The 48,433-nt window shown below is 56.7% G+C and carries 43 protein-coding genes and 1 tRNA gene (1 of these 44 only partly in view); 31 read left to right on the top strand and 13 right to left on the bottom strand.

The genetic code is table 11. The features are described 5' to 3' along the window. On the bottom strand, positions 1-102 hold a 102-nt coding region (locus IQ241_RS01795), incomplete at its 3' end, for a helix-turn-helix domain-containing protein (protein ID WP_193904695.1). A gap of 27 nt (positions 103-129) precedes the next feature. Between IQ241_RS01795 and tnpA the strand changes: the two genes are divergently transcribed. From tnpA to mfd, 3 genes are read left to right on the top strand one after another with little or no spacing between them, the layout of a single operon-like run. Beyond that, positions 130-552, top strand: a complete 423-nt coding sequence (tnpA, locus tag IQ241_RS01790; RefSeq protein ID WP_193904694.1) for an IS200/IS605 family transposase — start codon at positions 130-132, stop codon at positions 550-552. Between the two features lie 2 nt (positions 553-554). Beyond that, positions 555-950: a hypothetical protein gene (locus tag IQ241_RS01785; RefSeq protein ID WP_193904693.1), complete on the top strand. Its 396-nt coding sequence runs from the start codon at positions 555-557 to the stop codon at positions 948-950. Beyond that, positions 862-4,395 carry a transcription-repair coupling factor gene (gene mfd / locus IQ241_RS01780; protein ID WP_193904692.1) on the top strand — a complete coding sequence of 1,178 codons (3,534 nt, stop codon included), beginning with the start codon at positions 862-864 and terminating at the stop codon, positions 4,393-4,395. The genes IQ241_RS01785 and mfd overlap by 89 nt, the downstream gene beginning before the upstream one ends. A gap of 16 nt (positions 4,396-4,411) precedes the next feature. On the opposite strand, the gene IQ241_RS01775 is transcribed toward mfd, so the two are convergent. Next, positions 4,412-4,939 (bottom strand): hypothetical protein, encoded by a 528-nt coding sequence (locus IQ241_RS01775; RefSeq protein WP_193904691.1) that lies wholly within the window; start codon positions 4,937-4,939, stop codon positions 4,412-4,414. A gap of 182 nt (positions 4,940-5,121) precedes the next feature. Between IQ241_RS01775 and IQ241_RS01770 the strand changes: the two genes are divergently transcribed. The 3 genes from IQ241_RS01770 to IQ241_RS01760 all read left to right on the top strand — a co-directional run bounded on the left by IQ241_RS01770 (position 5,122) and on the right by IQ241_RS01760 (position 7,667). Then, positions 5,122-6,591 (top strand): sensor histidine kinase, encoded by a 1,470-nt coding sequence (locus tag IQ241_RS01770; RefSeq protein ID WP_193904690.1) that lies wholly within the window; start codon positions 5,122-5,124, stop codon positions 6,589-6,591. A gap of 183 nt (positions 6,592-6,774) precedes the next feature. Then, positions 6,775-7,542 (top strand): phospholipase D-like domain-containing protein, encoded by a 768-nt coding sequence (locus IQ241_RS25300; RefSeq protein ID WP_322743537.1) that lies wholly within the window; start codon positions 6,775-6,777, stop codon positions 7,540-7,542. Continuing rightward, positions 7,515-7,667, top strand: a complete 153-nt coding sequence (locus IQ241_RS01760) for a hypothetical protein (RefSeq protein WP_193904702.1) — start codon at positions 7,515-7,517, stop codon at positions 7,665-7,667. The genes IQ241_RS25300 and IQ241_RS01760 overlap by 28 nt, the downstream gene beginning before the upstream one ends. A 193-nt stretch (positions 7,668-7,860) precedes the next feature. Here IQ241_RS01760 and IQ241_RS01755 read toward each other — a convergent pair whose 3' ends face one another. Continuing rightward, positions 7,861-8,442 carry a transposase gene (locus IQ241_RS01755; protein WP_193904689.1) on the bottom strand — a complete coding sequence of 194 codons (582 nt, stop codon included), beginning with the start codon at positions 8,440-8,442 and terminating at the stop codon, positions 7,861-7,863. Between the two features lie 246 nt (positions 8,443-8,688). Between IQ241_RS01755 and IQ241_RS01750 the strand changes: the two genes are divergently transcribed. The 5 genes from IQ241_RS01750 (at position 8,689) to IQ241_RS01730 (ending at position 12,625) form a co-directional block, all read left to right on the top strand. After that, positions 8,689-9,207, top strand: coding sequence for a tetratricopeptide repeat protein (locus IQ241_RS01750; RefSeq protein WP_193904688.1), 519 nt, complete (start codon positions 8,689-8,691; stop codon positions 9,205-9,207). Beyond that, the gene (locus IQ241_RS01745) at positions 9,195-9,944 is read left to right on the top strand and encodes a DUF3153 domain-containing protein (protein ID WP_193904687.1); all 750 of its coding nucleotides are present in this window, start codon (positions 9,195-9,197) and stop codon (positions 9,942-9,944) included. The genes IQ241_RS01750 and IQ241_RS01745 overlap by 13 nt, the downstream gene beginning before the upstream one ends. 40 nt (positions 9,945-9,984) lie before the next feature. After that, complete coding sequence (locus IQ241_RS01740) at positions 9,985-10,344, top strand: LapA family protein (RefSeq protein ID WP_193904686.1); 360 nt, start codon at positions 9,985-9,987, stop codon at positions 10,342-10,344. A gap of 30 nt (positions 10,345-10,374) precedes the next feature. After that, a complete protein-coding gene (locus IQ241_RS01735) occupies positions 10,375-11,235 on the top strand; it encodes a segregation/condensation protein A (RefSeq protein WP_193904685.1) in 861 nt (286 codons plus the stop codon). Positions 11,236-11,455: 220 nt separating this feature from the next. Continuing rightward, the gene (locus tag IQ241_RS01730) at positions 11,456-12,625 is read left to right on the top strand and encodes a sugar phosphate nucleotidyltransferase (RefSeq protein ID WP_193904684.1); all 1,170 of its coding nucleotides are present in this window, start codon (positions 11,456-11,458) and stop codon (positions 12,623-12,625) included. An 8-nt stretch (positions 12,626-12,633) separates the two neighbouring features. Here IQ241_RS01730 and IQ241_RS01725 read toward each other — a convergent pair whose 3' ends face one another. Both IQ241_RS01725 and IQ241_RS01720 read right to left on the bottom strand, forming a co-directional pair. Further along, complete coding sequence (locus tag IQ241_RS01725) at positions 12,634-13,494, bottom strand: EamA family transporter (RefSeq protein ID WP_193904683.1); 861 nt, start codon at positions 13,492-13,494, stop codon at positions 12,634-12,636. 46 nt (positions 13,495-13,540) lie between these two features. Next, a complete protein-coding gene (locus IQ241_RS01720; RefSeq protein ID WP_193904682.1) occupies positions 13,541-14,458 on the bottom strand; it encodes a LysR family transcriptional regulator in 918 nt (305 codons plus the stop codon). Between the two features lie 126 nt (positions 14,459-14,584). On the opposite strand from IQ241_RS01720, the gene IQ241_RS01715 reads away from it, so the two are divergent. Beyond that, positions 14,585-15,289: a pirin family protein gene (locus IQ241_RS01715; RefSeq protein ID WP_193904681.1), complete on the top strand. Its 705-nt coding sequence runs from the start codon at positions 14,585-14,587 to the stop codon at positions 15,287-15,289. Here the strand turns inward: IQ241_RS01715 and IQ241_RS01710 are convergent. Both IQ241_RS01710 and IQ241_RS01705 read right to left on the bottom strand, forming a co-directional pair. Then, positions 15,273-15,566 carry a hypothetical protein gene (locus tag IQ241_RS01710; RefSeq protein WP_193904680.1) on the bottom strand — a complete coding sequence of 98 codons (294 nt, stop codon included), beginning with the start codon at positions 15,564-15,566 and terminating at the stop codon, positions 15,273-15,275. The genes IQ241_RS01715 and IQ241_RS01710 overlap by 17 nt on opposite strands. A gap of 25 nt (positions 15,567-15,591) precedes the next feature. Continuing rightward, a complete protein-coding gene (locus tag IQ241_RS01705) occupies positions 15,592-16,755 on the bottom strand; it encodes an AI-2E family transporter (RefSeq protein WP_193904679.1) in 1,164 nt (387 codons plus the stop codon). A gap of 287 nt (positions 16,756-17,042) precedes the next feature. Here IQ241_RS01705 and recJ point away from each other — a divergent pair, with 287 nt between their 5' ends. Then, positions 17,043-19,250, top strand: a complete 2,208-nt coding sequence (gene recJ / locus IQ241_RS01700; RefSeq protein WP_193904678.1) for a single-stranded-DNA-specific exonuclease RecJ — start codon at positions 17,043-17,045, stop codon at positions 19,248-19,250. Positions 19,251-19,295: 45 nt separating this feature from the next. Beyond that, the gene (locus IQ241_RS01695) at positions 19,296-19,853 is read left to right on the top strand and encodes a YHS domain-containing (seleno)protein (protein WP_193904677.1); all 558 of its coding nucleotides are present in this window, start codon (positions 19,296-19,298) and stop codon (positions 19,851-19,853) included. Here IQ241_RS01695 and IQ241_RS01690 read toward each other — a convergent pair. Beyond that, positions 19,850-21,154, bottom strand: a complete 1,305-nt coding sequence (locus IQ241_RS01690; protein ID WP_193904676.1) for a cytochrome P450 — start codon at positions 21,152-21,154, stop codon at positions 19,850-19,852. The two genes, IQ241_RS01695 and IQ241_RS01690, sit on opposite strands and share 4 nt — an antisense overlap. Positions 21,155-21,210: 56 nt before the next feature. Here IQ241_RS01690 and msrA point away from each other — a divergent pair, with 56 nt between their 5' ends. The 5 genes from msrA (at position 21,211) to IQ241_RS01665 (ending at position 24,432) form a co-directional block, all read left to right on the top strand. Continuing rightward, positions 21,211-21,894 (top strand): peptide-methionine (S)-S-oxide reductase MsrA, encoded by a 684-nt coding sequence (gene msrA, locus IQ241_RS01685; protein WP_193904675.1) that lies wholly within the window; start codon positions 21,211-21,213, stop codon positions 21,892-21,894. A gap of 342 nt (positions 21,895-22,236) precedes the next feature. After that, on the top strand, positions 22,237-23,328 hold the full coding sequence (locus IQ241_RS01680; RefSeq protein ID WP_193904674.1) for a trypsin-like peptidase domain-containing protein: 1,092 nt from the start codon (positions 22,237-22,239) through the stop codon (positions 23,326-23,328). A gap of 75 nt (positions 23,329-23,403) precedes the next feature. After that, positions 23,404-23,598 (top strand): hypothetical protein, encoded by a 195-nt coding sequence (locus tag IQ241_RS01675; protein WP_193904673.1) that lies wholly within the window; start codon positions 23,404-23,406, stop codon positions 23,596-23,598. Between the two features lie 60 nt (positions 23,599-23,658). Continuing rightward, entirely contained in the window at positions 23,659-24,303 is a 645-nt protein-coding gene (locus IQ241_RS01670; protein ID WP_193904672.1) for a DUF3386 domain-containing protein, read from the top strand. Between the two features lie 55 nt (positions 24,304-24,358). Further along, positions 24,359-24,432: transfer RNA gene (locus tag IQ241_RS01665), tRNA-Pro, on the top strand. A 52-nt stretch (positions 24,433-24,484) separates the two neighbouring features. Here the strand turns inward: IQ241_RS01665 and IQ241_RS01660 are convergent. Continuing rightward, complete coding sequence (locus IQ241_RS01660) at positions 24,485-24,700, bottom strand: hypothetical protein (protein WP_193904671.1); 216 nt, start codon at positions 24,698-24,700, stop codon at positions 24,485-24,487. A 149-nt stretch (positions 24,701-24,849) separates the two neighbouring features. Between IQ241_RS01660 and IQ241_RS01655 the strand changes: the two genes are divergently transcribed. Continuing rightward, the gene (locus IQ241_RS01655; RefSeq protein WP_193904670.1) at positions 24,850-25,416 is read left to right on the top strand and encodes a plasmid pRiA4b ORF-3 family protein; all 567 of its coding nucleotides are present in this window, start codon (positions 24,850-24,852) and stop codon (positions 25,414-25,416) included. Between the two features lie 460 nt (positions 25,417-25,876). Here IQ241_RS01655 and IQ241_RS01650 read toward each other — a convergent pair whose 3' ends face one another. Both IQ241_RS01650 and IQ241_RS01645 read right to left on the bottom strand, forming a co-directional pair. Next, on the bottom strand, positions 25,877-26,566 hold the full coding sequence (locus IQ241_RS01650) for a Uma2 family endonuclease (protein WP_193904669.1): 690 nt from the start codon (positions 26,564-26,566) through the stop codon (positions 25,877-25,879). 20 nt (positions 26,567-26,586) lie between these two features. Beyond that, entirely contained in the window at positions 26,587-27,477 is an 891-nt protein-coding gene (locus IQ241_RS01645) for an alpha/beta fold hydrolase (protein ID WP_193904668.1), read from the bottom strand. 419 nt (positions 27,478-27,896) lie between these two features. Between IQ241_RS01645 and IQ241_RS25295 the strand changes: the two genes are divergently transcribed. The 8 genes from IQ241_RS25295 (at position 27,897) to IQ241_RS01595 (ending at position 44,723) form a co-directional block, all read left to right on the top strand. Then, positions 27,897-30,773 carry an alkaline phosphatase gene (locus IQ241_RS25295; RefSeq protein WP_228021271.1) on the top strand — a complete coding sequence of 959 codons (2,877 nt, stop codon included), beginning with the start codon at positions 27,897-27,899 and terminating at the stop codon, positions 30,771-30,773. Between the two features lie 210 nt (positions 30,774-30,983). Continuing rightward, positions 30,984-35,201, top strand: a complete 4,218-nt coding sequence (locus IQ241_RS01625; protein ID WP_193904667.1) for a glycerophosphodiester phosphodiesterase family protein — start codon at positions 30,984-30,986, stop codon at positions 35,199-35,201. Between the two features lie 391 nt (positions 35,202-35,592). Further along, positions 35,593-36,084 carry a hypothetical protein gene (locus IQ241_RS01620; RefSeq protein ID WP_193904666.1) on the top strand — a complete coding sequence of 164 codons (492 nt, stop codon included), beginning with the start codon at positions 35,593-35,595 and terminating at the stop codon, positions 36,082-36,084. Between the two features lie 433 nt (positions 36,085-36,517). Then, the gene (locus IQ241_RS01615) at positions 36,518-36,961 is read left to right on the top strand and encodes a hypothetical protein (protein ID WP_193904665.1); all 444 of its coding nucleotides are present in this window, start codon (positions 36,518-36,520) and stop codon (positions 36,959-36,961) included. A 319-nt stretch (positions 36,962-37,280) separates the two neighbouring features. Next, positions 37,281-38,036: a fimbrial biogenesis chaperone gene (locus IQ241_RS01610; RefSeq protein ID WP_193904664.1), complete on the top strand. Its 756-nt coding sequence runs from the start codon at positions 37,281-37,283 to the stop codon at positions 38,034-38,036. Positions 38,037-38,348: 312 nt separating this feature from the next. Continuing rightward, the gene (locus IQ241_RS01605) at positions 38,349-41,207 is read left to right on the top strand and encodes a fimbria/pilus outer membrane usher protein (protein WP_193904663.1); all 2,859 of its coding nucleotides are present in this window, start codon (positions 38,349-38,351) and stop codon (positions 41,205-41,207) included. A 41-nt stretch (positions 41,208-41,248) separates the two neighbouring features. Continuing rightward, positions 41,249-41,557: a cupin domain-containing protein gene (locus tag IQ241_RS01600; protein WP_193904662.1), complete on the top strand. Its 309-nt coding sequence runs from the start codon at positions 41,249-41,251 to the stop codon at positions 41,555-41,557. Between the two features lie 406 nt (positions 41,558-41,963). Next, positions 41,964-44,723: a cation-transporting P-type ATPase gene (locus tag IQ241_RS01595; RefSeq protein WP_193904661.1), complete on the top strand. Its 2,760-nt coding sequence runs from the start codon at positions 41,964-41,966 to the stop codon at positions 44,721-44,723. Between the two features lie 90 nt (positions 44,724-44,813). On the opposite strand, the gene IQ241_RS01590 is transcribed toward IQ241_RS01595, so the two are convergent. Then, positions 44,814-45,257 carry a MarR family winged helix-turn-helix transcriptional regulator gene (locus IQ241_RS01590; protein ID WP_193904660.1) on the bottom strand — a complete coding sequence of 148 codons (444 nt, stop codon included), beginning with the start codon at positions 45,255-45,257 and terminating at the stop codon, positions 44,814-44,816. 123 nt (positions 45,258-45,380) lie between these two features. Between IQ241_RS01590 and IQ241_RS01585 the strand changes: the two genes are divergently transcribed. Together IQ241_RS01585 and IQ241_RS01580 are read left to right on the top strand one after the other, a co-directional pair. Continuing rightward, a complete protein-coding gene (locus IQ241_RS01585) occupies positions 45,381-46,277 on the top strand; it encodes an SRPBCC family protein (RefSeq protein WP_193904659.1) in 897 nt (298 codons plus the stop codon). A gap of 333 nt (positions 46,278-46,610) precedes the next feature. Further along, the gene (locus IQ241_RS01580) at positions 46,611-46,922 is read left to right on the top strand and encodes a PepSY domain-containing protein (protein WP_193904658.1); all 312 of its coding nucleotides are present in this window, start codon (positions 46,611-46,613) and stop codon (positions 46,920-46,922) included. A 173-nt stretch (positions 46,923-47,095) separates the two neighbouring features. On the opposite strand, the gene IQ241_RS01575 is transcribed toward IQ241_RS01580, so the two are convergent. Further along, complete coding sequence (locus tag IQ241_RS01575) at positions 47,096-47,719, bottom strand: TetR/AcrR family transcriptional regulator (protein ID WP_193904657.1); 624 nt, start codon at positions 47,717-47,719, stop codon at positions 47,096-47,098. A 176-nt stretch (positions 47,720-47,895) separates the two neighbouring features. Between IQ241_RS01575 and IQ241_RS01570 the strand changes: the two genes are divergently transcribed. Continuing rightward, on the top strand, positions 47,896-48,433 hold the start of the coding sequence (locus IQ241_RS01570; protein ID WP_193904656.1) for an efflux RND transporter periplasmic adaptor subunit. The gene runs 821 nt beyond the window's last position; only the first 538 of its 1,359 coding nucleotides appear in the window; its start codon is at positions 47,896-47,898; its stop codon lies beyond the right edge, outside the window.

Raw genomic sequence — 48,433 nt, 5'->3', positions numbered from 1 at the left:
TAGGGCATCATTCCAAACGACCCGACAGCAGCCAAACAGCTGAGCCAATTTGGTCTGCTGTTGCTCAGTAGGGTAGATTCTGTACTGATATCGTGCTTTCATGGGTATATTGTACCATTGGTCTGCACGTTGAAGCATCAGTACAGAAAGCAGCGACACAGCGTTACTGACCTTAAGGCCCATTTGGTCTGCGTGACCAAGTATCGGGAAGCCGTCTTGACCGACGAAGGGCTGACGGTACTGGAGTCGGCCTTTCGGACAGTGGCCCAGAAGATGGACTTTGAGATCCTGGAATTCAACGGGGAAGCCGATCATGTCCACGCACTGATTGAGTACCCGCCGAAGCTATCAATTTCGCAGATCCTGAATGCCTTGAAAGGGGTTTCCAGTCGGCACTATGGCCAGGCAGGCTTACCCAAGCCCAAGGGCAATAAGGCGCTGTGGAGTCCAAGCTATTCAGCTGGCTCTGTAGGCGGTGCTCCTTTGGAGATCCTGAAGCAATACATCCAAACTCAAAGCCGCCCTGAAAGGGCGGGGCTTGAATCCCATTAGTTTTGGTCAACGAGCTAGTCAACGACCATCTGGGTAATGAACAATATGTCGGTATTTCTGAATCGCTGCCTGAAGATTCTCGCGACAGCCCCGAGGTTACGCTGCAAAACTACATTTCCATTGAGCAGCGCCAGTCTGCCTGTGTGGCCTGGGACGTTGAAGCCGCCGACCTGAGAAGAAACCGGCTATACCCGCTTGGCGCCAATGCCCTGACGATACCCTGCTCAGAGCTTGGATTGGGCTGTCAGTTCTTTACAATCCTTTTACAATGGTCAAATGGTTTCCCACAGGTAGCTCCGCCGCCGCACCATGGCCTTTTCTTCGATTACGCGTGCCCTCCAACGTTCCGCTTTAGCCACCGAGCTGCTGGCCAAGCTAAAGCAGCAAAGCTGGCTTAGCTTCAGCGGTTTGCCCCGTCTGCCCAAGGGATTAGTCGCCTCAGCCCTGGCCCAGGCGCAGCAGCAGCCCCTGCTCGTGGTCACCGCCACCCTGGAAGAAGCCGGTCGCTGGACGGCCCAGCTAGAAGCGATGGGCTGGGCTACCGTTTCGTTTTATCCCACCTCGGAAGCCTCGCCCTACGACCCCTTTGACCAGGAATCGGAGATGACCTGGGGACAGCTCCAGGTGCTGGCCGACCTGACCTCCGGTAAGGCGCTGCCCGCCGCTAGCGGCAAAGCCTTGGGGTCGATGGCAATCGTGGCGACGGAGCGATCGCTCCAGCCCCACCTACCGCCGCCCGATCGGTTTCAGCCCTACTGCCTGGAACTCCAGCAGGGGATGGAAATTAACCTGAAGATCCTTAGCCATACCCTGGCTAAGCTGGGCTACGACCGCGTCCCCACCGTAGAAGCCGAAGGTCAGTGGAGCCAACGCGGCGACATCATTGACGTGTTTCCCGTAGCTTCGGAACTGCCGGTGCGGCTGGAATTATTCGGTGATGAGCTAGAGCGGCTGCGGGAATTTGACCCGACCACACAGCGTTCGCTCGACCGGATTGACACCCTGCTGCTGACCACGACTGACTACAGCCCGATTCTGGCGGCGGAGCTGGAGCAAAAGGGGCTGCTGAACGACCTGCTGCCCACCGAGCTGCGAGAGAACTGGGAGAATGGCCAGCCGGTGGAAGGGCTGCGCCGCTTTATGGGCCTGGCCTTTGACCAGCCCGCTAGCCTGTTGGACTACCTGCCCGAAAATACGTTGGTGGTGCTAGACGAGCCCGACCAGTGCCGCGCCCATGGCGATCGCTGGTATGAGCATGTGGAGGAGCAGTGGCGCGAAGCCAGCGAAATGCTGACCAACCATGCTGAAATTCAGCTGCCGTCAGGAACGCTGCCCAAATTGCATCGCCCTCTCTCTGATGCCCTAGAAGCCCTCGAAGGCTTTCAGCGGGTTGAGCTCACTGAGCTGGCTGAAGAAGGCCAGGGGATGAATCTGGCCAGCCGTCCCGTCCCGGCGATTCCCCATCAGTTTGGGCGGCTGGCCGAGACGCTGAGGGAGGAGCGCGATCGCAACTTTTCCATCTGGCTGATCTCCGCCCAGCCCTCGCGCTCGGTCGCCCTGCTGCAAGAGCACGACTGCCCGGCCCAGTTCATCCCTAACCCCAAAGACTACCCGGCAATCGACAAGCTCCAGGGTCAGCATACGCCGGTCGCGCTCAAATATTCGGGCCTGGCCGAGCTAGAAGGCTTTGTCCTGCCGACCTTTCGGATTGTCGTGGTCACCGACCGCGAATTTTTTGGCCAGCATACGCTGACCACGCCCAGCTATGTCCGCAAGCGGCGGCGGTCGGTCTCCAAGCAGGTCGATCCCAACAAGCTGCGCCCCGGTGATTACGTGGTGCATCGCAACTACGGCATCGGGCGCTTCCTGAAGCTAGAAAGCCTCACCATTGACAGCGAGACCCGCGAATATTTGGCTATCCAATACGCCGACGGCCTGCTGCGGGTGGCAGCAGACCAGATGGGATCGCTGTCTCGCTATCGCACCTCAGCCGAGCGCCAGCCCGAGCTGAACAAAATGACGGGCAAGGTCTGGGAGAAGACCAAGGGCCGCGCCCGTAAAGCCATCCAAAAAGTCGCGGTCGATCTGCTGAAGCTGTACGCCCAGCGATCGCAGCTGGAAGGCTACACCTTCCCCACCGATATGCCCTGGCAGCAGGAGCTAGAAGATTCCTTTCCCTACCAGCCGACGCCCGACCAGCTCAAGGCCGTGCAGGACGTGAAGCGAGACATGGAAGGCGACCGCCCGATGGACCGGCTGGTCTGCGGCGACGTCGGCTTTGGCAAAACCGAGGTGGCGCTACGGGCCATGTTCAAGGCGGTGACCGCAGGCAAACAGGTGGCGCTGCTGGCCCCGACCACGATTCTTACCCAGCAGCACTACCATACCCTGAAGGAGCGCTTTGCCCCCTACCCGATTCAGGTGGGTTTGCTCAACCGCTTTCGCACGGCGACCGAGCGCAAGGAGATTTTGCAGCGGCTGGCGACGGGGGAGCTAGACGCGGTGGTGGGCACCCATCAGCTATTGGGGAAAGCAGTCAAATTCAAAGACCTGGGCCTGCTGGTGGTGGATGAAGAACAGCGGTTTGGGGTGAACCAAAAAGAGAAAATTAAGGCATTGAAAACCCAGGTAGACGTGCTCACCCTCAGCGCCACGCCGATTCCCCGGACGCTTTACATGGCCCTGTCAGGCGTCCGGGAGATGAGCCTGATCACCACCCCACCGCCCTCGCGCCGGGCAATCAAAACTCACCTCGCGCCCTACGATGACGAAAAAATTCGCACCGCCATCCGTCAGGAGCTGGACCGGGGCGGCCAGATTTTTTACGTGGTGCCCAGGGTTGAGGGAATTGAGGAAATCGCGGCGCGGCTGCGGACGATGATTCCGAGTATCCGACTCGCGATCGCTCACGGTCAGATGCCCGAGGGCGAGCTGGAATCCACCATGCTCGGCTTTAGCAGCGGCGAGGCCGACCTAATGGTCTGCACCACCATTATTGAATCGGGTCTGGACATTCCCCGAGTCAACACCATTTTGATCGAAGACGCCCATCGCTTTGGCCTATCCCAGCTCTACCAGCTGCGCGGACGGGTGGGCCGCTCGGGGGTGCAGGCCCACGCCTGGCTATTTTTCCCGAAGCAAAACCAGCTCAGCGAAAAGGCCCGCAAGCGGCTGCGGGCAATTCAGGAGTTTACCCAGCTGGGCTCGGGCTATCAGCTGGCGATGCGCGACATGGAAATTCGCGGCATCGGCAACCTGCTTGGGGTGGAGCAGTCGGGCCAGATGGAGGCGATCGGCTTTGACCTCTACATGGACATGCTAGAAGAATCGATTGCCGAAATTCGCGGCCAGGAGATTCCCCAGGTCGAAGATACCCAGATCGACCTGAAGGTGACGGCCTTTATTCCGACTGACTACATTCCCGACCTGGACCAGAAGATGACCCTCTACCGCTCGCTGATGGCCGCTAACAGCAAGCGCGAGCTGTTGCAGATTGCGGCAGACTTGAGCGATCGCTACGGCCCCATTCCCCCCGCCGTAGACCAGCTAATCCGCGTCCTGGAGCTGAAGCAGATCGCCCAACCCCTGGGCTTCTCACGCATCAAGCTGGAAGGCAAGCAGCATGTGATTATGGAAACCCCGATGGAAGGCCCGGCCTGGAATCTGCTCAAAGACAAGCTGCCCAGCCACCTCCAGTCTCGCTTCGTCTACGCCCCCGGCAAGGTCACCGTCCGCGGTCTGGGCATCCTCAATCCGACCAAGCAGCTCGAAAATCTGATTGACTGGCTCGGTCAAATGCAGGGCGCACTGTCCGAGCCAGCCCTTGCCGACAGTGCCGTCTAGGGGAGACCGCGAAAATTCAGCGCCCTAGTTCTGAGCCGATGAAAGCCGCTGCGGTGGTGCGCGATCGCAGTTCTCCGAGCTCGGTCTGCTCAATCCGCCAGCCGGTGACCTGGTCGGGACCATGCCAAAGGGTCAGGTGGGGCACTGGCGGGTCGGCGTAAAAACTGATGGGGCCATGGCCCAGTGGCAGGCTGCTGTCGTGGGTAAACTTGTCATGGCTGAGCCGATAGGCCGGGATGCCGACAATCGGCACGCCCCAGCCGTCTAGGGCAAAAAAGTGAGCGATCCGGCCGCCGAGCTGCTGCCACATCCAGGCGGCTCCCCCAGCGCCGACGACCCCAGCGCTAAAGGCGATAATCGTCAGCGGCTCACCTTCTGGTTTAAAGCCCGAAGCCACCCAGGAATTTAAAACGCTCACCGGGCAAACCGGCAGGACCTGACCGGGAAAAACCCAGCTGCGGGCCGCCAGCCCGTCTGGCAGCGTGCGAAGAAATGCCTGGGTATAGCGGGGCGGGTGCATTCCCGGGCAAATCAAAAGGGGCATTGGTTTTGTCATCAGCAAGGAATCAGCGGGGGCAAAAAAGAAGCAGCGCGGCATCCAGAGGGAAACTGTACTCTAGGCGTTCGGTTCTACCCATAGCTCGACGGGCATACTGCCGGTAGGCTCATAGTAAGGCAGTCTAATCAAACCTTGCTGCCTGCTGGGGCGCAAAGTGCGAAAGAGTGATGGCCGGATCTAAAGAGTTTTTACCGACAATCAGCAGCCTGGTGGCACTGGGCGAATTTGCCCAGACTGCTCCCCTAGACGAGCAAACCGCGACCGCCGCCCGCTCCACCGAAATCCAGCAGCAGCAGGCAGAGGCCGAATGGCAGGCCGCGATCGCGGCCCTCAGTCACCTGCTCACCCAGCAGCTCCCTCCACAGTCGAGAGCGACCTCCACTCAAGGCGTCCTCCTGTCAGGCCCTTTCCCCGTTTTAGAAAACACCGACCTGATGGCTCAGCTGTCGAGCTGGACGTTTATCCCGCAGACGCTAGAGCAGCTGGCCCTAACCTTTACCCAGCTGATGCCAGCGGAATATCCGGCGAGCAAAGAGCAGCTATCAGACCGGCTGCTGCCACTCATCGAGGACGACCCGCTAGCGGCAGAGCGGTTCTGTCTGGTGCTGACCCAGTCCTTCAGCCTGATTTTGGTGCTGGGCAAAGACGCCAATGGCGAAATCCACTTTCAGTTTTCCTTTACCCCCCGGATCGTCGAGTCGGTCTGGCAGCAGCTGCGATCGCGGGTTCATTTGGTTCGCCCGCAGCAGCTTGAACGGCTAGAGCCACTGGTCGAAACCTTTGCTCCGAGGGAGCCAGACTACCGCCTGGTCAGCCACTTTAGCCGCCTGCTGCTAACCCAGCTACCCCGCTCCCAGCCGCCCCAGCGGGCCGATGCCGCTGAGGCCGCGCCAGCGGTGCAGTACGCCTATCATGAGCCGACCGACGGCACTGACACCGAGCTGCTCAAGGCAATGGCTCACGAAATTCGCACGCCGCTGACGACGATTCGCACCTTTACGCGATCGCTGCTCAAGCGTAAAGACCTCCAGGCCAATGTTAAACATCGGCTCCAGCAAATCGACCGGGAATGTACCCGGCAGATCGACCGCTTTAACCTGATCTTTCACGCCGTCGAGCTAGAGGCGACCAACCGACCGCGATCGCCCCTCACCGCCATCTCCCTCAGCCAGATTTTCCAAGATGCCATCCCCCAATGGCAACACGCTGCCCAGCGTCGCAACCTCAGCCTGGATGTCGAACTGCCGTCGCAGCTGCCCAGCGTTGCTAGCGATCCGGCCCTGCTGCGCCAGGTGCTCACCGGTTTAGTGGAGCTGTTTACCCACAGCATCCCCGCCAATAGCCACATTCAAATGCAGGTGATGCTAGCGGGCCATCAGCTCAAGCTCCAGTTTCAGTCCCAGCTCGCCAGCCCCGCCAACGCCTGCATTCCGCCGCCGCTCCAGGCCCTAGGCAATCTGCTGATGTTCCAACCCGAAACCGGCGGTGTGAGTTTGAATCTCAAGGCTACTAAGAATCTGTTCCACGCCCTTGGGGCCAAGCTGATTGTGCGCGATCGCTCTGCCCAAGAAGCCACCTGGACCGTCTTTCTGCCGCTAGAAACCACGGTAGACCCCTCCGCCTATCGAATTGTGTAAATCCGGTAGCCACAGCAACCTTAGGTCAGGTCTCACTCAAGCAGGACAGACATACCGCAAAGGTTAGTTTTTATGCTGAAATCTAAAATTTTTTTTTGATCCGTGTTGTTTTCTTCAGCCTGATGCGGGAAAACTACTGTGAAATAGGTCCGTATCCGCAATTCAGACAGCGAAGAAAATACAGTGGCTAAGTTCCTTAACACGAGTGCGACTAACTATTTTCTAGAGGAGCTGATCAAGGCAGCACGAGAAAGGCTGATATTGATTAGCCCCTATCTCAAGTTAAACGATCGGATTAAAGAGCTGCTAGAAGACAAAGACCGGCTCAAGATTGACGTGCGGATTGTCTACGGAAAAGCTGAATTACAGCCGGAAGAGATCAACTGGCTCAAAGAGCTAGACTATGTGCGGACCAGCTTTTGCAAGAACCTGCATGCGAAATGCTATCTCAACGAGAGCATGGCTATTATCACTAGCCTAAATCTCTATGAGTTTAGCCAGGTCAACAACAATGAAATGGGTATTCTCATAGAGCGGGATGGAGACAGCGAACTCTACGGCGATGCTCACGAAGAAGCTCAACGTATCATTCGGGTTAGCGATGAAGTCAGGATGTCTCTCGAAAAGATAGTCATTAAGGAACCAAAAGTTTCAGAAGCTGAGGAAGTTAAGGAAGCTTTTCAGAAGATGCGAGAAATCTTTCTCTCCCAGCTGGTCTATCAAACCTATAGCGGCTATGTCTTCTCCCAGTTCAAAAAGCTGGAGCAGGATCTGCGGTCGAAGGACGACATTCGCTGGAAACACGCCATGCACCTGATTCGCCTGCTGCTGTCGGGGATTACCGTGCTCAAAGATGGGTTTGTCCCCGTGCGGATTGAGGCCTATCGTCCGCAGCTGCTGGCCATCCGCAATCAGGAGATGCCTTGGATGAGATCAACGTCTGGCGGTTAGACCTACATCATCAGTTCAACCAAGCCTTTGAAAACATCCCCCTGCCCGAGCGCCCCAATTACGAAAAGGCCAACGCCTTCCTGATTCGCGCTCGCTGCAGCCGGGTAGCAGCCGACCCGGCGTAATCTCACACTATTCGAGTTTTGAAGCGCAATGGCTCAGGAGAAGGCAGCCGCGATCGCCGCTGACAACAGACGGGTCGTTGCTCACTTCGACAGCCACCTGAGACAGGCCCGATACGCAGGCACCCCGATCGCATCGTCTACAAACTGTGCAACCTTATCGGCCATGCAAATGACGAGTTTATGTAGGCCATTGCTAGGCGGTAGAAGCCGGTTTGAAACCGGCCCTACCGGGTATGATTTCCACCATTTGGATTTTCCTATCGTCTGCCCACCGCATCGGATTATTGGCAATATATCCCCTGATACAATCTAGCGATGATTCGCTGCGGATAATATGTTCGTAATAATTGCGTTGCCATATCGATACACCAGGGCTGTTGCGTAATTCATTAATTCGCCGGGCCGAAAACGTTTTGAACGCCCGCACAATTTCCGGTAATCCATGTCGTTTTTTGGTGGCGGTGGCCGTAGGGGCCGGTTTGAAACCGGCCCCTACGGGTGTGGCGACATCCAACATAATGATGGCGTGGATATGGTTGGGCATGATCACAAACGCATCTAACAGCACATGACCGTAATGATTCGGCAAACCATCCCACACCGCCTGCACAATTTCACCATAGGCATTCAATCGCATAACCCCTTCTACCACCTCTCCAAACAGACAAACCCGATCATTAACGCAAATGGTGACAAAATAGGCCCCTGAGCGGCCGTAATCGTATCCTTTCAGCCGTAACAACTTTCGCCGACGTTCAGGTTTCACTACACTCATTTTCTCAGCCCCTCAAAATCCCAGCAATCTGAGCCGCCAATTCTACTGTCTTACCTGTTGCTGCCAAGCCACTGCATCAATGGTTTCATCTATTCTCAATACATCGTTCCTGGAAGCTGTAGGTAATTGTAGCGACTAACTCTACCGCTTCTTCAGCCCCTTCAACCCCATACGGATATCCTGCAAAGCTGCCTCAAAATCAAAATCCTGCCATTATGCTAAAGATTATTGCGTAGATGGCGTGAGATGGGTTCGGAGCGGGAGCAGGTCCAAACGGTTTATCGGCTGGGGCAAGCAGCCTTTGAGCGGGGGCGCTATCGGGAGGCGATCGCGGCCTTTGAACAGGCCCTGGAGCTAGCCAGCAAAAATACGGTGCTGGGGGGCGAAATTCAGATGTGGCTGGTCAACGCCTATGCCGCGGGCGGCAGGCAGGCAGACGCGATCGCGCTCTGTCGGCGGCTGACCCGCCATCCCGACACCGAGACCAAGCAGCAGAGCAAGCGGCTGCTCTATATACTAGAAGCGCCCCGGCTGGCGCTTAAGCCCGAGTGGGTGACTCAGATTCCCGACCTGAGCGGCCTAGCGGACGGTCAGACAACCCTGGAGAGCCCCTATTCACAAAAGCCTAAGCGATCGCGCCGCGCCCGCGTTGCCGAACCCGAGCCGGTGGACCTGAACCAGGTGAATACGGCAGACAATCAGTTCGTCTGGGTTGCCCTGGTCGGCGCGGCCATCGTTTTAGGAGGGCTGCTGTGGCTAAGCTGAGGCTCCTGGTCGTAGTCCTGGCGGCGCTGCTGCTCAGCGGCTGTGTGGACTACGACATCGGCATCCGATTCGACAGCCAAAATCACGGCGTGATTACCCAGACGCTGCACGTCAGCGATCGCCTGCTCACCCTCAGCCCCAGCTCTAGCGATCAGTGGCTCGACCGGTTTGCCGCCCGCGCCCGGCGGCTCTCTGGCAAAACCCGCCGGATCGACCGCGACACCCTCCAGGTGAGGCTGCCCTTCGCCAACGGGTCCGAACTGGTAGACCGCTTCAATACCCTGTTTAGCCCTGACGAAACTAGTCTGTTTAACGAACTGCCAGGCAGCAATCGGGTGGTTTCCCGGCTTGAACTCTCTCAGAACAACCGGCTAGTTGCCCAGCGCAACCACCTCACCTACGACCTCGATCTCTCCGCCCTCAGCACCGCCGCCGATCCTATCCTCGAGCTGATCAAGCTAGACTTTGCCGTGATTGGCCCCTGGGGGGTACGCCCGATAGCCGCTATCGGTACCGCGCCGCGTCAGGAAGGCAATGCAACCCATTGGCCACTTTCCCTAGACCAGCCCAACCACATCGAAGCCGTCTTCTGGGTGCCCAGCCCAATTGGGATCGGGGCGCTGGTGGTGATCTTGGTCACAGCGCTGGGCTATATTGCCAAATACGGTTTGCCCAAGCAAAACATTTCGCCTGAGTCGCCTCAGCCGCCATCGGGGTCAACCCAGGCCAACCTATAGTAATCTGGACACATTCCCCGATTCATGGAGGCGTAGATCTATGCGACAAGTCAATTTTGTGGTGATTTTCGTCATTTGCCTGGCGCTCGTCCTATTCGGAATTGAGAATACCGACCCCACGCCAATCCACATCATCCGCGATGTGCAAGTGCAGGCCCCGCTCTGCATTGAGCTGATTATTGCGATGGGGATTGGCGCAGTCCTGGCCTGGGTATTCAGCGTCTGGGTGCAGGTGCAGGGCATTATCAAGAAAAATCCTGAAGTTGAGCAGCGGGAGCTGCGGATTCAGCAGCTGGAAGAAGACGTCGAACGCTATCGGGTCGAGCTGGAGCAGCAGCCGATGCTGCCAGCGTCTAAAGTAAAAGATGAGGGAGATAAGGGACAGGTCTATGCCCAGTAATCTCTCGCTGGACCTGACATCTGGAGCGGCATGGCCCGACTAGCCGAAAGCGCGATCGCGTTTTTAATCGACCTGGCTGAACAGGGCGAAATCGATCCCTGGAACGTCAACGTGATTGACGTGATCGACCGCTTTCTCACCAGCCTTAAAACGCAGCCTGCCGCCGACCCCACTAAAACCGGTCGCTCACCCTACGAGACCAGCCTGTCAGAGTCGGGCCAGGCCTTTCTCTATGCCTCCATGCTGGTGCTGCTCAAGGCCGATACCCTAATCCGCACGGAGGTTGAAGCCGAGGAAGAAGGCTTTGAGGAAGACTTTTTTGAGCCCGCCGACTTTGTGCCGGTGGAGCTGCCGCGCCATCTGGAGCGCCATATCCACCGCCGGGCCGTCGCGCCGCCGCCGGAAAAGCGCAAGGTGACGCTAGATGAGCTGATCGGCCAGCTGGAGCTAATCGCCGCCGCCATGGCTGACGCCACCCCGCGCAGCCGCAGCCGTCGGCCCCAGCCCCAGTCCAGGCGGCAGGCGGTACGTGCGATCGCGCAGCTGGCCCACCAGGAAAACCTGTCTGAGATTGCCGCCGCCCTGGAAACCTTTTTAGATCAGCACTGGGACCGGCTAGGCGACGCCGAGTGGATGGACTTTGACCGGCTGCTGGCGCACTGGGCGCACTTTCGCCCTGAAGTTTTGGGCGGTGCAATCGAGGGCGAGCTTTCGGTAGCCGAAGATAAGCACGAGCGGGTCGGCGTCTTCTGGGGGCTGCTATTTCTATCGGCGCAGTCCAAAGTAGAGCTGCATCAGGACGCCTTTTATCAAGACTTAAAGGTACGCCAGCTCACAGACGTAGCAGAGCTTGAGGCCAATTTGGAAACAACCTTAGGACTGAATGACTAAAAAACCTTGGGATGATTTAGTCGAGTCTATGTAGTTTCCGCAAGCGTTTGGGGGGAACTTGTAAGGCCAGAATGAAATCTAGTAATCAGGGCTAGCGGGCCTCAACCTGCCCTGGTTAGCCTGAATAGGTTAACTTGTGTAGAATTGAGCCACTCTACACAAACTCTACCTTTTTGGTAGGTCTCATACATACATCGTAAACAATCACGGGCATACATCTATGAAAGCGATGATTCTGGCTGCGGGGAAGGGAACTCGGGTGCGTCCGATCACCTACACGATCCCCAAACCGATGATCCCGATTCTGCAAAAGCCAGTCATGGAGTTTTTACTAGAGCTGCTGCGCCACCACGGCTTCGACCAGATCATGGTCAACGTCAGCCACCTGGCAAATGAGATCGAAGGCTATTTCCGCGATGGCCAGCGCTTTGGCGTCGAGCTAGCCTATTCGTTTGAAGGCCGGATTATCGACGGTGAGCTGGTCGGAGAAGCCATCGGTTCCGCCGGGGGAATGCGCAAGATTCAGGATTTCTCACCGTTTTTCGACGATACCTTCATCGTGCTCTGCGGCGATGCGCTGATTGACCTGGACCTGACCGAGGCAGTGCGGCAGCATCGGGAAAAGGGCGCACTGGCAACGATTGTGATGAAGTCCGTACCGCTGATGCAGGTGCCCAGCTACGGCGTCGTCGTCACCGACGATGAGGGCCGGATCCAGTCGTTCCAAGAAAAGCCGTCGGTCGAAGAGGCGCTGAGCACCGACATCAACACCGGCATCTATATTTTTGAGCCCGAAATTTTCGACCACATTCCCTCCGGGCAAAAGTTTGACATCGGCGGCGACCTGTTCCCCAAGCTGGTTGAAATGGGGGCGCCCTTCTACGGCATTCGGATGGACTTCGAGTGGGTCGATATCGGTAAGGTGCCCGACTACTGGCAGGCGATTCAGGACGTGCTGACCGGCCAGGTGAAGGGCGTCGGCATCCCCGGCAATGAGGTCAAGCCGGGCGTCTTTACCGGGCTCAACGTCAACGCTAACTGGGATACGGTCAATATTGAAGGCCCAGTCTACATCGGCGCGATGACCCAGATTGAAGACGGTGCCACCATCGTCGGCCCCACCATGATCGGACCCAACTGCCGGATCTGCGCTGGTGCCACCGTCGACAAGAGCGTCATTTTTGAATATTCTCACATCGGCCAGGGCGTGCGGCTAGTGGATAAGCTAGTGTTTGGTCGCTACTGCGTCGATAAGACCGGCGCTTCAATCGACATGCGGGCCGCCGCGCTGGACTGGCTGATCAACGATACCCGACAGGCCGTTCTGGCCGAGCCGCCGCTGGAGCACAAGGCGATCGCGGAATTGCTCACCCAAACCCTGGCCCGCTAGCCTCCCAGCTACGGCGGCGGGGTGCCGACGCGAAACCGTGAGGCCCCCGCCGCTGCTAGGGAAACCAGCATCACCGCCAGCAGCGATCGCAGCGTTAGCGTTTCCCCTAGAACGAACAGACCCGCGATCGCGGCCGCCATCGGCTCCAGGCTAAGCAGCACGCCAAAGACGTTCACCGGCAGCGATCGCAGCGCCATCAGCTCAAACGAATAGGGCACTACCGAAGACAGCAGCGCCACCCCCAGCCCCATCAGCAGCAGCGGCGGCTGGAGCAGCGCTGAGCCCGCCGAGGTAATTCCAATCGGCGCCAGCACCACGCTGCCCACCAGCATGGCCCAGGCCAGCCCCTCAATCCCCGGCAGCGCCTGACCGGTTTTAGCCGACATCAGAATATAGGCAGCCCAGAAGCAGGCCGCCAGCAGTGCCAGGGCAACGCCCCAGGGGTCTAGCGCTAGGCCGCCCACCGGGGTGAGCATCAGGATGCCCACCCCGGCTAGCCCCACCCAGAGCAGGTCCAGCCAGCGCTGCGACTTCAGCACTGCCAGCCCCAGCGGCCCGATAAACTCCAGCGTCACGGCGATGCCCAGCGGAATCCGGTCGATGGCTTCGTAGAAGGCAAAATTCATCAGCGATAGGGCTAGGCCAAATCCCAGGATGGTCTTGAAGTGTCGCCGCACCTCGGCAGACCAGCGGGGCCGCCAGAGGGCAAACAAAATCAGCGCCGCAAAGCCCACCCGCAGAAACACCATGCCGGCCGCTCCGACCTGGGGAAATAGGGTTTTGGCAAAGGCAGACCCAATCTGGGTCGAAGCAATCGACAGCAGCACTAGGCCAGTGGGCGGGGGCGTGATGCGCTCGGCAAGGTTCATTCAGTCACGGGGGAGTGAGCGCGGCCAGGTTCGGAACCTCACGATTTTAGCGAGTCGCAGCCCCCGATGGCGGAGCGGGCCGACCGAAGCGGGCGGTAATGAACTCGGTGAACAGCCGCACCTTGGCCGACAGATGTCGGTTCACCGGGTAGATGATGCAGAGCGAGATCGCGGCGGGTCGATAGTCGGTCAGCACCGCTGCCAGCGTCCCCGCCTGTAAATCATCCGCCACGATAAACTCCGGCAGCAGGGTCAGGCCAATCCCCTTGAGCGCCGCCAGCCGCAGCACTTCACCATTGTTGGAGCAGAGGACGCTATTAATTGGGATAGTCAGCTCTCCCTCCGGCCCGGTCAGCTGCCAGGCGTTGCCGCTGGACAGATAGCCATAGTGCAGACAGGCCCGCTCCCTGAGCTCGGTGGGATGCTGCGGCACGCCTTGGGCCGCCAGATGGGCAGGCGCGGCGCAGATGGTCATCGGCATAGGGGCAATCGGATGCACAATTAGGCTGGCGGTCTCCTCGGGCGCGGCGATTCGCAATGTCACGTCGTATCCTTCGGCAATCGGGTCGATAAACCGGTCTTCCAGGGTGAGCTGTATCTGGAGGTCGGGATACTGCTGCCTGAAGTCGGCGACGGTGGGGCCCACATGCACTGTGCCAAAGGTCATCGGCGCGTTGATTTTGAACGGTCCCCTGGGCTCGGCCTGGAGTTGAGACACCGCTCGCTCAGCCTCTTCTAGGTCGGCCAGCAGATTCAGGCAGCGCTCGTAAAAGGCCAGACCGCTGGCGGTCGGGGTCACCCGCCGGGTGCTGCGGTGTAAGAGCTGCACCCCGAGCGAATTTTCTAGGTTGAGCACCAGCTTATTCACCGCCGAGCGGGAGAGCGCCATCTGCCGCGCCGCCGCCGCAAATCCGCCCGCTTCGACCACCTGGGTAAAGGCCCGGATGCTTTCAAACTTGTCCATAGGGGAGGCTTAATTGTCGCTTAAATAAGGACAATATGTAGACTAAATTGATTATTGTCTTTTATTTTAATCTAATTCATAATGGAACCTGTAGCGAGGAATGAGTCATCCCAGGAGGTGTCATCCATGATTACCCTAAGACCCGCTAGCGATCGCGGCAATGCCAACTTTGGCTGGTTAGACAGCCGCCATAGCTTTTCCTTTGGCCATTACTACGACCCCAACCACATGGGCTTTGCCAGCCTGCGCGTGATCAACGAAGATAAAGTTAAGCCTGGCCAGGGCTTTGGTACCCACGGCCACCGCGATATGGAAATTATTTCCTACGTGCTGGACGGGGCGCTGGAGCATAAAGACAGCATCGGCACCGGCTCGGTGATTCGCCCCGGCGACGTGCAGCGGATGTCGGCGGGCACCGGCATCACCCACAGCGAGTACAATGCCTCCAGAACTGAGCCCGTCCACTTTCTGCAAATCTGGCTTTTGCCCGACCGCAAAGGGCTGGAGCCCAGCTACGAGCAAACCCACTTTGCCGCCGCTGAACGGCAGGGCCAGCTGCGCCTAGTTGGCGCAGCGGATGGCCGCGACGGCGCGGTGACGATTCACCAGGACGTGGATCTCTATCTGGGGTCGCTGCGGTCTGGCGATAGGGCGGGGTTGGACGGGGTGCGCGATCGCGCCCTCTGGGTGCAGGTCGCTCGCGGCGCGGCTGAGGTCAACGGCCTGCCGCTGACGGCAGGCGACGGGGCCGCCCTAACTGGGGAACCGAACCTGTCGCTAGTCAGCACCGCCGCCGACACCGAAGTTCTCATCTTCAACATGGCCGCCTAACCTTTTTGGGTTGAGCGAGCATTAATGTTGTTTTCTTACGGAGTACCCAACACCAGTGAAACCCAACAATCTTCACCGGCGTTGGGTGACTCTTTGAGAAGACAAAGCCTACGCACTTGATCGGGTCGCTATAGTCCGCTGCGACAATCAGCTCCATGCCGCTGGCGTCAGCTTGGGTAAAGTCAGCCGAGTCCTTGGTGATGACGTTGTAGCCCAGCTGCACCATCTCACCCAGCAGCAGTGCGCCCGGAGGCAGCACCGACGTGCTGATAGACAATTTCTGCCCGATGGAGCAGTCTGAATCAAATTTCTTCCGATGTACCCTCTGGCCCATTCCCCTCTGGCCCGTTCTTCGCGTCGGCGTCCGGCTTTGGCAGCGCGGCGGGCAGTCTGGGAGCCGTCAGCAGTCGTCGGCGGGAGGACATTTTCCAGCCGTCCAGAATATCTTGAATCACCAGCTCTTGAATCCAGATCTTCGCAACAACGGTCAGCGGCAGGGCCAGCAGCAGCCCTAAAAAGCCAAATATCGAGGCAAAGAAAATCTGCGCTGCCAGGGTGAACGCAGGCAGCAGATTCACCTGACGGGCCATGACGGTGGGCGTCAGCAGGTAGGCTTCAATTTGCTGAATGATCAGATAGAGAATAAAAACCGCGATCGCTTTCCAAGGCTCCGGCGAGAGCAGCGCCACCATCATTGGAAAAGCAACGCTCAGGGTCGGGCCAATGTTGGGAATGAAGTTCAAAATGCCCGCCAGCAGGGCATGGGCTAGGACAAGATTAATTCCTAGCAGCGACAGGCCTAAAAAGCTCAGGGCAAAGACAAACAGAGAGCTAATTAGAATACCGCCTAGCCAGTTTCCCAAAGCGACTTCGCACTGACCGAAAATCACATCGGCGCGATGCCGATAAAAGGCAGGAAACATCCGCAGTATGGCGCTGCGGTAGGCTTCGGGATTGAACAGCAGCATCAGCGCTAGTACGCTCACCAGCAGCAGCTGAAGCAGCACCTGGAGCGAGGAATTAAAAAACGAAAAGAAGTTGCTAAACACGTCCAGAGCCGCCGAGTCCGGCGCGGTTAGCCAGGCGAAAAAGTCGCTCAGGTCTGGGAACCGCAGCTGTTCTGGCAGCTGCAATGGCTCCGGCAGCGACTCGGCCAGCATCTCCAGCCGCGAAGGCAGGGTATCAATCCCGTTCAGTACCAGATCGATTAGCAGGCTAAACTGCTCAATGAATGGCGGCACAATCCCCAAACCAAACAGCGCCCCGACCAGCATGGAGCCGATAATCACAATCGGCAGCGCTGCCCGCCGCGACAGGCCCAGCCGCTGCACCTGGAGGGCCAGGCTGTTAAGCGCGATCGCGATCACCACCGCTGCAAACAGCAGCAGCAGCAGCGGTCGAATCTGCCAGAGGATATACAGCGCCGCTGCCAGGCAAATCAGCCCCAGCCATTCTCCTAGTTTCACAGTCTTCCCAGGTAAAGCCTGCTGCCTATTCTATCGGAACGGCCTGCCTGGGCGATATGAATCCTAAGGGATAGGAAGACCAATGAAGTCCCGATTGCCCTCATCCCCTAGCCCCTTCTCCCCGGGGGAGAAGGGGCACTAGATTCCGGAATCCCTTTCGCAAGTTTGGGAGAGAGGTTGGGGTGAGGGCCTCTAGGGTTTTTCTTACGCGCAGCTCCTTAACCGGGCTAAACTCAATCCCCAAGCCAAAATGCTAGCTTAAGAAAGACGGAGCATCCCCCTCGACTATGGTCCAACCCCAGGCATCCTGGCAGATTCAACCACCGCCGGAGCTTCCGCCCGACTGGCCCGAAGCGGTGCGGCAGGTGGCCAGGCTTGAACACAGGCCCCAGTTTGGCGCTCAGCTGCTGTGGCAGCGCGGTGTTCGGACTGTTGAACAGCTGCGGAGATTTCTCAATCCAGCAGACTATCAGCCTGCCAGCCCGTTTAACTTTGGCACAGAGATGGAGCAGGCCGTCGCGCGGCTGATCCAGGCCCGCGAGCAGGGCGAAAAAGTCGCAATCTGGGGTGACTTCGACGCCGATGGGATTACCTCAACCGCCGTTCTGTGGGATGGACTCGGCCAGTTTTTCGCCCCAGAGCAGCTGACCTACTTCATCCCCAACCGGCTGAAGGAATCCCATGGCCTGGCCCGGGTCGGACTAGAGCAGCTCGCCGCCCAGGGCTTTTCGCTGGTCGTCACCTGCGACACCGGCAGCACTAACCTGGCCGAAATTGACCATGCGCAGCAGCTGGGGCTATCGCTGATTATCACCGACCATCACACCCTGCCGCCGGAGCGACCGCCGGTTGAGGCGATTATTAACCCGCGATCGCTCCCCCCAGATCATCCCCTAGCCGACCTCTCAGGCGTCGCCACCGCCTACAAGCTAGTCGAAGCCCTGTACCAGCGCCTGCCCGACATCCCCGAGCGGCCCTTGGCAGAACTGCTAGACCTGGTGGCGATTGGCCTGATCGCCGACCTAGTGGCGCTCACTGGCGACTGCCGCTATCTGGCCCAGGTGGGTATCCAGCAGCTGAAGCGGGCCAGCGACCCCGCGATCGCGACCCGCCGTCCCGGCGTCACCCGGCTGCTCCAGCTCTGCCGTCGCACCGGCGATCGCCCCACCGATATTTCCTTCGGCATTGGTCCGCGGATCAACGCCGTCAGCCGGATTCACGGCGACGCCGGATTCTGCGTGGAGCTGCTGACCAGCCAGGATGCCGAGCGCTGTAAAGTGCTAGCCGAGCAGACCGAGGACGCCAACGCCCGCCGCAAAGCGTTGCAGAAAGACGTGCTGTACCAGGTGACCCAGCAGCTCGCCAGCCTCGACCTGTCTACCACCGGCGTGATTGTGCTGACCGACCCCCAGTGGCCCGTCGGTATATTGGGCCTGGTGGCGGGGCAGATTGCACAGCAGTACGGCAAGCCGACAATTTTGCTGACCCTGGACGCCGAGTCGGCGAATTCAGGTGGGCCTCGCCTGGTCCGGGGGTCGGCCCGCTCGGTGAACAAAATCGACCTCTATCAGCTGGTGCAGGCCCAGGCCCATCTGCTGCACAGCTTTGGCGGCCATCCCTTCGCCGCCGGGCTCAGCCTGCCGGTGGAAAATCTGCCTCTGTTTACCGAAGCCGTCAACCGTCAGCTGCGCCAGACTCAGGCTCTACAGGGCGATCGCGGTCCCACCCTAGCAGTAGACCTGACCGTCACCGTCGCCGACCTAGGAGCAGACCTATTCCGCCAGCTTAGCCTGCTAGAACCCTGCGGCATGGGCAATCCCGCGCCCAAGCTGCTGATTAAAGACGCCTGGTTTGAGCGCACCTGGCATCAGAATTTGCGCGATCGCGCGGGCCGCAAGCTGAGCTACATCAAAACCGAATTTCGACTTTGCGACGAGACCCAGCCCGAGGGCTTTGCGGGCATCTGGTGGGAGCATTACAAAGACGAGCTGCCGCCCGGTCGCTGCGCTGTCGTGGTCGAGCTGGACTACAACAGCCATGCCAAAGCCAGCCGCTACGAAGTTCGGCTGATTGACCTGCGTTCGGCGGAGACAGAGGTTGCGAATCTTCCCCAGCTCCAGCCGTTCTTAGAACTGGCCCCGTCAGCGGTGGGAGACCCCCTCCAGACCTGGGAAACGCTGGTGGGTTTGGCCAAGTATCTTAGCCGTACCGGTGAGACGGCCAGCCGCGAGCAGCTCTGTGCAAAGCTGGGGATTGGCGATCGCACTTTAACTTTGGGACTGAGCGCGATCGCGCAGCTGGGCTTTGAGCTGACCCAAACGTCAGACGCGGTGAGCTTCAGCCTGCCGTCGCACAGCCTGACTCCAGCCCCCCAGTTACCCCGAGCCGAGCTACAACAGTTTCTGGATGCCCTGCGAGAAGAGCAATTTCGCCGTCTGTACTTCGATCAGGTGCCCGCCACGGCAGCTCAGCCAGCAATTTCTAATCTTCGCTGAGCAGCTTTTCCGATAGGCTGTATTTGGATGTTTGCCCGTCGGCCTATGATTCCCCGTCTTTCTCTCACCCAGCGATCGCTAGCAGCGCTGCTCTTTCTGAGTTTGGGCACCTTTGCCTGCAATAAGACCAGCACTCGAGTCTTTTCTTCAGAGTCCGCCGCTGAGGCCGATGTCGCCGCCGCCGCAGACGGCGTTTCTGCGGTAGCAGAGCCGTCCGAGCAGACTGAGCCCTACGTTGTCTACGAGGAAGACGGCGTGGCCATTAAGGGAGCCGACCCCGTCGCCTATTTCACAGATGCCGAATACGTCCCCGGTAGCTCAGAATTTACCCACGACTGGGAAGGCGTGACCTGGCAGTTTGCCAGTGCCGAAAATCGCGATCGCTTTGCCAGCAGTCCCGAGCAGTACGCGCCCCAGTACGGCGGCTTCTGCGCCTGGGCGGTGAGTCAGGGTTACATCGCGCCAATCGACCCCGAAGCCTGGACGGTGGTAGATAATCGGCTTTATCTCAATTTCAACCAAAAGATTCAGGAGCGCTGGCTGAAGGACGTTCCCGACAATATCGCCGATGCCGATGAAAACTGGCCGGATGTTTTGCTCTAGCGTCGCGCCAGGCTGAGCTTTAGCCCCGAGGCCGGTCGCAGGGTGGGAATCGGCTTCATGCTCAGGTCCTGGTTGGCGGCAAGCCTCCAGGTATAGCGCCGCAGCAGCAGGGCCGCAAAAATTTTCATCTCCATTTTGGCAAAGGCCAGGCCCAGGCAGACCCGGGGGCCACCGCCAAAGGACACCAGGCTGTAGTCTGACGGCCTATGTTCGGCCCGGCCCGGGCTAAAGCGATCCGGGTCAAACCGGTCTGGCGCAGCATAAGCGGCTCTGTTGGTTTCATTGATCCGATAGAGCGCCAGCCAGCCAGCCGGGACGCGGTAGCCCTTGAACTCAAACGGCTTGATTACCTGCCGGAAGCCGCCTCCTACCGGCGGATACAGCCGCTCAGTTTCTTTCAGCACCTGGTCGAGGTAGGGCATTTGCTTCAGCTGATCGAGCGTCAGGGTGCCGGTAGCCGCTAGTGCATCCTGCTCTTCTCGGGCCTGCTGGAGCACAGCGGGATGCTGACCCAGCATCATCATCAGCGATGTCAGCAGCGAGGTCGTGGTCTCGTGACCGGCAAACAGCATCAGCAGCGTCTGCACCTTAATCTCTTCCTGACTGAGGCGATTGCCCGCCTCATCTTCAGTTTGCAGCAGCAGCCCCAGCACGTCCTGGGTGGGGTTGGCCTGCCGAGTTTGGATCATTTCTTCGATGTAGGTGAGTAAGCGATCGCGGGCGCGCAGGGCTCGACCATAGGGCAGCCAGCGCCAGCGTAGCGGCGGGGCAAACAGGCCGTTGGTCAGGTCGGTAAACCACTGCGACAGCTGGTCAATCGGCGCTCCGGGCGGGCTGCCGACGAGCAGTACGCTGGCCACTTCGAAGGTGAACTGCTTCATCGCCGGAAAGACGGTCAGCTCGTCCTGCTGCGCCCAGTCCTGCTGATATTGCTCAGCTAGATTCATCATTGTCGAAAAGTAGCCCTCCAGCGCCTTACCGTGAAAGGCGGGCATCATCAGCCGCCGATTGCGCCGGTGGGTTTCGCCATCCTGCAAAAATAGCGATTCGCCCAGCAGTTCCTGAAAATTCTGCGGCCAGCCCCCCTTCCAGGCAAAATGCTGCATGTGGCTGGAGAGCAAAAATTCGCAGCCTTCTGGACCAATAAAGACTACCGTTGGCGAACCGAGGATATGGGTTTTGAAGAAATTGCCATAGCGCCGCTGACGTTTAGCAGCAAAGCGCGGATCGAGTAGAAAGCTGGGCGTTTCGCCAATCAGGGGCAGCCCGAGCTGTCCGGGGGGGAGGGGAAGAGAGGTCACAGGATAGGTCGCAAAAAAGCTAAGATCGGTGCAGATGAACCGATCTTGCGGGATAAATGAGGATTAAACAAGTTTTCACCTGGCTGAGCGTACTGCTTCTGAGTACGGCTCTGCTGAGCTGCTCCAGCGCCGAGCCCAGTGCATCTGTGCCGGCAGAGTCAGCATCAGAGACGGCTCAGCTAATCAGCGCTGACGATAGCCAGCTGGCCGAGGCTGTTTTCGCAGGCGGCTGCTTCTGGTGTATGGAAAAGCCCTACGACCAGCTGCCCGGCGTGGTTTCTACTATCTCGGGCTATACCGGCGGTGAGGTGGAAAATCCCAGCTATCAGCAGGTTTCCGCCGGCACGACGGGCCATGTAGAAGCGCTTCAAGTTCGCTATGACCCCGAGCAGATCAGCTACGAAGAGCTGCTGCCGGTGTTCTGGCACAACATCGACCCGGTGGACGACCAGGGCCAGTTTTGCGATAAGGGCAGCCAGTATCGTTCAGCAATTTTCTACCAGAACGAGGAGCAGCGGCAGCTGGCCGAAGCGTCTAAGCGATCGCTAAAAGCCTCTAATAAATTTGACCAGCCAATTGCCACCGACCTGCTACCTGCGTCGGAATTCTACCCGGCGGAAGACTACCACCAAAACTACTATCAAACCCACCCCGTCCGCTATAAGGTCTATCGCTTTGGCTGCGGTCGGGACCAGCGCCTGTCTGAGCTGTGGGGCGACGAGGCTCCGGTTCACGATTAGGCCATTGGTAGAGGGGAGAAGGACTTTGGTCTCTAGCTCCCCTTCTTCTCCCGCGTGGGAGAAGGGGCTGGGGGAATGAGGGGATAGAGATTTGTCAGTCAATCAGGTTGTGGCATGTAATGGCTTTGCTGGCAGCTTCGGCAGCGGCGGTAACCTAGTTGGGGCTGCCACCCTATAGCTTGATAGAAGCATCCGTCAATATAGCTCAAGCTTCAACTTGTCGGCTAACCGTTTTGCAAAGAGCGACTCTGAATCCTATTGACTGTGTCGCCTCCAAAGGCAGACGCAAAGCACAGCTAAAACCTGGTATGCCTAACAGCAGAACGTTTTTATAGATTCCCGATGACTCGCCTACTAATTATCCGCTGCGTTGCCGCTATCGGCCTTTGTTTAGGCTGCCTTCTGGGCTGGATGCCGGCTGCGCTGGCTGCCGAACCCAACTTTGTCACCTCGGCAGTGGAGGCGGCTGAGCCCGCAGTCGTTCAGATCAACGTTTCCCGCGGCCTGGGGGGCAATGTCCCGCGCTTTTTCAATCCCTTTGGCGGTCCGCGCTCTGCCCCACCGGGCGGCATGATGCAGGGGATTGGCTCCGGCTTTGTGATTGACGAGCGCGGCTATGTGCTGACTAATGCCCACGTCGTCGCTAATGCCGACCAGGTGATGGTGCTATTTCCAGACGGCCAGTTCCTGGAGGGCAGCGTTTTAGGGAAGGACCCGGTTACCGACGTCGCCGTCGTGCAGGTGCGCTCTGACATCAATCTGCCGGTGGTGCAGGTGGGCGACTCCGACGAACTGCAGCGGGGGCAGTGGGCGATCGCGATTGGCAATCCCCTAGGCCTCCAGGAAACCGTAACCGTCGGCGTAATCAGCGCCACGGAACGCTCCAGCAGCGCCATTGGCGTCCCCGACCGCCGGGTCGGCTTCATCCAAACCGATGCGGCGATCAACCCCGGCAACTCCGGCGGCCCGCTGCTGAACCAGCAAGGCGAAGTCATCGGCGTCAACACCGCCATCATCGGCGGCACTCAGGGGCTGGGGTTTGCCATCCCGATCAATACGGCCCGGCGGATTGCCGAGCAGCTGATTGCCGGTAAACCGGTGGAGCATCCCTACATCGGCGTCCAGATGCTGACGCTGAACCCGGCCATCCAGCAGCAGATCAGCCGCATGTCCCGGTTGAATATCAGCATTGAGGCCCAAACCGGCGTGCTGGTGATGGAAGTGATCCGCAATTCGCCCGCGGCGCGGGCCGGGCTGAGGCCGGGGGATGTGATCCAAGCGATCGCGCAGCAGCCCGTTACCAAGGCCGAAAAAATTCAGCAAATCCTAGACCAAAGCGGCGTCGGTAATCCGCTGCTGATTAAGCTGATGCGGCAGGATCAGGCCGTGGAAGTGACGGTGCGACCGGAGCAGCTGCCAGCGCAGAGAGGATGAGGTTGCGAATAATACAGTTCAAACGTACTACTTTGCGGTACTATAGGCCCACCGCAGCGTTATCAGGTGTTTTCCATGGCCTGCCTCACCCTTCGACCCGGCATATCGCTCCGCTTGAAAGAGCAGCCCCACGACTTACCCGATTTCATCCTGGAAAAATATCAGGATGGGTACTGCTGGATTTATCAGCGGGACTGGGGACCTAACGTTCACCTGCGGGTCAGCGTGGCCCAGATTGCGATTCCCCGAACTTGCCAGCTGAGGCGTTAAAAGCAGCAGAACCCCGCCAGACCTTTTACAGTAGAGAGAACGCTATTTGAGAAAATTAGTATGACTGCCATTAAAACCTCTGCCCGCGAATTGCTACGGGCCGCCTACGAAAACCGCTATACCTGGGATAGCAGCTTCCCCGGCTATACCTCCGACGTCACCTTCCGGCGCGGCGACCAGACCTTCACCGGCAAGGCCCAGGTCAACCCAGATCTCTCTGCTGAAGTGGCCGGAATCGACGATGAAGAAGCCCACAAAATGGTCAAGGGCCAGCTGTGGGAAGTCGCCATCCACCGGGTCCGCCGCGAGTTTGAAGATACCCATGGCAAAAATAAGTTCGAGCTGGGCGAAGTAGACGACAGCGGCGCCGTCGAAATTTTGGTCAGCGGCAAGTCCGAAGGCGACCGGTATAAGGTCCGCAATGACGAAGTTGTGCTAGTCCATCGCCATATCCACGGCGTCGTCGTAACGATCAACACCTTTGACTCCCACGATACCGGCGCGGGCTACCTATCCCACACCTATGACTCGGTCTACCACGACCCCAAGACCGGCGAGCTCAAGCAGGGCCGCAGCGAATACCGGGATGAGTACGAAAAAGTGGGCGACTATTTCATCCTGACCGAGCGGGTAATCCGCTCAGAGGATGGCTCGGAGCAGGTATACCAATTTTCTAATATCCAGCTGATGTCGCCCGAACGGTAAAACCCCCTTACGCCTCCGGCTGAACATGCTATCCTAGGTAAGCGCGAAAGCGTACCGGGGCGTAGCGCAGCTTGGTAGCGCACCACTTTGGGGTAGTGGGGGTCGTGGGTTCAAATCCCGCCGCTCCGATTGATAAAAGCCTGCTCGTTGAGCAGGCTTTTATGCTGTCTGGCCATGCAGATCAGGTAATAGAACAGCTTTCTTCATCACATGCGATCGCGTCAGTCGCGTTTTCGGCAGGAACGACGGAGAATCCCCCTACTCGGATGCCTTCAAAACTAAACTGCTCTTGCAAAACCTGATTGAAGCTAGCGATGATATCCGGCAGCTGCTTTTCGATCTCGGCGCGCAGCTCGTCGGCTGCTGGCGGCGGGTTGCCAATGGATTCTATAGACATAAGACTAGGTCCTAGAGAGCGGGCTACGCACATCTTAGGCTGGAATTTTCATCTCCGGCTGCCAAGGATAAGAAAATCGACATAGCGATCCGTTGAGCATCGTCTCCCCTACACTGAATTTGAGTACAGATAGCGTCACCCTCCTAACCATGCCTCCCGCCAAAAAAGCGACGTCAACGGTTTATCAGCTCAAAATCACCCTCAGCGGCGCACGACCGCCGATCTGGCGGCGGGTGCAGGTCGCCAGCGACATTACCTTGGGTAAGCTACACAAAATTATCCAGCGGGCCATGGGCTGGTATGAATGCCACATGCATGAGTTTGACATTTTTGGTGAAGCTTATGGCGAACCGATGCCAGAATACGATCTCGATATCCGCAGCGAGCGCAATGTGCGATTGAATCAGGTTGTCACCGGCGAAAAGTTTAAGTTCTCCTACATCTACGATATGGGCGACGGCTGGGATCATAAAATCTTGGTCGAGAAGGTGCTGCCAGCGGACCCTGAAGTGCGCTATCCCATCTGTATCAAGGGTAAGCGGGCCTGCCCCCCAGAGGACTGCGGCGGCATTTGGGGCTACGCCGAATTTTTAGAAGCGATCCAAACGCCCGATCACCCCGAGCACGAGTCCATGCTGGAATGGGTCGATGGTGAGTTTGACCCAGAGCATTTTGACCTGGAGGAAACCAATCAGCAGCTGAAGGGGATTCGCTGACCATGCCCTGGGAGACTGGCAATTAAATAGCGTAGCGGTTCGCCCTCACCCTAAATCCCTCTCCCGGGGGAGCTACTGTGTATACACAACCCCTGAAACCCTTTTCCTGCCTGTGTTTAGCCCTCATCCTAAATCCTTCTCCCAAAACTGGGAGAAGGACTTTGAGTTGGTCAGCTGCTCGTAACCAAATAAACTTTATAATCCGTGAAAGCCTTGCAGTCCAAAAGCTCTTGCTCCCCTTCTCCCAAATTTGGGAGAAGGGGCTGGGGGATGTAGAGCTTGCTCTTCCCGAAGGGTGGGCCATCCGCGATACTCTGCCATGCTCCGATTTATGTATACACAGTAGCCCGGGGGAGAGGGACTTTGAATCCGGCTCCCTTCTCCCCTCGGGAGAAGGGCTGGGGATGTAGAGCTTGCTCTTCTCGAAGAGTGGGCTCCGGTGCTGATGGCTGGTACGTTATTAACATGCACGTCCATAGCTAGCTAGCCTCTGAATATAGGCTTGGTGAGCAGCTGTCCCCAAACTCTTCTGCAGCTGAGCCAGGACGATTCCCAGCTCTCGCTGCTGCATTGCCTCTACTGCCAGCACCAATCCCGGAAACGTCGGACTCTCAATCAGTCCCTGCGACGGTTCCAAGCGCTCGTACTGCCCCTCGACCAGATGAAGCCAGAGAATCCGATTTTCGACCATTTGCCAGACGATATAGTCCTGCACCGCGTTACGGCGATACGCGTTTAGCTTGACATTCATGTCGTAGGCAGCGCTGCTCGCCGCAATCTCCACAATCAGCTCCGGTGCACCCTGGATATAGTCATCTTCAGTAATTCGAGACCGTCCCCCAGCCGCTGGCTCAATCCGCAAAAGGGCATCTGGCTGCGGCTCATTGTCCATGTCCAACCGCACCGTGGTGTTGTCCGCGAGATAGGTGCCGGGGGTTGCCGCATAGTAGACCCCAAGCCAGGCGATTACCAGCGCGTGGGGGTTGCCATGGCTGTTTGCCCGAAGCGCGGCTGCCATAAAAACCATACCTTCGATCAGTTCTGCTTTTTTCAGCTGGGGCATGGCCCTGTAGCGGCGCTCAAACTCGGCCTGGGTCAGGCAGTCACCGTTTTCCAGCAGCGGTATTGAGGGCTTAATCGGGGTGGGCATGGCTACTCTCCAAACTGTGATTATTCTGACACAGCCGACAAAAAGGGCAGAATGGCTGCGGCGACCTCATTTCCATATTCTTCTGCCAGGCCTAAGCTGCCCGGCAGCCGAGCGGACTGTACCTGGGGCTGGTCGGCCATTGCCTCCATCTCGGCCCGCGAAGCGGAGGGAGCCTGCTCTGCCACAATCACCATTACCGGCACCGCTAGTTTTTCAAAATAGGCCAGCATATTGGCCCGACTTTGCACCGGATCGAGGCCGCCGGTGACGAACGCGGCGGGTGCATAGCGGGCACCGGGCTGCTGGGTGCTCTGGTGGCGCCGGGCAATGTAGTCGGGCGTCAGCTTGGATTCGTCCACAAACACATGGCGGCTGTACATCCATTTGAGAAAGGCGGGCTGGGTGTTCAGGCCGTAGAGGGCCTGGCCAATTAGGGGCGATCGCACCAGCTCCCTCACCCCGCCGCGCACGGCCTCCGGTGCCCCCATCACCGTCAGCGGCCCGCGCCAGGTAGGGGCCACCAGCACCAGCTTTGACCAGGCGTCCGGCAGTGCCAGGGCATACCCCGCCGCATGACCCGCCGCAACGACGGCAACCGGCTGGTCGAACCGGGCGCTGACAAAGTCTTGCAAAAACTGCCGATAAAACTCTGGCCGATAGTCTACCCGGGGCCGGTCGGATTCGCCAAAACCGGGCCAGTCCAGCGCCGTCACCTGATGAGTCGAAGCCAGCCGAGTCGCCAAAGCCGCCATTTCAGCCCGGGTAGAGACCGTACTGAAGGCGGGCAGCAGCAAAACCGGCTGGCCCGAGCCCAGGGTTTCATAGATGCAGGTGATCGGCTGCCCTTGCCAATGCCAGCAATAGGTCGCCACTGTCCCGTTGAGAGACATTGGTGCAGCTAAGGTAGACATTCGAACCTCCAAAAACCAGGTGTGTTAGCTGATTATTGAACGGCGTTTAATAAAAATTAAAGGCACCGTTCGATTAAGCGAGTAGACGAGCTGACGATGTCTAAAGACCATTTTGTTGAAGATGCCAAGCTCTAATTGAATAGACCATTTGATAGATGACTGAAGCATGCAAACCGCAAGTTTCCTACACAGCTTCCTTTGACTGAAATTAGCGTTCACGAGCTTTGGCATTCACTAGATATTGTAAAAAGTCAAGTAATTAAAGACTTTTCTAGGTTAATAGCCATCTTAACCCTTGCATCATGAAAAGTTAATTTGGCCGTGAAAGCATAGGCCTTGGTGATTTTAGGGACAGAAACGCTCTGCTCCTGATAGTGCTTCTCAGACTCATTCAGTTTTCCCATTGGGCTTAATACATCATGGCTAAGAACGTAATCATTATGATCGGCGACGGTATGGGCTGGGAGATGGCCCGAGCCGCTGCAATTCAGAAAGCAATTAACGAGGGTGCCACGGGCGATACCCTCAGCGACTTCTACACCGAAGGCAAAGGGACTGGCCTCAGCTTTCAGAACTTAGAAGGTTACTCTATTGCCACCACTAGCAATACCTATATCGACGGTGATAAGGGCAACTCTGCCCTACAGGGTGATCCGCTACTCCATGAAACCGGCGATGCGCCTCCTCGTGAAGGTTTCGAGTTCAGTACCGACCCCGCGCTGGTAGAAGGCTTCTTCCCTGAGCTGCGGGATTCAGACGGTTTTGACGAAGACCCGGTTTTCAATACTGAAACGACCCCGCTAGATGTCGGCAATTTCACCGTCGGCTTTGACGCAGCCCGGGTTAGCGACACCGCTAGCGGTTTCTTCGTAGCCGACACGGTAGACCTGGATGTACCCCTGTTCGATCTCAGCAACCCTGAAGTATTTGAGACCGAAGACGGCGTATTAGAGATCAGCGGCGCAGACCTGCTAGTTTCCCCTGAGCTGGCCGCCCTGCTCGGAGACGAGGACCTGGCGGGTGCCGATGTTGGGGATGCTCGCATCGATGCTGCTGTCTCAGGCGATGCTGCTGCCACCACGATCGACTCTGGCGTGACCAGCGTTTTCCTAGATACCGAGCTGCTGGGTGACGAAGCTGGCTTAGAGCTTACCGGTGCTGACAGCGATGCGTCTCCCGCTGAAGGCGAGTTTCAAGTGGGCTTCAATATCGTTGACGCTACCGACTTCACCTTCAGCCTGGAAGATGGCTTTGCACCAGTTTCTGGCTCCATTGAGCACTCCGGCACCGTTAGCTTTGACCTGGAAACTCCCGTAGGTGAAGCCCTGGGTGGCAACCTGCCGATTTATAACCTAGAAAAAGGACGCGCCCTACCCTGGCTGCCTGACCCCGATCCGGAATACGTCAAGAACCTCTATCCAGACTCTGCGGGTACGGCCACGGCGCTCTACGCGGGTGAGAAGACCTACGTCGGGGCGATCGGCGTCGAAATTCACGAGCACGACCTCGAAACTCTGGGCGAAACTGCTCGCGAGCTGGGTAAGTCCTTCGGTACGGTCAGCTCAGTGCCCTTCAGCCATGCGACTCCTGCGGCTGCCGTCGCCCACGTGAGCCAGCGCAACAAGTACACGCCGACTGAGCGGGCTGAGAACCTGGATGAAAACGGCGACCTGATTGCCGATGACAACATTGTTTACGATTTGCTCAACGAAACTCAGCCTGAGCTCGTACTGGGCGGCGGTCACCCCGACGGTCGCGGCGACTTCCGATACATCAGCGAAGAGCAGCTAGAGTCCCTTCGCAGTGGTGAAACCGGCTATACCTTTTTGGAGCGCGGAGAAGACGCCGGGGCAACCCTGCTGGATGTGGCTTCTACCGTTGACGTCAACGCGGGTGAAAAGCTGTTTGGCCTCTATGGCGCTCGCGGTCAGAGTGGAAACCTGCCCTGGCGCACCGCCGACAGCGACTATAGCAACACCGGCCTGAGCAGCCGCACCGATGCCACTCGCCCGCTGAAAGAGGGTGAAACGGTTGAGGAATTCATTGCCAGCGAGGTCAATGTCAACGCCAACCTGAACGAGATGACCACTGCCGCCCTGGACGTCTTGGGAGACGACCCGGATGGCTTCTGGGTCACCATCGAAGGCGGCGATATCGACTGGTCGGCCCATGACAACAACCTGGATAACAACATCGGCACCACCTTCGACTTTGAGGAGTCGGCGCAGACCGTGATCGACTGGATCGGTGAGAACGGCGGCTTTGAAGAGAACCTGCTCATCGTCACCGCCGACCACGACCACTACTTCACCCTGAATGAAGACTTCCCTGCTCTACTGCGCGAGTTTGGTGCTGAGGCGCTGACGACAGCGGTGGATAGCGAAACCGGTGAGGCAATCGTTGAGGTCAACGTCGATGAGGAAGGCGCGCCTATCCTCGATGAAGACGGACGCGAAGTTCTGGTTAAAACAGATAACACCGATGTTCCTAGCTCTGGCCACTACTGGGGCTCTGATCCCGCTGTGAAATACGGCTGGGGCACCCACACCACCATACCCGTTCCGGTCTATTACGAAGGCGATGGCTCTGACCTGCTCGCCGGTTTTGAGGGCGAAGGCTTTACCAGCTATGGCAAGGAAGTCCCCGGCATTGCCAACTTTGTAGACCAGGTGCACATTGCCCAAACGATGGGGATGTCGCTGACGGGAACCGAGAACTTCATTAACGGCTACGACGCTGACGAAGAGCTTGTCGGTGGTGACGAAGGCGACATGATTATGGGCCGTGAAGGCGCTGACGTTTTAGCAGGTGGCCTCGGCAATGACTACATCAGCGGCGGTGCTGGCGATGATATCGCTCGCGGCGATCGCAACTCCCGCTCTCCTCAAGTGGGTGAACCTGGCGGTGACGATTTCATCGATGGCGGTGCGGGTAACGACCGTATTGGAGGTAAGTCGGGCAACGACACCCTGATCGGCGGCAATGGCGACGACCTGATCTGGGGTGACGACGGCGACGACTTGCTGCGCGGCGGCCTGGGCAACGACACCCTCACCGGGGATGACTTCTCTGGCGGTAGCGGCAGCGATACCTTTGTCCTAGCCGCAGGCGAAGGCACCGACATGATTATGGACTTTGAAGTCGGCACTGATTTCATCGGTCTAGTCGATGGCCTCAGCTTTGGCGCACTGACCTTGAGCGGTAACGCTATCGTCTTCGAAGATGAAACCCTGGCGACTTTTGAGAATGGGGTGGCCGCGTCTGAGCTGACTGAGGCTAGCTTTGTGTCGGTATAGGGCCTTCAGCAATCTGACTACCACAGACCTGCCTCAAATCAAAATTACTGAGTTTAACGTCCTCACAATGTCCATTTAATCTCTGGATGAGACGGTTTACCTAGACGTTTATCAGGTCTGAGAATCCTCTGAAAAGATTCTCAGACCTCTACTTTGCCTGACCCATATTCTCTGCTTTGTTGTTCGCAATCAATTGAATTAGAGGTGTAAATGGTTACCTTAAAAGGGTTTGCTTCTCTGCCCGCCGATACCTTTGCTGAAGGCCCGCCGTCTGGCTCAGATAACGGCCTGATTGACGCGATCGCGCGTATCCAACCCATCTCTGCCAACGGGCGCACCGGCCCCTTCGACGGTCAGCCCGTGCAGGGCTTCAGCGGCGTCCAGTTCGCCTCCGGCAGCGACGGCGACACCTTTTGGTTCCTTTCAGACAACGGCTTTGGCGGTCAGGCCAATAGCACCGACTATCTGCTGCGCCTTTACCAGGTAGACCCGAGCTTTGCCGGTACGGAAGACGGCGACACCAGCGTCGAGGTTCAGGCCTTTGTCCAGCTCTCCGACCCGAACGGCCTGATTCCCTTTGAGATTCAAAACCAGGACAGCCCAGAGCGATTTCTGACCGGGGCCGATTTCGATATTGAGTCCTTTGTGATTGACGGCAGCGGCGATATTTGGGTGGGCGAAGAGTTTGGCCCCTTCCTGCTGCATTTCAACAGCCAGGGTGAGCTGCTGGAAGCGCCGATTCCAACGCCAAACCCGGTAGAGCTGGATACGCTCAACGGCCAGGAGCCACTCGTGATCGGTCATCGGGGCGCGAGCGGCGACTTTCCCGAGCATACGCTGGAAAGCTATCGGGCCGCGATCGCGGCTGGGGCTGACTTCATCGAACCCGACCTGGTAAGCACCCAAGACGGCGTGCTGATCGCCCGGCATGAGCCGATGATTGGCGTCGTCCAGCTGGATGAAGCGGGCGAGATTGTCTTAGATGAAAACGGCGACCCGGTCGTCACCTCCGCCACCACCAACGTCGCGGAGCTGGAGCAGTTTGCCGATAGGCTCACCGTTAAAGAGCTGGATGGTTCCTTAGTCGGCGGCTGGTTTGCCGAAGACTTCACCCTGGAGGAAATTAAGCAAATCCGAGCGGTACAGGCTTTGGGCTTCCGCGACTCAGCCTTTGATGGCCTGTTTGAGATTCCCACTTTTGAGGAAGTGATCGAGCTGGTGCAGCAGGTCGAAGCCGACACCGGCGTCAAAGTCGGCATCTATCCTGAGACCAAGCATCCCATCTTCTTTGATGAGCAGGGTCTCTCCTTAGAAGATCCTTTGATTGAAGTTCTCCAAAAAACCGGCTTCACAGACCCCAGCCGCATTTTTATTCAATCTTTTGAATTCCAAAATCTCATTGCGCTTCAGGGTCAGCTCGATGAGGCGGGACTGGGTGACCTACCCCTGGTGCAGCTCTATGGCAACACCCTACCCGACGCGCCCGTAGGTTCAGGGTTTTCTGCGCCCTATGACATTCGCTTCAACGTCGCCCAGGGTAATGACCTGGAAGCGATCTATGGTGCAGAGTTCTTAGCTGCTGTCGAAAATCCGCTGTCAGCGACTACGGTTTACAGCGACCTGGACAGCCCAGAGTTTCTAAAGACCATCAGCAATCTTTATGCCGAAGGCGCTGGCCCCTGGAAGAACAATATTCTGCTGCGGGAAGCGCTAGAAGAGCCTGTCGATGGCAACGGCGATGGCGAAGCTCAAATTACCACTCAGCTCACTGGCGAAATTACGCCCTTTATCACAGATGCCCACGCGGCAGGATTGCAGGTTCACCCCTACACCCTGCGCAATGAAGAGCGCTATCTTACCCTAACGCCCGACGGCACGCCCCAAACCCCCGAAGCAGAGTTTGAGCAGCTGATCGACATCGGCGCAGACGGCTTCTTTACTGACTTTGCCCGCACGGGCGACCCGGTGCGCGATAAGCTGGTTTCTGATCAAGTGCGATCGCCCCAGAATCCTGACTTCGACTTCAACTCGCTTAACGGCCAGACCCCAATTATTGTCGGCCATCGAGGCGCGAGCGGCGACTTCCCAGAGCATACCCTGGAAGGCTATCGGCTAGCGATTTACCAGGGCGCAGACTTTGTCGAGCCCGACCTGGTTTCTACCCGTGACGGCGTGCTGATTGCCCGGCATGAGCCGATGATTGGCGTTGTACGGCTGGATGAAAATGGCGAGATTGTTTTCGATGACAACGGCAACCCAATTGTTACCTCCGCGACAACTAACATTGCCTCTCTAGAACAGTTTGCCGATAAGCTGACCGTCAAAAATTTGGACGGTGCCCTGGTCGGCGGCTGGTTTGCCGAAGACTTTACCCTGGAAGAAATTAAGCAGGTGCGGGCGATTCAGCCGCTGAGCTTCCGCAATCAGGAATACAATGGCCTGTTTGAAATTCCGACCTTCCAGGAAGTAATTGAGCTGGTCCAGGAAGTCAGCGCTGAGGTAGGCCGCCCGATCGGCATCTATCCTGAAACCAAGCATCCGACCTTCTTCAACCAGCAGGGACTCTCTCTAGAAGAACCCCTGGTCGAGACCCTGGTTGAAACCGGCTTTACCAATCGCAGTCGTATTTTTATTCAGTCCTTTGAGGTTGCTAACCTGATCGAGCTGCGGGATAAAATTCTTCCGGCTGCCGGACTCGACAATCTCCAGCTGGTGCAGCTGTTTGGCGATATCGAAAGCGCCTTTATCAACGCGGGCGGCGGCGGCTTCTCGGTACCCTACGATTTTGTCGTCAACGCAGACAAATCTGAAGCAGAGCTGAAGGAAATCTACGGCGGCCTGGCCGACCTGATCGACTTTGCTGCCGCCCCCACCTATCAGAACCTAGCCAACCAAGCCGCCTTTGACGTTATCAGCACCTATGCCGACGGCGCTGGCCCTTGGAAGAACAGCATTCTACTGCGGAAGGCCTTAGAAAAGCCGGTCGATGGGGACGGCGACGGCGCGGCCCAAATTACCAGCCAGCTGACGGGCGAAGTCTTTCCGCTGATTGACTTTGCCCACAGCGCCGGTTTGCAGGTGCATCCCTACACCCTGCGGGATGAGGAGCGCTATCTGACCCTAGATGCTGAAGGCAACCCCCAGACCCCAGGCGAAGAATTCCGCCAGCTGATTGAGCTGGGCGTCGATGGCTTTTTCACCGACTACCCCGAAACCGGGCGGATTGTAATCGAACAGTTTGAAACGGCGGAAGAATTCGCCAACCTGCGCGGCTCTCGCGGCTACGAAGGCATGGCCTTTAGCCCTGACCGCCAGACCCTTTATCCGATGCTAGAGGGTACCGTTTTTGGCGATCCTGAGGGCTCCCTGCGGATTTATGAATTCGACGTGGCCAGCAGCGAGTTCGCCGGAATCCTGGGCCGCTATCAGCTGGCTCAGCCCAACCACGCTATCGGCGATTTCACCCCGGTGAATGAAGACGAGTACCTGGTGATCGAACGCGACGGCGGCCAGGCCGCAGCGGCTGAGTTCAAGAAGGTCTTCAAGGTAGACCTGTCGAAATTAGACTTCGACGGGTTTGTTGAAAAAACTGAGATTGCTGACCTGCTCGATATCGCCGATCCCAACGACCTCGATGGCGATGGGGATGATAGCTTTACCTTCCCCTTCGTCACGATCGAAGATGTCTTGGTGATCGATGAAAGCACGATCCTGGTCGCCAATGATAACAACTATCCCTTCTCTGTGGGTCGCGATTTCTCGGGTGAGGAAATTGACAATAACGAGATTATCCTGCTGGGCCTAGATCAGCCTTTGAACGTCGATCCGCGCCTAGGGATTGCTGGCCTGGAGCGCAATATTCTTCAGGGCGATCGCGATGCCAATATGCTGATTGGCGCTGCCGGGGATGAATTTCTCTTCGGCGGCGACGGCGATGACACCATCGCTGGCGGCCTGGGCGACGACCAGATTTTTGGTGAAGCGGGCGATGACATTCTGCGGGGCGACCTAAACGACCGCAGTCCCCAGGGCAGCTCGGGCGGTAATGACATCATACGCGGCGGCGATGGCAACGATCGCATCGGCGGCAAAGGCGGCAACGACATGCTGTTTGGTGATGCCGGCGATGATCTGATCTGGGGTGACGACGGTGATGACCTGCTGCGCGGCGGCCTCGGCAACGACACCCTGACTGGCGACGATTTCTCCGGCGGTCAGGGCAGCGATACCTTTGTCTTAGCGGCAGGCGAAGGCACCGATACCATTGTGGATTTTGAGATAGGAATCGACCTAATTGGTTTAGCAGACGGCCTGTCCTTCGGCCAGCTAACCCTGACGGGCAGCGAAATTAGCTTCAACGACGAGGTTCTAGCCCTGCTAAACGTATCGACTGCTGACTTGAGCGCAGCAGACTTTACGATGGTTTGAGTTTACGCCCGTCAATAGCTCAGTAAGCTGACCAGCTAACCCATTTTCTGAAACCGGGGGTAGGCAAATCCATTGCCATCCCCTTTTGTCTTTAAGACCAGAATCTCCTGAGTTAATCAACTTTCGACTGGGGTTAACAGCAACTGCTCCGTACTTCCACGAGAGATTTGATTGACTTTCCCGGCCCAAGTTCCGTACCTTCTCTGAGAGGTTAGATAGGCATACTTCCTATTATGGGAGTAGAGGAAAACCCTTGGGACAGCCTGAAAAAGACTCACTTTCCGGAGACGAGATGAGATTCCCTATTCAAGCGGTGATTCCTTCAACCCAAAAAATCTAGTCCATAAGCCCAGTCCATAAGCCCAGTCCATAAGCCTTTAGGAGAATTACTATGTTATTACGTCGTTTTGCAATCACTGCCGGTGCTCTAGTGGGCGCGATCGCATTCAGCGCCCCGGCCTTTGCCGATACCGTTAACCTCAGTGGCACTGTCGCGAGTACTAGCAGCGTCACCTCAACCGCTACAGCAGGGGCGACTACTCTGAGCCTGGCGGGCCAAGGCACTGCCGCCGCTGACACGGTAGTTAAGGTAGCCGATATGGCCCTCTCATCCAATAATAGTCAAGGTGTCACGCTGGCCGCTGCCGCCGGTGGCAGTTTGACCAATGGTACTGGTAGTTTAGCTTACCAAGTTCTAATTGTTGCGGATGGGGCTGCGACTCCAGTCGCGACTGACTTCACGGCTACGAGCGACAGCAAGTCAGTGACTGATTTCGCTAGCGGTGTAGCTGCCCGAGATCTTTATATTGAGTATGACGCCCCTGCTCTTTTAGATCCAGGCACTTATACCAGCACCATCACTGTGACTGTGACCGACATCTAGGTCATCCTACCTTGATCCCCTGTATCTGACTTGTGTCTATAGCTGAAGAACAAAAGGGCGGGGAAATGACCCCCGCCCTTTTGTTTTCTAAGCTAAGACTGAATCGCTTAAGTATTACAATGCTAAGTAGTCAATCAAAATTAATTACATGCCTTTTGCAGAGCAAAACCTGATGTCATGCCGTTCGCGGAGCGACGCTGAAAGCGTAACTGGTCGAGGCATCTCACCCAGAAGCATCAGCGTTCGAGAGATTCCACCCTGCGGGAAGCCGCAAGCGTCTACGCTCTGCTCGGAATGACAAGTTCTTTTATGTAAATTTCAATGCTCAGGTACTTAATTCTCCAATCGTATTAATAAAAACTATTGTGCCGAAATAGCCTTTCCTGATCATTATGGGAAATCCCTGACTTAGGGGGTGATTCGTATCAAACTCATGAAACTGGGGTTTCTGATTCTCTTCCTATCTGCAATCCCCACTCCTGCTCTAGCGCTACCTACACTCGCGACCAGTCCAACTGCTGTCGTCAGTTCTCTGGACCTGGACGGAGAGGGAACAGCGACAACCCATATTGTTAAAGTGGCCGACCTATCCTTTTCCACGGATAGTGCCCTGGGCTTAACGCTTTCTGTAACTTCTGGCTCGCTCACCAAGCCTGATGGGGTAGATATTGATTTTCAGGTGGTCACCGTCCTCGATAATGATGTAGCGCCTTCAGAGGGAGACTTTTCAGTGCCATCCGGGTCAGTATACACCTACACCACGAGCGGCGCTGGAAATCATAGCCGGGATCTCTATATCCTATACCGCCCAGCAGCTCTACAGGATCCAGGAAACTACGCCAGTACGATCGATGTCTGGGTTGACGATAATAACTAAAACTTGCTTACAAGTAGTAAAGCAAGGTTAATTGCGAAATTTAGTGAAACAAAGCCTGATGTCATGCCGAGTCCGTCGAGGCATCTCGCTCAGAATCATCAGTAGCTGAGAGATTCCTCGCTCTGCTCGGAATGACAATTCCTTCTATGTAAATTTCATTGTTGAGGTATTTATGTTGAATTCAAGGCCCCTTTTAGCATCTGTGTGCTGCTTGAGGCGCTATTGGGAATATTAGGCGAAATAGAGGGCAAGCAGCTGGACCTATTTTTCGGATGTAGCAGCTTCTCTATTGAGCAAGTACTTAATCAGGATGGCTCCTATGAAAGGATTATTTCAGACTGCGATCGCTGCGCTTTTCCTGACATTAGCGTATGTCAATCCCACCTTAGCGTTTCAGCTTAAACCAATCTCTCAGGTGTTTGCCCCCATTGGCAATGAGGCGACCCGGTCCTACACAGTGATCAACGATAGCGACGAACGGATTGCGGTGGAAGTCTCGGTAGTAGAACGTAGCATGGCAATTGACGGGCAGGAGACTTACAATCTGGCCGACGAAGACTTTTTGATTTATCCCCCCCAAATGATTTTGGAGCCTCAAACTGTGCAAACGGTTCGAGTCACCTGGCTGGGTGACCCCGAGCCGTCCCAGGAGCTAGCCTACCGCCTGGTGGCTGAGCAGTTGCCGATTAGCTTAGTCGCGCCGGATCAGCAGGCAGCGCGGCCGACGGGTTCGGTGCAAATTTTGCTGCGCTATCTAGGCTCTTTCTACATTCGCCCGACAGGGGCTACGGCAAATGTCCAACTCGATTCGGTAGAGGCGATTACTAACGCCGGGGGAGAGGCTCAGGTGGCGATCACGCTGTCGAACCAGGGCACCGCCAGCACCCATTTACGAAACCTGCAGGTGACTCTAACTGCTCAGGAGACCCCGGTCACTCTAGGACCCGATCAGTTGGAGGGAATGGTCGGCCAGGTGATTCTCGCAGGACATCAACGACGCTTTGTGATACCGCGCCCCGCTAATCTACCGAACGGTCCGATTAGCGCAACATTTCAGTACCAACCGCGCGAATAGGCGATCGTCGGCTCTGGCACTGGAAGATTGACTGTTGCCCACGAATATAACTATTTCAATCACGTCCTAGGCCTTTTGGATTGACCAACCCGATCGCTTCGAGCCGGTTGGAGGGACTGTATGTTACCCATTGTTTTAACAGCGCATGGCTGCGCGGTGGCAGCACCGCCAAATCTGCTGCCAGATGATTTATCGCCCGTTCAGGCGAAGCGCAGGACAATGGGGGACATTTGTGAGGTCGCTGATGTAGCTCCCGAGCCAGAACCAATCAAGCCAACTCCCCGATTGTCAACGGCAGAGGGGTCCCGAGTGATGGCTCCAGCGCCCGTTCAGGCAGAGCGCATACCGATAGAGGAGACTCATGAGATCGCTCATACGGCTCCCGAGCCAGAACCAATCGAGTCAGCCCCCGGCTTTTCAATGGCGGAGTCTCCCCGAGTGACTGCTCCAGCTGCTCCTGCGTTTTCGCCTGCCTCAGCCGACAGTACTCAAGCCGCTGATTTACAGGCCAGGAGCGGGGTATGGACGCCGCAACCAACCATGCCTGCACCCCAACTCTATCAATCGCCCTCGTTGGCCTCTGCCCAGTCTCCTCCTAGCCAGGCAACCGATGCTCCTGAGGAGGAGCCTGCCAGCCCCGCTCCAGCTTCAGACGAGTATCCTGCTGCTAGCGCGATCGACCCGGCGACGGACGCTTCCCCCGAGCACTTCCCTACAGCTGAGTCGGCTAACAGCCCAGAGACCGATCAAGTGTTTGAGGACGTTTTTGGTCGCCCTCGCAATCTCACCCCCCAACCGGTTGTGGTGCCTCTATTCATCGATCAGCAGCAACGGGGACAGGTCTTTTTGCAACTGCCAGGGGGCAATCAAGCAGACATTTTGATCGACGGCAGCGATCTGCTTGAAGCTACTGCGAACCTGGTGCGGCCTGATATTCAAGCTCAGCTATCAGCGGCTGTAGACGAAACCGGCCAAATCAACCTCCGCGATATTCGTCAGATGGGCTTGGAAGTCAATGTTGATGAGCGTCGGCTGGAACTGCAGATGCAGGTACCTGCCGCCCTCAGGGCGACTCATGTATTAGACGTGAATAGCCGCGACCTGCCTATGGGCTATGACACCGCACTGCGACCTAGCCGGACCAGTGCCTACGTCAATGTCCGCGGCGGCCAAGCAGTGGTCTGGTCTGGCGATGCCAGTGAAACAGGTCGGCAGCCGGTGCTGCTGAACTTCGACGGTGCCCTTAACATTGGCGGTTGGGTTTTAGAGGGCCAGGTCGATTTTACCGAAGGGAACAGCTCTGCCTGGCAGCTAGGCAACTTCAGCCTGGTGCATGATGATATTTCCCAAGCCGTCCGATATCGAATCGGCGATCTGTCGGTGCCCACTCGCGGCTATCAGAGTAGTATCCCGATGGGTGGCATTACTGTCGCGCGCAACTTTTCTTTACAGCCTTTCCGAGTCACTCGACCCATTAGCCGATTTGAGTTTTTCCTGGAACGTGAGGCCACCGTCGAGGTCTTTGTTAATGGCCGACTGGTGCAGACCCTGCAGCTTGAGGCTGGTCCACAGGATGTGCGAAACCTGCCGTTGAACGCGGGCATTAACGGAGTACAGCTCGTCATTACCGATTCTGTCGGCCAGGTACAGCGACTCGACTTTGCTACCGGTGTCTCCAGCGATCTGCTAGCTTCAGGAGTCCAGCAGTTTGCCTATAGCCTGGGCTTGCCTTCAGAACAGTCAGGGTTCGAGCGCCAATACGACGCTAGTAAAACGGTGCTCACGCTATCCCATCGGATTGGAATTACCGACCAGCTGACTCTTGGGGGATATTTTCAAGGAAATTTAGAACGGCAGCTGCTGGGTGTTGAAGGAACCTGGGCCACATCTTTTGGGAACTGGACCTGGGATGCAGCGTTCAGCCGCGATTCTAGCTTTGGCAATGATTTTGCGATGCGAGTCTTCTATGATCTTCTGCAGGGAGGAGTTTCCGGCGATAATCAGAAATCTCTGAGAATCGGTCTGGAATACCGAGGTGAAGACTTTGTCTCCCTTGGCGAAGAAGACCCATCTAATCCTAACAGTCTGGATTTGACGGCGTCCTATAGCCAGCTGATTTTTGGCAATATGCGGGCGACTCTCAGTAGCCGTTATCAAATGACTCGCAATAATACAGCGAATGCCTACGACCTTGGGCTATCTATCACTCAGCCGTTGAGACAGGGCTTCAACCTTTCCCTCAATGGCAGCTATGGGGTAGATACCGATGGCGAGCCGATCCAGCGAATTAGTGTAGGCTTAACCTCATCTCTGCCAGGACAACGGCAAAGGATCACCAGCACCACTACCTTGGACCCATCCGGGAGAACCACCAGTCGGATGAACTGGAACTACAGCTCTCCCCGCGCTCTCAACAGCATCAGCAACACTCTAAGCCTTTCGCTCAATGCCAATGATATAGGTGTCACTAACCAGACCCGATATCAAGGCTACCGAGCCTTATTGAATTTGGATCATAGGATTACCCCGGGTCATTCACGGGAAACAAGCTCCCGCCTGACCTGGGGAACGGCTCTAGTCTTTGCCGATGGCATCTTCGGCTGGTCTCGGCCCATTGACAACAGCTTTGCCATTGTTACCCGCCAGGGCACGGCTGAAGGTCGGCTTGTTCGGGTCAATCCCAGTCAAACGGGTGACCAGGGAAGAGCTAACGGGAGCGGACCAGCGGTGCTGCCAATTCAACCTTATACATTGACTACGCTGTCTCTAGATGCTCCAGATTTACCCGTTGGCTACGACCTGGGTGCCAGCAGTTATACCCTGCTACCCTCCTACCGAAGCGGCACCGTCATTGCTGCTGGGACTGAAGCGACGGTGTTTATTCGCGGTGTACTGGTGGGTGTCGAAGGTCATCCAGTATCCCTGCAACGAGGCGTAGTTGAATCGCTCTCAGACCCAGACTGGCCCGATGTGGAACTCTTTACGAATCGGGTTGGACGATTTGCCCTATTTGGGTTCAAACCCGGTTCTTATTCTGTACGAATGATAGGCTTAGAAAATGGGATAACGGAGTTTGTCATCCCGGAGCAGGCTTCTGGTCTATATGAGGTAGGGACTCTGAGACTGCCAGTAGCCGTAAAGGCCGCGCCTTCCCGTTTTCTTCTCGATTGATCTTTAACCTTTGGCAGTTGAGGATCACTCAGGAGACTCCTATGGCTTTATTTGACGCTAGCGACATGCTGTTTTCGCGTGTGGTGACGCTGATGAGTCTGGTGGTGTGCGGTATCAGCCCGTCGGTCAATGCGGCTCTACGCAGTGTGCATGGGGTCGGCAAAATTGAAGCGGGTTTGCCTGATTATTATCTGGCTGATGAAATCCGCCGCGTTCATGACGGCATGATGATTGCGATTCCACCGGCTCAGTGGTTGCTGCTTGCACAGCTCGATTTGGGAACGACCGGTGAGCTGCTTAAACAGCTGGCTGGGCAGGTAGAGCTATCTCAGTTTCGCTCTCATCCCTGAGGCAAAAAAAGAAGATGCCGAAGCCGAAACCTCAGAAAAAAGACCTCATGTCTCAACGGTCCGTTTGCCCGCTAATGCTAAAGAAAACAATAAAGTACCTTGAAAGAGCTGGTATAATATGTTGATGTCGAAGAAAAAACATCTAATTGTCTTTTCTTGTCTTTATCCCAAAAAAATCAAGATAGCAACTGGTGTCTTTCTATCGTCATGATGAAGAAATTTTATAACCATGGACGATCGTCTTTGCTAGGATCGCTCCATGAGACGTAAAGAACTTAGCCAGGCTACCTTTGCCGAACTCAATCACTCTTTAAAGAAAGCAGACCTAGAGATCAAAGTAGACCTAGAGAGTCTCTGATAAACGCTTAACAGGGCACCGAGTCTTTGCTTAATTATCATAGCAGTCATGGCACAAACTCAAACAAAATCTTTTTTTTGGCATGAGCTTTCTAATCAAGAAGCGATTAAAAAGTTCAATAGTAATTTAGAAAAAGGTCTGACTGCCGAAGCGGTTGCGAGTCGCTATGAAACCTATGGTTGGAACCAGCTGCCAAGCCATCCAGGAAAGCCAGGCTGGCTGAAGTTTCTATTGCAGTTTCATCAGCCGCTGCTCTACATCCTGCTGCTCGCTGGAGGAGTCAAAGCGTTTTTAGGGTCTTGGACAAATGCCGCCGTGATCTGGGGAGTTATGCTGATCAATGCGGTGATTGGCTATGTGCAAGAAGCCAAAGCAGAGGGCGCGATCGCGTCCCTAGCCAAAGCCGTAACCACAGAAACTACAGTGCTGCGAGGAGGACAGCTATTGCAGGTGCCGTCGCAAGACCTGGTTCCGGGCGACATCGTGCTGCTGGCCTCGGGGGATAAAGTGCCCGCAGACCTGAGGCTGCTGAAGGCTCGCAGCCTGCAAGTGGATGAGTCTGCCCTGACCGGCGAATCCGTTCCCGTCGAAAAAACCATTCAACCCCTGCCGCCGGAGACTCCCCTAGCAGAACGCACCAACATGGCCTACGCAGGCAGCTTCGTCACCTTTGGACAGGGCACGGGCATTGTCATTGCCACGGCAGACGCCACGGAGGTCGGGCAGATTTCCCAATCGATGGCGCGCCGAATTAACCTGAGTACGCCGCTAACCCGCAAGTTCGCCAAGTTCAGCCGCCTTTTGCTCTATGTCATTTTGACGCTGGCAAGCTTGACCTTTGCCATCGGGCTGGGACAGGGAGAGTCATGGGTTTACATGTTTGAAGCCGCCGTGGCCCTGGCGGTGAGTGCCATTCCAGAAGGGTTGCCCGCCGTAGTCACAATCACGCTGGCGATTGGGGTCAACCGCATGGCTCGGCGTCATGCCATTATCCGCAAACTGCCCGCAGTCGAAGCTTTAGGGAGCGCTACCGTCGTTTGTTCCGACAAAACTGGAACGCTTACAGAAAACCAGATGACGGTACAGACCATTTATGCTGGGGGGCAGCTTTATCGGGCTAGCGGTAGTGGCTACAGTCCCAAAGGCGAAATCAGCCGCTTGGTTCACAGCGGCTCGAATCCCGACGCTATAGAACAGCCGTTTGAGGATGGCTTACCGCCAGCGCTGGAGGAATGTCTAATCGCTGGTGCCCTGTGTAATGACGCTCAGCTCAAGCAGGACGGAGAACATTGGTCTGTCGTCGGCGATCCGACCGAAGGGGCCTTACTGACCGCGGCAGCTAAAGCCGATCTCAGCCAGTCTGGGCTAGTTGCTGCCAGACCCCGATTAGACTCTATTCCGTTTGAATCCCAGTATCAATATATGGCGACGCTGCACGATACTGAGTATCGGGTCGTCTACGTCAAAGGATCGGTTGAAGCGCTATTGAGCCGCTGCACTCAGATGGTAGACAGCCAAGGTCAGGAAATTCCGCTGGCGCGATCGCCGATTGAGCAGGCCGTTGAAGCGATGACAGCGGGGGCACTGCGCGTTCTGGCGTTCGCGAAAAAAGCGGTGGCTGCCCACCAGCATTCGCTAGACCATAGCGACATCGCGACGGGACTCGTGTTTTTGGGACTACAGGGCATGATTGACCCACCCCGCCCGGAGGCGATCGCGGCGGTTCACGCCTGTCGGACGGCTGGCATTCAGGTCAAGATGATTACTGGAGACCACATTGCTACCGCCCAGGTCATTGCTCAGCGCATGGATATCCCCAAAGCAGAGCGGGTGCTGGCGTTTGAGGGCAGGCAGCTCGCCCAGATGGACGATGGTCAGCTCGCTCAGGCGATCGAAGCCGGGGATGTCTTTGCCCGCGTTGCCCCCGCCCAAAAGCTGCGCCTGGTCGAAGCGCTCCAGTCTAAAGGAGAAGTCGTAGCGATGACCGGCGATGGGGTGAATGACGCCCCAGCCCTCAAACAGGCTGACATTGGCATTGCTATGGGAAAAGGCGGCACCGAAGTTGCCCGCGAAGCCGCCGACATGCTCCTCACAGACGACAACTTTGCCTCCATTGCTGCGGCTGTGGAAGAGGGACGCACCGTCTATCAAAATCTGCGGAAAGCGATCGCGTTTCTCTTACCCGTCAACGGCGGCGAGTCGATGACGATTCTCATCAGCGCTCTACTTGCCCGAGATTTGCCGATTCTCTCGCTACAGGTCCTATGGTTGAACATGATCAATTCCCTCACGATGACCGTTCCTTTGGCCTTTGAGCCCAAGTCAAAGGGCACCATGCAGCAGCCGCCACGCAATCCTTCCGAACCGTTGGTGACCCGAAAATTATTACATAGAATTTTAGCGGTTTCAGTCTTCAACTGGATTCTTATTTTTGGCATCTTTGAGTGGGCAAAAACGACCACCGGGGACGTTGCCGTAGCTCGAACTATGGCGATTCAAGCGCTCGTTGCGGCTCGCATTATCTACCTTCTGAGCATTAGCCAGCTGGGGATGAGTTTGCTCAACTACATTCGCCGCCGCTCCCCCGCTGTGACGAATGCTCCCATTCTAATTGTGGGAATTGTTGCTGCCATTATTCTACAGATTGTGTTTAGCCAGTGGTCGGTGATGAACACACTGTTCGAGACGGCACCGCTCACCGGGAATCAGTGGCTTGTTTGCCTACTCCCAATGGTCCTGATGGTGCCAATGGCAATGTTGGCCAACGCTATTGACCCACCCCAAGCAAAAGCCGGACGCGCTCGGTAACTCTCGCTAAAACAAGCCACACAAGGTGTTGCGGCTGCCTAGAAAAGGTTTTGCGATCGCTGAAACCCTGGATTTTGCTAAACTCAACCGTTAGCCCAGCTCTTTGTCCGTCGTCAGCAGGCTCGTCAATGCTTCGAGTTGTGAAATTATCTCTCCTACCTGCGCTTCACTAAAGCGTTCGATAAACACCTGATCTAAATCTGCCAGCACCAATCTCGCCATAGACATCAGCCGCTCACCTTGTTCAGTAAACAGAATCTGCTTCTGCTTGCCGACACCTTCCCTTTGTTCCAAATAACCAACCTGACAAAGCTCCTTGACCGTTTTAGAAACCATCTGCCGTGACACCTGCAACCGGCGGGCAATCTCGGCACCATAGTTAATACCACAATCCAGAGCGCTGAGAAAATCGAGCGTGGAAGGGGAAATAGCACTAAAACCTCTTGAGTGGAGGCATTCGGCCACGTACTCGGTAAACCGACTGTGGAGGGTGGCAGAAGCGAATACTAACCTTAGAGATTGGCTATCGGCCATGGAAATGCCACGCTTTGTAAACTCGGTTGACACGAAGTAATCACTCCCTTATGCTTATGTCAACTTAGTTTACAACCGCGCCGTTGGGTTTTCACGCTTATTTATTCCATGCTGGAGGCTGCCATGAACAATACCCGTCCCCTGCGTACCGCACTATTGGCCAATGCCGTTTTTTCTGTGACCTGTGGTCTACTGCTGCTGGCTTGGCCTTCGCTTATCGAAGGTCTGCTGGGCATACAGGCACCCTTGATTTTGCCACTGGTGGGCTTAGGCCTGCTGCTCTTTGCGATTGACCTGCTGCATCAGGCTACGCGGCCACGCCTGGCGACCTGGCGTGCTCTGTATGCCTGTGCTGGGGATTTTCTCTGGGTGCTTGGTTCCGTGCTAGGGCTACTGCTGTTTCATCGCCTGCTTTCTGCGACTGGGACCGCGACGCTGCTGACAGTTGCCCTGATCGTACTGACCTTTGGGATTTGGCAGCTGTGGGGGATTGATCGGACTCACCGAGCAGAAGACTCAGCACTATATCGACACTGTCTGGTTGTACGCACCAAAGCCCCAGCGACTGACATGTGGGATGTGATTGGGCGGATGGGCGATATTCAAAACTACACATCATCGCTGGTCAGGTCGGAGATGCTTGATGGCAAGTCACCCGGTGTTGGTGCGGTCCGGCGCTGCACCGATCGAGCCGGCAGGCGCTGGGCTGAGGAGTGTATTGATTTTGAGGTAGGCCATTCATTCACAGTCCGTTTTGTCTCTGAGGCCCCAAATTTTCCGTTCCCAGTCAGCACTATGGTCGGCGGATGGGAGGTCATCTCGGCTGGCACCGGTTCTGATGTGATGGTGTGGTGGGAGCTTGCGCCCAAGCCGCGCTTTCTAAGCCCTATCCTATTGCCAATTCTGGCCTTCTCTGCTGACCGCGACCTAGTACAGATTATTCAGCGTATGGCAGAGGATGCGTTAGGTCAGAACGACATCCCTAAAAATAGTCAACAGGCTAAAAGGTACAGCTTTTGAAGTCGCATCTTTAGTCGCGCTGGAAGGTCGGCTGGTTTACACCGAGCCGCCCGACTGGTACTCTCCCACTCGCAATCTGCTGGGGTCAGGTCTTACTCGCGGCTGACCGCCCAAATGAGGCAGAGGCGGCTTTCTGTGCCGACCTCGCCGCTTACCCGGCCAACAGCTGGTCACTCTACGGCCTCAGCCAAAGCCTCCAAGCTCAAAATAGAATGGCTGAAGCAGGTCGGTATATGAGGTTACCCGTATGTAGCTTCCTAATCATGGACAAGTTGAAGAGGCTGGTCTTAAACTGTTCAAATCTCTATCTAAAATATGTTGAAGGCCTTATTCATGCCAAATCTCCAGACGGTAAAGCGACAGTTGCAGAAGCTTAAGCAGGTCCATGCTTTTGTCGCCCCTTTCGTCGTTATCCCAATCATCCTGACTCTGATCACGGGCTCACTCTATCAGGCTTTCGCTCTGCTAGGGCGGGCTGGTGATGCAGGCTGGCTGCTGAGCATTCACAAGGGAAACTTCGGCCCTCTCCACTTAGACGTTATCTATCCCTTTCTAAATGCCTTAGGTCTGTTGTTTATGGCCATCACCGGCGGCAAAATGTGGTTAGATCTGCGGCGTATTCGCAGCCGTAGCAGGGCTTCCTAGTCCTAAGACGCCATCAGCTAACTCCCTGATAAAACTAACAGGTACGCCAACCGATTTGATACCGACGATGCCATCCGTCGGGTAATGATGGGCTTGCAGATGTTAGCGATCGCGGCTCTGTCCGTCAATGTTCACCACGCCCTTGGGGAAAGTTCTATCAGGTTGGACCTAGCTCACTCCCGCATTCCAGCGGCCATGAAGTTTACGAGCTGCGAAATGGTTTGCTGAACATCTTTTGGGGCGCTGCTCTGCAATAGCGCGTTAGGCTTACCAGCCTCGGTTTGGACGCGCACTAAGGCTGCGACTACGAGGTCGAGCTTCCAGCGGAGCCGCGATCGCGACTGTTCCGGCAAGGCTCTTTGCAGCGCATCTAGAGAAGCTTCTTCAATCGCTCCGAACTCGCTATTAGCAATGCTTTGAATCGGCTCAGGCTCCGTTCGACAGCGGCCCATAAACTGGGCTCGAACCATCCTAGAGCCCTCATCCTGGACGATGAACTCCAAACAGGGAGCCAAAAAGGCCGTCAGGATGGCTTCCACCGAAGGCGACTCAGACTGACCTTCCAGCTCAGACAGCCGCCGCAGCTGTTGCTTTACGACGGGCTGGGAAATCCGGGCGACGACGGCCCGCAGTAGCTCCTCCTTAGAGCCGAAATGATAGTGGACAGCGGCTAAATTCGCCCCGGCTTCGTTCACGACGCTGCGTAGGGTGGTGCTGGCAAAGCCCCGTTCTGCAAACATTTTCTCAGCCACATCCAGCAGCTGGGTTTTGGTGTCGGTAGAAGCGGCATTGCTCATAGTGATTCGGTCGTGTGAATACCATCCTAAGCGAAGACGGTTCGGGAGCTGCCTTTAGGCAAAACTAGAAGGAGCAAAGCCAGGAAAATCGAAATTAGCCTTGCAATTTGTTCAAACGTACGTTTTAATCTTATCAAACAAACGTTTGAATGCTATCATCCTCAATCTGACTCGCAATGCAATCCCATCCCCCTTCTCTAAACCCTAACTCTGTCAGTACTTCACCCAAAATCAAGGATAGGCTGCAAAATCAGGTTAGCCGTCATGCTCGGCTGCTCATCGGTCTAGGGATAGGCAGTCTGCTGCTGATTGGCGTACCAGCTGTCAGAAAGCAGCTTACGGCCCTGCCGACAAGCGCGACTGAAGCCACAGAAGCTTTGCCAGTGGATGTTCTGACTGTTGAGCCTGTCTCTAGCTATCAGGTGTCGCGGTCGTATACGGGTGAGATTGTCGCTCTGCGCACCAGCGAGCTAGGGTTTGAGCGCAGCGGTCAGCTGACTGACGTTTTGGCAGAAGAGGGCGATCGCGTTTCTGCCGGGCAGTCCCTAGCCCAGCTCGATACCCGCAATCTGCAAACCCAGCGACGGCAGCTAGAGGCCCAAAAAGCTCAGGCGCTAGCTCAGCTGACCGAACTCCAGGCCGGACCCAGAGCGGAAGACATTGCCGCTGCTGCCGCCGCCGTACGCGACCTGGAGCAGCAGCTGGCGCTCCAGC

This window comes from Vasconcelosia minhoensis LEGE 07310, assembly GCF_015207255.1.
GTDB lineage: Bacteria > Cyanobacteriota > Cyanobacteriia > Phormidesmidales > Phormidesmidaceae > Vasconcelosia > Vasconcelosia minhoensis.
Note: the sequence above shows the minus strand (reverse complement) of the source record. Positions and strands in the feature narration are given on the sequence as shown.

Coding starts and splice junctions, on each gene's coding strand:
- mfd (WP_193904692.1), top strand. CDS start 862: ATGGCCTTTTCTTCGATTACGCGTGCCCTCCAACGTTCCGCTTTAGCC.
- IQ241_RS01775 (WP_193904691.1), bottom strand. CDS start 4,939: ATGCCCCTTTTGATTTGCCCGGGAATGCACCCGCCCCGCTATACCCAG.
- IQ241_RS01770 (WP_193904690.1), top strand. CDS start 5,122: ATGGCCGGATCTAAAGAGTTTTTACCGACAATCAGCAGCCTGGTGGCA.
- IQ241_RS01755 (WP_193904689.1), bottom strand. CDS start 8,442: ATGAGTGTAGTGAAACCTGAACGTCGGCGAAAGTTGTTACGGCTGAAA.
- IQ241_RS01750 (WP_193904688.1), top strand. CDS start 8,689: ATGGGTTCGGAGCGGGAGCAGGTCCAAACGGTTTATCGGCTGGGGCAA.
- IQ241_RS01740 (WP_193904686.1), top strand. CDS start 9,985: ATGCGACAAGTCAATTTTGTGGTGATTTTCGTCATTTGCCTGGCGCTC.
- IQ241_RS01735 (WP_193904685.1), top strand. CDS start 10,375: ATGGCCCGACTAGCCGAAAGCGCGATCGCGTTTTTAATCGACCTGGCT.
- IQ241_RS01730 (WP_193904684.1), top strand. CDS start 11,456: ATGAAAGCGATGATTCTGGCTGCGGGGAAGGGAACTCGGGTGCGTCCG.
- IQ241_RS01725 (WP_193904683.1), bottom strand. CDS start 13,494: ATGAACCTTGCCGAGCGCATCACGCCCCCGCCCACTGGCCTAGTGCTG.
- IQ241_RS01720 (WP_193904682.1), bottom strand. CDS start 14,458: ATGGACAAGTTTGAAAGCATCCGGGCCTTTACCCAGGTGGTCGAAGCG.
- IQ241_RS01715 (WP_193904681.1), top strand. CDS start 14,585: ATGATTACCCTAAGACCCGCTAGCGATCGCGGCAATGCCAACTTTGGC.
- recJ (WP_193904678.1), top strand. CDS start 17,043: ATGGTCCAACCCCAGGCATCCTGGCAGATTCAACCACCGCCGGAGCTT.
- IQ241_RS01695 (WP_193904677.1), top strand. CDS start 19,296: ATGATTCCCCGTCTTTCTCTCACCCAGCGATCGCTAGCAGCGCTGCTC.
- msrA (WP_193904675.1), top strand. CDS start 21,211: ATGAGGATTAAACAAGTTTTCACCTGGCTGAGCGTACTGCTTCTGAGT.
- IQ241_RS01680 (WP_193904674.1), top strand. CDS start 22,237: ATGACTCGCCTACTAATTATCCGCTGCGTTGCCGCTATCGGCCTTTGT.
- IQ241_RS01675 (WP_193904673.1), top strand. CDS start 23,404: ATGGCCTGCCTCACCCTTCGACCCGGCATATCGCTCCGCTTGAAAGAG.
- IQ241_RS01670 (WP_193904672.1), top strand. CDS start 23,659: ATGACTGCCATTAAAACCTCTGCCCGCGAATTGCTACGGGCCGCCTAC.
- IQ241_RS01660 (WP_193904671.1), bottom strand. CDS start 24,700: ATGTCTATAGAATCCATTGGCAACCCGCCGCCAGCAGCCGACGAGCTG.
- IQ241_RS01655 (WP_193904670.1), top strand. CDS start 24,850: ATGCCTCCCGCCAAAAAAGCGACGTCAACGGTTTATCAGCTCAAAATC.
- IQ241_RS01650 (WP_193904669.1), bottom strand. CDS start 26,566: ATGCCCACCCCGATTAAGCCCTCAATACCGCTGCTGGAAAACGGTGAC.
- IQ241_RS01645 (WP_193904668.1), bottom strand. CDS start 27,477: ATGTCTACCTTAGCTGCACCAATGTCTCTCAACGGGACAGTGGCGACC.
- IQ241_RS25295 (WP_228021271.1), top strand. CDS start 27,897: ATGGCTAAGAACGTAATCATTATGATCGGCGACGGTATGGGCTGGGAG.
- IQ241_RS01625 (WP_193904667.1), top strand. CDS start 30,984: ATGGTTACCTTAAAAGGGTTTGCTTCTCTGCCCGCCGATACCTTTGCT.
- IQ241_RS01620 (WP_193904666.1), top strand. CDS start 35,593: ATGTTATTACGTCGTTTTGCAATCACTGCCGGTGCTCTAGTGGGCGCG.
- IQ241_RS01615 (WP_193904665.1), top strand. CDS start 36,518: ATGAAACTGGGGTTTCTGATTCTCTTCCTATCTGCAATCCCCACTCCT.
- IQ241_RS01610 (WP_193904664.1), top strand. CDS start 37,281: ATGAAAGGATTATTTCAGACTGCGATCGCTGCGCTTTTCCTGACATTA.
- IQ241_RS01605 (WP_193904663.1), top strand. CDS start 38,349: ATGGCTCCAGCGCCCGTTCAGGCAGAGCGCATACCGATAGAGGAGACT.
- IQ241_RS01600 (WP_193904662.1), top strand. CDS start 41,249: ATGGCTTTATTTGACGCTAGCGACATGCTGTTTTCGCGTGTGGTGACG.
- IQ241_RS01595 (WP_193904661.1), top strand. CDS start 41,964: ATGGCACAAACTCAAACAAAATCTTTTTTTTGGCATGAGCTTTCTAAT.
- IQ241_RS01590 (WP_193904660.1), bottom strand. CDS start 45,257: ATGGCCGATAGCCAATCTCTAAGGTTAGTATTCGCTTCTGCCACCCTC.
- IQ241_RS01585 (WP_193904659.1), top strand. CDS start 45,381: ATGAACAATACCCGTCCCCTGCGTACCGCACTATTGGCCAATGCCGTT.
- IQ241_RS01580 (WP_193904658.1), top strand. CDS start 46,611: ATGCCAAATCTCCAGACGGTAAAGCGACAGTTGCAGAAGCTTAAGCAG.
- IQ241_RS01575 (WP_193904657.1), bottom strand. CDS start 47,719: ATGAGCAATGCCGCTTCTACCGACACCAAAACCCAGCTGCTGGATGTG.